The following is a 57,671-nucleotide window of genomic DNA, read 5'->3' as shown; positions in this document are numbered from 1 at the left end:
TCTTTCGGATGCCACGCAGGGTATTCATCTGCGCAACAACCTGCCCGACCGGACGATGGTCCGGCAGCTGGAGCGGTCGACGGCCTTTCCGTCGCCGATCATGCTGGCCTCGACGTTCGATCCCGAACTGGCCTACCGATATGCCGAGGCCGTGGGTGAGGAGTGCCGGGCCGGCGGCATCGAAGTGCTGCTGGGCCCCGGCGTGAACATCACGCGCAATGCCCAGTGCGGGCGCAACTTCGAGTACCTGGGCGAGGATCCCTGCCTGGCTTCGGCGCTGACGGCCGCCTACGTGCGGGGCATGCAGTCGACGGGAACGGCCGCTTGCCTGAAACACTTCATCGGCAACGAGACGGAGTTCTACCGCCGGCGCTCCAATTCGCTGATCGACGAGCGGGCGCTGCACGAGATCTACATGCCCGCCTTCCGGGCCGGTATCGAGGCGGGAGCCGCCTACGTGATGACCTCCTACAACCGGCTCAACGGCGAGTGGACGGGGCAGGATGGGCGCGTCATCGAGGGCCTTCTGCGCCGCGAACTGGGCTTCCGGGGATGTGTGATGAGTGACTGGCGTTCGGTCTACGACACGGAGAAGATTGTCCGGAGCGGACAGAACGTCGAGATGCCGGGCCGCGACGAGTTCTTCGACGAGGTGCGCAAGCTGTTGGACGAGGGCCGGATTACGGAACGCGACATCGAGCGGATGATCCGCCCCAACCTGGCTACGGCCCTGGCATTCGGCCTCTATGGGCAGGAGAAGTATGCCCCCGAGCTGCTCGACCGTTTCCCGGCTCATGCCCGGCTGGCCTGCGACGTGGCGGCCCGCGGCGCCGTGCTGCTGAAGAACGACGGCATTCTGCCGCTGGCTCCCGGGCGGAAGATCCTGTTGACGGGACGCTTCGTCGATCAGATCCCGCGTACGGGCGGCAGCTCGTCGGCGTCGGCCGAGGTGATCGGCTATGACAACGTCTCGCTTCGCGAGGCGCTTGGCGCAGAGTTCGGCGACCGCGTGCAGGTGGTCGAGCATCCGACCCGCGAGGAGCTGGCCGCAGCCGACGTGGTGGTCGTTTCGGCCGGCACGATCGACGTCGAATCCTTCGAGCGGCCCTTTGCCCTTCCTTCGGCCGAGGAGCGTTTCATCCGCATGGCCGTTGAGGCGAATCCGCGTACGGTGGTTCTGGTCAACACGGGTTCGGGCATCCGCATGAGCGGCTGGAACGACCGCGCCGCCGCCATTCTCTATGGCTGGTATCCCGGCCAGAACGGCATGACGGCTCTGGCCGGTATCCTCTCCGGAAGGATCAACCCCTCGGGCAAACTACCGTTGACGATCGAGCGTGAGTTCAGCGATTCGCCCGCCGCGGGGACCATGCCCGCCGGTGCGGAGTTCTACAACAAGGCTCCCCGGGCCTACAACGAGCAGATGATCCGCCTCTACGACGTCGACTACGCCGAGTCGGTGCTGGTCGGTTACCGCTGGTATGAGACCCGGGGGATTCGTCCGTTGTACCCCTTCGGATTCGGACTCTCCTACACGACCTTCTCGCTCTCGAAGCCGCGTGCCGCCCGGATCTTCCCCGAAAAGGAGCCGCTCAAGGTCCGCGTCACGCTCTCCAATACGGGTGAACGGGACGGAGCCGAGGTGGTTCAGCTCTACGTTTCGCAGCGGAATCCCTCGGTGCTGCGGCCGGTGAAGGAGCTGAAGGCCTTCCGCCGCGTGGAGCTGGCTTCGGGCGAGAGCCGCGAGATCACGTTCGATCTCGGTCGCGAGTGCCTGGCCTATTGGGACGACAAGGCGCATGACTGGCGGGTCGATCCGGGCGAATATGTGCTTTCGCTGGGAACGTCGTCGGCTGACGTGGCCTTCGAACTGCCCGTTGAGGTGAAAAGGTAGCAGGCCGCTTTGCAGAGGCGGCTGGATATCTCCTTCTGGCAATATCAACCATCGGACCCGGGGATGAGCCCCGGGTCCGTTTTTTTTGGACCGGGTGCGGAAGATAATGGAGAGATCGTGATTCGCCGATCCGAAATTTTTCGTACTTTTGGCCGCAGATAAGTGGATTAAATGTTGGTGAATATGTCGAGTGAAGCGGAAATCCGTAAACGGAAAATCTATCGCGTGACCTTCGTCGGGTTCGTGGTCAATCTGGTCCTGTCGATCGTCAAACTGATTGCCGGTCTGGTCGGCCGAAGCGGCGCCATGGTCGCCGATGCCGTCCATTCGTTCTCCGATCTGGCCACCGACGTGGTGGTGATCGCCTTTGCCCGGATCTCGGCCAAACCTCGCGACCCCGGCCACGACTATGGTCACGGCAAGTATGAAACCCTCGCGACGATCATCATCAGTCTCGCGCTGGCGGTGGTCGGTGCCGGAATCCTGGTCGACAGCATCGAACGGATCCGGATCGTCCTCGACGGAGGACTCCTCCCGCGTCCGGGCGTCATTGCCCTCGTGGCAGCCCTCGTCTCGATCATCGTCAAGGAGATCCTCTATCGCTATACGGTGCGGGTAGGGCGTCAGATTCAGAGCCCGAGCGTCATCGCCAACGCCTGGCATCACCGCAGCGACGCCCTTTCGTCGCTCGGTACGCTGGTCGGTATCGGCTGCGCCTATTTCCTCGGCTCCAAGTGGCGGATTGCCGATCCGGTGGCCGCACTGCTTGTGGCGGTCTTCATCTTCAAGATCGCTTTCGACCTGATCCGGAACGGCCTGGGCGAACTGCTCGAACAGTCGCTGCCCGAGGATGTCGAGGAGGAGATCCTGCACATCGTCACGGCCAATCCCGAGGTGCGCGAACCCCACAATCTGCGCACGCGCCGCATCGGTGCCTCGATTGCCATCGAGGTGCATGTCCGCATGGACGGGCGGATGACCGTCGAGCACTCGCACGATCTGACCGTGGAGATCGAACGCCGCCTGCGCGAGCGTTTCGGCGAGGAAACGATGATCGCCATTCACGTCGAGCCGATCAACAAGTAGAGGCGCCTCTCCCGGTACGATTTTTGCAGGACACTTCCCCGGAGAACGAATTCTCGAAAGAGTAGAAAAATTTGTTTTTTCCGGGAAAAATGTGTACCTTGCCAGCGTCGGGCTTCTGCAGCGGGGACGTTGTCAGGGGCCGATCATGAAGACTATTTATACATAACGCTTTAAACTGGATTGCCTATCGGAAAAGACTCTACTCTTTGTAACTAATTGGGAGACAAGAGTATGAACGTGCAAGTATTAAGTGACCGGGTATTGCTTAATCACTACCTTTCCGGGGATCGGAGCGCTATGTCCCAGCTCATCGAACGTCACAGCCGCCGCGTACGCGACTACATCAACATGATGGTCAAGGATCGTGACGTGGCCGATGATATTTTCCAGGAGACCTTCATCAAAGCCGTCCGCGTCATCGACGAGGGCCGTTATACGGATAACGGCAAGTTCCTGTCGTGGATCCTGCGCATCGCCCACAACCAGGTGATCGACCACTTCCGCGCCCAGCGTCAGGACAAGGCCGTCACGGAGTCGGAGGCGGGATACGACATGCTCGGTACGCTGAAATTCGCCGAACGCACGGTCGAGGATGCCATGGTCAGCCAGCAGATCGAACGCGACGTGCGTTCGCTGGTCGAACTGCTGCCCTCCGAACAGCGCGAGGTGGTGATGATGCGCTACTTCTCGGGGCTGAGCTTCAAGGAGATCGCCGAGCAGACCAACGTGAGCATCAATACCGCGCTGGGACGCATGCGCTATGCGCTGATCAACCTGCGGCGCATGATCAAGGAAAAAAATCTGGTTCTCTGCTGAGAAACGTACAATATTCCCCCGTCGGATGCGTTATATAGTTGAAAGCAATCTAAGACAACGCCTATGGAGAATATTGACAAAAATGAAGTCTTTGACAACGGCATCTCTGAAGACGAGGATCTGTTGATGCGGGAGGTGATACAGGGGGATGCTGATCTCTACTATCTACACCATTACCTCTCGGAGATTTTCCGAAGCGGGGATAATTTTTAAGGGTTAATTTTTGATGGGGAAGGGCGCCGGGAGGCGCCCTTCATTTTTGGCGGTGAACTCTTTGAACGGGCGACGGTTTCTGTTTTTGCCACGGAAATGACTTTTTGATTTGTTGTATCGCCAATGATACGCCGTTATTTTGGGTTTATCCTCATTTTTGTGCGATTTTTCGGCTGACAAGGAGGACGAGTGCTGTTCCCGCCCGGGTGGGTCGAGAAACGGAAACTAATCTCAATGATCATGAACAAGAAGATCCTTCTGTCGCTTCTGTTGGTCGCCGGCTGCTGGCTCGGAGCCTCGGCACAGCAGGTCGCTGTGAAGACCAACGTGCTCTATTGGGCGACAACGACTCCGAATGTCGGAGTGGAGTTCGCCCTGAGCAAACATTCGACCCTCTCCATGACGGCCAACTACAATCCCTGGACCCTCGGTTCGGACAACCGGATTCAGCACTGGTTCCTGCGCCCGGAGTATCGCTACTGGGTCACGGAGAAGTATACGCGTCTCTATTTCGGTGTCCATGCCATTGGCGGCAAGTGTGAGGTGGGCGGTTTCCGGCTGCCTTTTATCGGCGACCGCATCATGCGGGGACTGGCCACGAACTACTACAAGGGTTCGTTCGTGGGGGGCGGTCTGAGCATCGGCTATCAGTTCTATGTCAGTCCGCACTGGAATCTGGAACTCTCGGCCGGCGCCGGTCTGGTGCGTCTGAACTACCATACGGAGCCCATCGACGGTTCGCAAGCCTCTGCTTCGGCCCGTCGGACCAAGGTGCTGCCCATTCCTACGGAACTCGGTGTTTCGTTCGTCTATCTGTTCAATTCGCGCAAATAATCGAATCGTCCCATGAAAAAATATCTGCTGCTTGTTCTGTTTCTGATGGCGGGGCTTTCGCTCCGGGCTCAGATTCTCGGTGATGTGGCCGTGACGCGCAAGGTGCTGGCCGAGCGTGACGGCGAACTGCATCTGGTTCTGGAGATCTCGGTGGCCCGCAAGGCCGTGACGCGGTCGCAAAGCTGGGCGATTCTTCCCGAACTGAGCACGGCCGACCGGCGGTCGGTCAAACTCTTCCCGCACGTGCTGATCAACGGCCGCTACCAGCAGCACATGATGGAGCGCCGCCGCCGGCTCTCGGGTGCCTACTGGGCCGAACGCCAGCCCTATCTGACGATCAACGTCGACGGCCGCAGCGACCAGACCTTCCTCTACGAGATGAAGGTTCCCTACGAAAGCTGGATGGACGACGCTACGCTCGTGCTGCGGCAGGTGCAGACCTCGCCCGGCGGCAAACGGCGCGTTTTTACGGTGGATGTCAACGGCGCGGTCGACCGGCAAGAGTAATCAACAATTCATTCCTGTGAGATGAGCATGTGTGAATGGAGAGGGTATGCCGTCGGCGCGCTCATAGTCGGGGCGCTGCTGACCGGATGCGGAAGTTTGCGCAAACTCGCCAAGAGTGATCCCAAGGTCGGGGCCTATCTCCCGGCCCGGAGCAAACGGGAGCTGGCGGCCCGGGCGGCGGATACCGTCCCGGCGCAGAAGATCATCACCTTCCGCCGGCAGGACGGGACGGAGCTCTATCTGGCTCCGGCAACCGTCGACTCCGTTTCGGGTGAGACGCTGATGTCGGTGGCCATCGACGAAGTGGTCATTTCGGCCGCTGGCCGCCGCAACATCGTCGAGCGCAACGGCAAGATCAATGTCGATTTCATCGTCTCGGTTCCCGATACGCTGCAGCACCTCGACTGGAGGCTGGTGGTCGGACCGCGGCTGCTCAAGGGCGAGGATACGCTGGCCTTCGATCCGCTGGTCTACAGCGGCGAGCGCTTCCGGCGGATGCAGCAGCACGAATACGACCGTTACGACGCCTATCTGGGGCGCATTGTCGACAGTGCCGACTATTTCGACCGTTTTGGCCGTCAGGGCCTCTATCGCCGCCGGTTGGACGGCGTGCTCGATCAGCGGGCGCTGTATGCCGGGGCGATGGAGCGGCTGGAGCGGATGACCCCCGGGGAGGCCATGTACGACCGGGTGGTCGGATGGAGCACCCCGCAGGAGCGGCGGCGGCAGGAGGAGATCCTGCGCCGTTACGTGCGTTCGACCGACCGCAAGGTTCGTGCCCGCATGACCTATGTGCCCGATGCCGGCAATCGGCTCGACCATCTGAACGACTATTTTACGCCGCGTTACCGTTATCCGGGGGTGGAGGTGCTGCCCGGCGGAGCGGTCTATACGCGGGTGGCGGGTGACTATCCCGCCGAGGGGGGCCGCGACCGCGAGGCCTACATCCGTTCGCTCGGCGAACGCCCGGAGGCGCTCCGCAACGAGCTCCGCACGGCCGACCGCGAGACACTGCGCCGACTGGCCGGCGAGCGGCTGGCCTATACGGGGCTTCGGCGCAAGGCGATCGGGGGGCTGCTCCGCGAGACGGGCGACAGCGCCCTGATGGAGAACTACCGCATCCGCAGCGGTTATGTGGCCGACCGGCTGGCCTCGCTCTACGAGGTCGACACGATGGCGCTGCGCAACAGCGTGCTGCGGCAGGGACAGCTGGCCCGCAACGAGCGGCGGCGGCTCGGGGCACCGGATGCCTATCGGCGGCTGGTACGCCATCCCTATCCGGATCCCGTGCGGTTGGATACGGTGATCTACCGTCCCGACGGCCGGATCGACTACTACTATACGCAGCAGGTGCAGGCCGACGAGAATACCTCGAAGCTGCGGCTCTACCTCACCGGCGAGGTGGAGGTCCGCAACGGCCGCAGCTATCGGCTGCGACGTTCCGACACGCTGTACTACAACGTGGCCTCGATGACGACGTTCCTCGACGAGCGGACGCGCTACATGCAGCGCATCGTGCTGCGTGATGCTGAGGCCAATGCGCGCTTCTTCTTCACGTTCCCCGTCGGGAAGAGTTCGCTGGTCGACACGCTCCCGGAGAATCGTCGGCAGATTGCCGCCGTGAAGTCGCTCACGCGCAGTCTGATGACCGATCCGGTCTACCTGATCGACAGCATCACGCTCCGCGCCACGGCTTCGCCCGAGGGGCGCTGGGAGCTCAACGAACGGCTGGCTCGCGATCGGGCCGAAGCGCTGCGGCGGGTGCTGGTCGGGGAGTTCCGCGTGCTGTACGACTCGCTCAACGTCGCCGGCAGTTATACGCTCGACGAGCAGGGGCGGCAGGTGATGGTCGAAGAGGAGGATCGGCTGCCCGACCTTCCGAATCTGCTGCGCACGACCTCGCTGGCCGAGGATTGGGACGAACTGTACCGGCTGGTGGCCGCCGATACGCTGCTGACACACAAGGCGGAGATTCTGGAGATGATCCGCTGGGAGGGGAATCCCGATACGCGCGAGTGGCGCATCCGCCTGAAGTATCCGCGTGAGTATGCGCGGATGCGGAGTGTGATCTATCCGCTGATGCGGGCCGTGGATTTCCGCTTCAACCTCCACCGGAGGGGCATGAAGCAGGATACGGTCTATACAACGGAGGTCGATTCGAACTACATGCATGCCGTGGATCTGCTCCGCAAGCGCCGCTACGAGGAGGCGCTGACGATCCTGCGCCCCTACGAGGACCGCAATACGGCACTGGCCTACATGTCGCTCGGGTACGATGCGGCGGCCTATCGGATTCTCCGCGGACTGCCCGAGGCCTCCTCGACGGCCGACATCCAGTACATGCTGGCCATTCTGGCGGCCCGTCTGGGCGAGGAGGAGCATGCCGTGCAGTATTTCCTGCGGGCGGTCGAGCTGCGTGAGAACCTGAAGTTCCGCGGAAACCTCGATCCCGAAATTTCGCGGCTGATCCGCCGTTACGGCCTCTTCCGCGAGGATTTTGAATGAGCCGGCCGCCGACCCGTTATCGGTCCGTTATCGGTCCGACGGTCCGGGCGGGGAGGAGCCTTCCGGAGCGGATTCCAAAAAAGAGACCCCTGTTGCACGATGGTGCGGCAGGGGTCTCTTTATGTGCGGCAGGGGGCTTGGGGTGTCGGCGGCGTTCAGCAATCGCCTTCGAGGCGGTGGTGGGCCCGGCGGAGCTGCATGGCGAGCGTGCAGGCTGCCGCTCCGGCGAAGAGCATCGTGATGCCGACCCAGACGATGACGGCCGAGGTGCCGACTCCGACGGGCTGGAAGAGGATCCACAGCGAGCAGATCAGCAGCAGAATGCCCGTCAGAATAGTCCATCCGGCGCCGGAGATCTCCAGCGTGCGCATGTCGCTGCCCAATCCGATGGTGGAGAAGGCACGCATCAGCAGCCAGAAACCCAGCAGCAGCGGCAGCATCGTGGCCGCCAGAGCGACGTTGAAGATCAGCACCAGACCGAGGATCATCTCGATGATGCCGCCGGCGAGCATCCAGCCGCGGCCTGTGATGAAGTGGCGGTTGGCGGCCGAGAGCACCACCTCCAGGATGCCGGCCAGCAGGATCACCCATCCCAGCAGCATCGAGAGCTCCAGATAGCTCCGCGCCGGGAAGAGGAAGATCAGTATCCCGACCGCCAGCAGAAGGAGGCCGACCGCGAGCAGCAGCCACCAGTAGCGGATAGCCTGTTTCGAACTTTCGAGCAAAGCGTGCAGTTTTTTCATCGTAAGCGGAATTTGTTCTTCGGTGCAGGGTGCAATTCGCGTGCCGGAGCGTGCGGCCGAGGGTGGGGGAGCGGCCGCCGCCGTGGATTTTTTCCACACCGCATGGGGTGTCATTCCACACCCGGGGAGCGGAGGCCGTCTGTTTAATGGGTTGACTGATAGTGTGGTGTGAAATTTGTTGCGGCATGGCACTCCGATTGGCCGGGAAGAGATCAAACCCGAATTCTTGGATATGGAAAGATTTGACCTCTTCAGGTTGAACAGGCGAGTGCTGCTCGTGTTGTCCCTGTTGTGCTGTACGTGGGGCGCGGCGTGGGCCGGCGAAACCCCCGATGATCCCGCTTCGGCGGCCGATCGCGAACTCCCCGACCGGGTGGTCTCCGGACTGGTCTCCGACGTGCAGGGGAATCCCCTGGTCGGTGCCACGATCGTCGTCAAGGATGCCCCGACGATGCAGGGAACCATCACCGGCCCGGACGGCCGCTTTTCGCTGAAGGTCCCGGCCCGTTCGACCCTTGTGATCACCTATGTCGGCTTCAAGAGCCTGCGCTTCCCGGTGCTGAACCGCACGGAACTCGACATCGTCCTCGAGGAGGAGACCGAACGGCTGGACAACGTCGTGGTGGTCGGCTACGGTACGCAGGAGAAGTCCGACCTGACGGGCTCCATCGCCTCGATCAAGGCCTCGGACATCAAGAATACGCCGGCGCGTTCGGTGGCCGAGGCGCTGCAGGGCAAGGTGGCCGGCGTGATGGTCACCAAGACCAGCGGCAAACCCGGTGCGAGCTCCGATATCGTGATCCGCGGCGTGGGGTCGATCAACGGCCTGAACCCGCTGTTCGTCATCGACGGCGTGGCCTGCGAGAACAGCACCGACTACAACCTCAATGACATCGAGTCGATCGAGGTGATCAAGGATGCCAGCGCCGCAGCCATCTACGGTTCGCGGGCCGCCGGCGGCGTGGTGCTCATCACCACGAAGAAGGGCACCTATAACTCGAAGGCCAAACTCGCATTCACGAGCCACGTCGGCGTGCGCCAGTATACGGACATGTACCGCATGCTCGGCACCGAAGACTACATCCGCGTCATGCAGGAGATGGGCTTCAACTATCCGATCTGGAGCGACCCCTCGTCGCTGCCCGACACCGATTGGGTGAGCGAGATCTACCAGCCCGGCATCGAGCAGAGCTACAACCTCTCGCTCACGGGCGGCAGCGAGCGCTTCCGCTACTACCTCTCGGGCGCGTACGAGCGTGAGAACGGCATCCAGATGAACAACTACTGGGAGCGTATCTCCTCGCGGCTGAACGTCGACTACCGGGTGGCGCCGTCGCTGACCGTCGGGACGCGGATCTATCTGGCGCGCCTGCGCGGCAACCCCTACACGGAGTCCTTCCCGTGGGTCTCGATCCCCTACATGAGCATCTACGACGAGTCGGGCGACTTCGCGGCCATCCCGTCGGGAATCGACTTCTCGGGGGCCAATCCCGTGGCCGACATCGCCTACCATCACCGGAAACAGTCGGATCTGGTGGCCAACGGCGACCTCTACATCGACTGGGAGATCGTCAAGGGGCTGAAGCTCAATCTGACGGGCTCGGCCCAGCTGGGCGGCGGCTACGACGACAATTTCTCGGAGGCCAACACGCTGGGGCGCTCTCCCTCGAAGGACAGCTACACCAAGGCGTTGGACTACGCCGAGCAGTACACCTTCACGGCGACACTCTCCTACGAGCGCCTCTTCGCCGGGAAGCACGACCTGCGCGTGATGGTCGGCTACGAGGCCAAGCGGTCGCAGCTGGCCGACCTCTCGTCGACGGCCTCCGACTTCCCGATCAACAACCCCGAGTCGTTCGCCCTGTCGACCAACCCCACCAAGAGCGCTTCGGGCGCCCTGTCGGAGGATCGCTTCCTGTCGCAGTTCGCCCGTCTGAACTACACCTACGACAACCGTTATCTGCTGACGATGAACGTCCGTCGCGACGGTTCGCCCAAGTTCGGCCCCAAGCACCGCTGGGGAGTCTTCCCTTCGGTCTCCGTCGGGTGGAAGATCTCCGAAGAGCCCTTTTTCCGGGCGTGGAATCCGTCGTGGGTCTCGATGATCAAGCCGCGCTTCAGCTGGGGCATCCTCGGCAATGATCAGGCTCTGAACAGCTTTGCCTACATGGCGGCCTTCCAGAACGTCACGAGCCACTCGTTCGACGGCACGTCGGCCGTCGGCGGCTACAACAACATCAAGGTCATCAACGAGGATATCCGCTGGGAGTCGATCTACACGACCGACGTGGGTCTGGATGTGGATCTCTTCCGCAACCGCCTCTCGATCTCGTTCGACTGGTATCGGCGCATCACCCGCGACATGATCTATGCCCTTTCGGTGCCCAACTCGTCGGGAATCACCTCGCCCTCGTCGCTGACGACGATGAGTACGATGCCGGTCAACCTGGGACGCATCGACAACCACGGCTGGGAGCTGCTGGTCAACTACCGCAACAACATCGGCTACTTCAACTACGCCATCGGGGCCAACGTCTCGCAGAACCGCAACCGGGTCGTCGACCTGGGTCTGACCAATGCGGCCATCTACGGCGGCGGAGGCCATCCGAACGAGGGCCCGAGCCCCTGCAAGACGGTCAACGGACAGCCCATCAGCCAGTTCTGGGGGCTGAAGACCGACGGGATGATCACCTCGCAGGAGGAGAGCGACGCCCTGAACGCCCGGGCGCAGGCCAACGGCTACGACTACTACCACCAGCGGCTGACCGGTGTGGGCGACCTGCGCTACGTCGACGTGAACGGCGACGGTACGATCAACGACGACGACTGTACGTTCATCGGCAATCCGTGGCCCACGGTACAGTACGGCTTCAACCTCTCGCTCGAGTGGCGCGGCATCGACTTCCGGGCCGACTTTACGGGCGTGGCGGGCAACGACGTGCTGAATCTGGCCAAATCCTATACGCAGAGCGTGCAGGAGAGTTCGAACACCACGTCGGAGATCTTCGGCGCCTCGTTCTTCATGGGCAACGGACTGACCGACCGTCCGCGTGTCATGGCCCTCGATGCGTCGAACGGCAACGTCCCGGTCAAGGACCCCAACTACAACTACCAGAAATATTCGGACTACTTCATCGAGGACGGCTCCTACCTGCGGCTGCGGACCGTGACGCTGGGCTACACCTTCCCGCGACGGTGGACGCGCCGGGCGAAGATCGACCGGCTGCGGATCTATGTCTCGGCCACGAACCTCTGGACCCTGACGGGCTTTACGGGTCTCGATCCCGAATTTTCGAATACCACGAAGACTGCCTACGGTGTCTACTACGGCAGCACCTATCCCCAAACCCGGATGTTCTCGTTCGGTCTGGATCTGAACTTTTAAATCCCTGTTGAATCATGAAACGCATTCTGCGAAAAATAGCTCTTTCCGCCACGGTGCTGGGTGCCGCGGCGATGATGAATGCCTGCGGCAGCGACTGGCTGGAGCTGAGCGATCCCAACTCGCTCTCGCCGACCAATTTTCCCAAGAAGATCGAACACGTCGATCTGTTGGTCAATTCGGTCTACGGCGCCCAGCACCACTGGTGCTTCCTGGGCAACTACTGGGCCGGGTACGTGATGTACTGCCTCGACCATACGATCGACATGCTCTGGCACGAGGATCCGGCCTGGATCGACATCTGCGCCGGGGAGGTCAAGGCCGGCAACAACAAGGTCACCGATCCGTGGACGGCCCTGAGTCTGGGCGTCTACTACGCCAACACGGCCCTGGAGGAGATCGCCTCCTACCGCACCACGGCTCCCGAGACCGAAACCGAGGCGCTGAACAACTACGAGGGGGAGTGCCTCTTCTTCCGCGCCTATTACTGGTGGCACATGTTGTCGCTCTACGGCGAACCCGATGCCGAAGGGGTCGGGATCCCCATCGTGCGGACGGTCCCCAGGACGCTGGAGGAGATGTACATCGGCCGGGAGAAGACCGGCGCATGTTATCAGGCGATCATCGAGGATCTGGACCGGGCCGTGGATCTGCTGACGCAGACCGATCCCCATCGGGTGACGGTGTGGGCCGCCAAGGCCTTCCGGGCCAAGGCCTGCTTCTTCGCCGGGCAGCGGGATCTGGCCCGCACCTACCTGGAGGATTGCATCGCCAACAGCGGCAAGACGCTCGAGACGTTCGACCGTTACCGCATGATGTTCAACGGGTACGATGCGTATGAATACAACAGCGAATCGTTCTACGAGATGGGCAACCGGGCCGATCCGACCAGCGGCTCGGCCTACGGAAGCCCCAATACGGGTTCGACCCTTTCGCTCTACTATCCGCCCTTCTGCATCGCGCCGGACGGCACGCGCACGGCCATGTCCTACGGCAACCAGTACATGCACGACCGCAATCTGGGGCGCTTCGGCTATACGGATCCGGCTCCGCAGTCCGCGGCGGTGATGAAGACGCGCCAGGGGGCCGACGGACAGACGGAGTACTACCTCGACGAGGCCTATCTGGCCCTGCAGCAGAAGCACCGTGACGAACTGGGCCGCGAGGCGGACGGTCCCGATCCGCGGCTGTACGTCTGCGCGCTGCAGCCCTTCGTCGACGAGGTGCAGATGACCATCGACGGCGTGAATGCCACGCGCAAGGTGGCGCAGGTCGACTTCGGCAAGTGGTGGGAGGATACCTCCGCCTCGACGGGCAACGACCCCGAGACCTTCTACGGATGGCCCGTGCGCAAGTACAATTTCCTCGAGGGGCATCTGCTCGACGCCACGCGCAACGTCGCCGGTTACAACATCTACTTCCTGCGTCTGCCGGAGATCTACCTGATGTACGCCCTGCTGCTCCGCGACGAGGATTCCTCCACGGCGCTCGAATATGTGAACAAGGTGCACCGCCGGGCCTACAACTATCCGGTGGATGCCCCCTCGGAGGTGGACTACCGGTCGCTCTCGGACCGCACCCGCACGGTCGATGCCACGGACCATCTGGCCAACGATCCGCTGCTCTACGAGTTGTGGGCCGAGGTTTTCGGCGAGATGCGCTGGTGGGAGTACGTGCGGCTGCTGGATCTGGGCGAGAAGGAGAAGGACTACTACAAGACGATCTCGGGCCCGGGCTCCTCGAAGACCAACATCGTCTGGAAGGAGACCAACTACGCCATGCCGATTCCGACGTCGGAGTTCGAGAACAACCCCAATCCGGCCATGGTCCAGACCCCCGGCTATTGATCGCGGAGCTGTTCCGCTGCCCGTCTGATGAAACACCCCGATGTCGGAATGACATCGGGGTGTTCCGCCGTGTGAATGAGGTGCTGCGCCCGGCCTTTATTGTACGGCGCCGAATCTCCGGTAACGTTGGTAGAGCTTCTCATAGATCGCCTGTCGCTGCGGATCGGGGAGATATTCGTCGGAGATGCCCGGTTTCATGGCCTGCTGTGCGGCGGCAATGTCGGGGTAGATCCCGGCGGCGACGGCGGCAAACATCGCTGCGCCCAGGGCGCATGCCTGGTCGCTGTCCAGCACGCGGATCTTCATGCCCGCAATGTCGGCCATGGTCTGCATGACGAAGGGCGATTTGCGGGTGATTCCTCCGATGGCGACGATTTCGTCGATCGAAACCCCCTCCTCCCGGAATCGCTCATTGATGGCCCGCGATCCGAAGGCCGTGGCCTCGACCAGCGCCTTGAAGATTGCCGGGGCCGAGGTCGCCAGCGTAAGCCCTTCGATTGCTCCCCGCAGTCGGGGGTTGAGATCCGGTGTCCGGCGTCCGTTGTGCCAGTCGAGAGCTACGGGGTCCTCTTCGGTGAGCGGCAGTTGCTGCGCCTCTTCGGTCAGCCGGTCGAGGATCTTCGCCTCGAGCCGGGCTCCCTCCGGTCCCAGAAACTTCAGCGGCCAGGCCATCACCTTGCGGAACCAGGCGTAGATGTCGCCGAAGGCTGCTTGACCGGCTTCGAGCCCGATCAGTCCGGGCAGAACCGAACCGTCGACCTGTCCGCAGATGCCGTGTACGGCCTTGTCGCCGATTTCGTCATACGTGGCCACGGCGATGTCGCACGTCGAGGTTCCCATCACCTTGACCAGCGTTCCGGGGCGGATGCCGGCTCCGACGGCCCCGAAGTGGCAGTCGATGGCCCCCGTGCCGATCGCAATCCCGGGGCGGAGCCCCAACCGTTGGGCCCATGCCTCGCTCAGTTGCCCGGCCGGTTTGTCGGATGTCGAGGTCTTCGTGTAGAGATGGCCCCGGAACAGGTTGTAGAGCGGATCAATGGCCTCGAAAAAGTCGGCTGACGGCAACCCGCCCCAGGATTCGTGCCACATGGCCTTGTGCCCCGCTACGCAACGGCTGCGAACGAGTGTCTCGGGACGGGTGTTGCCGGCAAGCAGTCCGGCCAGCCAATCGCAGTGCTCGACCCAGGAGCAGGCCTTTGTCCGCAGTTCGGGCGTGTGGCGCAGGGCGTGCAGCATCTTGGCCCAGACCCATTCGCAGGAGTAACTGCCTCCGCTGTAGCGCGTGTAGTCGATCTTCCAGTGCTTGGCCAGCGCGTTGATCTCGTCCGCTTCGGCAAGCGCCGTGTGGTCCTTCCAGAGGATGAACATGGCATCGGGTTGTTCGGCGAACTCCGGCAGAAGGGCAAGCGGTGTTCCCGTATGGTCGGTCAGTACGGGGGTGGAGGCGGTTGTATCGAAACTCAAACCGCGGATGCGGTCGATCACCTGCCTGTCGCATTGGCTCAGAAGCTCATGGATGCAGCGCTCGAAGGATTCGATATAATCGAGCGGGTGTTGGCGGTATCGGTTCTCTTTGGGGGTGCAGTAGAACCCCTGTTTCCAGCGGGGATAGTCGACGACGGCCGAGGCCAGGGTGGCTCCGTTGCCGGTGTCGACGACAAGACCCCGTACGGAATCGCTTCCGAAGTCGATGCCGATGACATAATTGGTTTGCGGTTGCATGGCGTATGTGGTTTTAGGATTTGAAGGCATTCTTTACGGCGGCGGAGCCTCCCGGAAGCAATGCGTCCAGTACGGCACACAGCCGGTCGTCGTCGCCCTGCAGGTGGCAGACCTCCTGGATGTGGGATTTGGAGGCTCCGGGTTGGAGGAAGGCGGCCGCTGAAGAGGTCTCGAGTTCGTAGAACGGCCCCATGACCGTGCCGGTCTCCGTGGGACCGTCGTTGTAGGCGTTGACAACGTCTCCCGCAAAGGGTGCCTGCAGTTCGCCCCAGCGGCTGTCGACATATTGCTCTCCGGGTTTGGAGCGGCTGTAGCGGATGAGCGTGATGCTTCCGGCCTGCGGATCGTAGCTGCCGCAGCAGCCCGTATCGCGTCCTGCCGGAAGGCCGATTTTCGACCGAAAGGCGCCGTCGATACGCATGCAGACCAGCCCCGGGCTTATCCGGAGCCGGCCGGCCGGCATTTCGCCGAAATAGTCGCTGTGGACGATCGGTCCGGTGCCCGCGTTGGAGTAGGGGATAAATACGGTGGTCGACGGGGTGGGCGGAAACATGCCGAGCATCCAGATCGACGGAGCTCCGCTGTCGGGGGTCCAGGCCTTCTCTCCGAGGTTGGTAATGCGGTTGAGGCTGCGGTAGACGACCGCGTCGAGCTCCTGTACGGCCGGTATGCTGCCGAGAAAGTCGGACTCCTCGACGCGCAGCAGCTCCACCGTGCGGTCGATCCCGATACGGAAACGATTCCCGGAAGCGTTTTTCAACTCCACCTCCTGCCTCAGCCGGACTTTGCGATTTGACACTTCGGCAACCTCGAACGGCAGGGTGTCGAGAGCCGCAGGAACGTGCCAGTTTTCATAGGTCTGCGCCGCTCCGGGTGCGAAATAAAGGGAGTAGGGTCCTCCCTCCGGACCGAGCCAGAAGCGCTCCTCTCCGCCATAGGGATTGAAGTGTGCCAGAGTGGCTTTTGAGGCGATCAGTCTGCGGTTGATCCATCCGAAACTCGGACCGCGCTCGTTGCGGAACGTCGACGTCATTACGCGGCCCTGCCATTGGGGAACGATGCAGAGTCTCGATCCGGTCGTGTGATCGGAGAGTTCGGCGGTCTCTATGCGGCAGGATTTCAGGAACTCCACATCTTCGTTGTAGCGGCTCATGGCTGAAGAAATAAAAAAAGTCCGGAAAAAATTTGTTTGTTAAAACGTTTTAATTACCTTTGCAAAGGTAACGAATTTTTTCATCCTTCCAAATTATCCGCCTGTTAAAATGGGAGAACGCAATCGAAAAATAACAATCCGGGATATTGCCGCGGAGGCCGGAGTTTCCATCGCGCTGGTCTCGTTCGTTATGAGTGGCAAAACGGACGGAAAGGGCGGTTACCGGGTCAACAAGGAGACGGCCGAGCGGATTCGCTCCGTGGCTGAACGACTTAATTATCAGCCCAATGATGCGGCCCGTATGTTGCGCAGCGGCAAGACCAACACGGTCGGTGTCATTGTTTCGGATATTTCGAACAAGTTCTTCGCCGACATCGCCCGCTGCATCGAGGACCGGGCCTATAAGCATAAGTATACGGTGTTGTTCGGCAGTACGGACGAGAACCCGCGCAAACTTGAGAATCTGATCGAGGTCTTTCGCAACAAGGGGGTTGACGGCCTGATTGTCGTCCCCTGCGAAGGGGCCGAACAGGTTCTCTGCAGCCTGGCCAACGAGAATTTTCCGCTTGTCCTGCTTGATCGCGAGGTCCCCGGGGCCGATCTGAGCAGTGTGGTGCTCAATAATCGCCGGGCATGCGGGCAGGTTACGGAGGTGCTTGTCCGTCAGGGATTTCAGCGGATTGAAATGATCTCCTATTCGATGAATCTGTCGAATATCCGGGAGCGCGAGGAGGGGTATCGCTCTTGTATGGCGGAGCACGGACTTGGCGAGTATGTCCGCATTCACCACCTGCGTCATGACCGGTTCGACCGCATGACGGATATTCTTTGCGATGCCTATCAGAGGCGGGTGGAGGCTTTTGTCTTCGCTACCAATACGTTGGCCATTCAAGGCGTGACGGTCGCCTTTCGGCAGGGTTGGCAGATTCCGCGTGATTTCTCGATGGTATGTTTCGATACGAACGAGGCTTTTGACCTCTACCATACGGCTGCGGCCTGTGTGAGCCAGCCGATTGAACGCTTCGGGGCCGAGGCGCTTGATCTGCTGCTGAAGGGAATTGAGCATCGGGACCAGCCGATGGCCTGCACACGTGTGGTGTTGACTCCTGAAATTCTGGAGTATACGAACGGGAAACGGGTTCTGGAGGCGCTGTCTGCGGAGGGTTGAGTTGCGTGATTTTTATGAGACGGGGCGGTTTCCGGATGATGTGCCGAGAGCCCCGTTTCTGGAGAGAGGCCGGTATCGGCCTATTTTGAAAGAGAATAGCTAAAACGTTTTATAAAATAAACAGTCACCTTCGATTATGGAAAATAATGGTTCAACAGCTCGGGTGCTTTGCGGTCGGAAACTGCTCTTCTCGATCGCCTTGGCGGCAGGATGCCTGCTGGGAAGTCCGTTTGTGCGGGCATCGGTTCCCGCGCCGGAAGCTGCGCAGCTCCCCGAGGCCGTTGTATTGCCGTACAACCATCCGGATCTGACGGTCGATCTGGGCGTCGGACTGTGGGGGATTCCCATTCCGGTGGATTACGACGGCGACGGTCGCAAGGATCTGCTGGTCTCATGCCCTGACCGTCCGTATCGCGGACTTTACTATTTCCGCAATATCGGTACTGCCGAAAAACCGCTTTTTGCGAAGGCCGAGCGCATCAGCGAAAAGGGAATGAACAATATCCGCCTGTCGGAGGTTGATGGTGAGGCTTTCGTGCTGTCGAAGAATACCGAGCACCTCGATTTCTTCAAGGCGCCCTATGCCCGCAAGCGCAAACTGAAGTACAAGGGCGAGGTGTTGGGGGCGACCTACGCCAAATCGCGCAGCAACATGTGGAACTATGTCGACTGGGACAAGGACAGTGATAAGGACATCATTGTCGGAATCGACACGTGGGACGATTATGGCTGGGACAAGGCCTTCGACTCGTTGGGACGCTGGACCCGCGGTCCGCTGCACGGTTATGTCTATTGGCTGGAGAATACCGGAAAGGGGTATGTCAACCGGGGTAAGGTCGAGGCCGGAGGGGCGGAGATCGACACCTACGGAGCTCCGAATCCCTGTGTGGCCGATTTTGACGGTGACGGTGATCTGGACCTGATCTGCGGTGAGTTTGTCGATGGTCTGACGTGGTTCGAGAATGTCGGTACGCGCGAAGAGCCGCGCTTTGCCGCCGGGCGGCAGTTGTCCAACCGCAAGGGGGAGATTCGGCTGCATCTGCAGATGATCGTTCCGGTGGTGTCGGATTTCGATGGCGACGGACACCCCGATCTCGTTGTCGGAGACGAGGACGGCCGGGTCGCCTGGGTGCGTCACACGGGAAAGGTCCGCCGGGGGATGCCGCAGTTCGAGGCGCCGGTCTATTTCCGGCAGCAGGCCGATTTGGTAAAGTTCGGGGCCCTCTCCACGCCGTGTGCCTTCGACTGGGACGGAGATGGAAAAACCGACATCATCGCCGGCAATTCGGCCGGAGAGATCGCCTGGATCCGCAACCTTTCGGGAGGAGAGAAGCCCGTGTGGGATGCTCCGCGTCTGTTCGAGGTGAAGGGTGTGCCGATCCGCATCCAGGCCGGGGAGAACGGTTCGATTCAGGGCCCGGCCGAGCGCAAATGGGGTTATACGGTCCTTTCGGTAGCCGACTGGGACGGCGACGGGCGGCCCGATCTGATCGTCAACTCGATCTGGGGCAAGATCGAATGGTATCGCAACCTCGGATGCAAGGACGGGCTTTCGTTTGCTCCGGCGCAACCCGTGCGGGTGGCCTGGGAGGGCGAAGCGCCCAAACCGGCCTGGAACTGGTGGACGCCGGCGCCGGGAACGCTCGCTACGCAGTGGCGCACGACTCCCGTGGCGATGGATTGGAACCACGACGGGCTGATGGACCTCATCGTCCTCGACCACGAGGGCTACCTGGCTTACTTCGAACGTTTCCGCACGCCGGAGGGCGAGTTGATGCTGCGTCCCGGGCGCCGGATCTTCTACGGCACGAACTGTTCGCTCTACAACTCCAGGAAGGGGGTGCTCGAGGCAACGGGCGGTCCCTTGCGGCTGAACGACGGCGTCGGCGGACAGTCCGGGCGCCGGAAGATCTGCTTCACGGACTGGGACAGTGACGGACACCTCGACCTGATCGTCGACAGCAAGAATGCCTGCTGGTTTCGCTTCGTCCGGGAGGAGAAAGGCAAGGTCTGGTACGAATACATGGGTGATTTGAGTCGGACGGTGCTGGCCGGACATACGACCTGTCCGACGCCGGTCGATTGGAACGGCGACGGTGTGGAGGAGCTGCTTCTCGGAGCCGAGGACGGCCATTTCTATGTGATTCCCAATCCCCGTTCACGGCGATGAAACGCTCTCTGTTGCTTCTTGCGGTCCTGTTGGCGGCCGGTGTGGCGGCGGCTCGTGAGCCGTTGCGGGTCCCGCTCTTTCCCGACGGCGCCCCCTCGCGGAACGGACTGGAGGGGACGCCCGAGTCGATCAACGACAAGGGCTATTACGTGGGCGTGAGCGAACCCGAGTTGGAGGTTTTTCTTCCCGACTCGGTCCGGGCGACGGGACAGATCGTGCTGGTGGTTCCCGGGGGCAGTTACGAGAAGGTTTGCGTCACCTATGAGGGTTACCGCACGGCCGAGTGGCTCAATGGGCAGGGAATTGCCGCCGCCGTGTTGAAATACCGGATGCCCAACGGCCATCCCGACATTCCCCTCGAGGACGGCGTGCAGGCGATGCGTGTGATCCGTCGCGACGCCCGCGCCTGGGGTGTCGACCCGCAGAACGTGGGGATCATGGGATTCTCGGCCGGAGGCCATTTCGTTTCGAGACTCATTACGGAGTATCCCGATGCGGAGTCGCGGCCCGACTATGCCGTGCTGGTCTATCCCGTGATCACGATGCGCTACTCCTCGGTGCGGACCCGCGAAAATCTGCTCGGCGCACGCAGCGGGGATGAGTCCCTCCGCAAGCGCTATTCGACCTGCGAACAGGTGCATGAGGGGATGCCCGAGGTGCTGCTGGTGCTGTGTGACGACGACCGGGCGGTGGTTCCCGAGAATGCGATCCGCTTCTACCGGGCGCTCAAGCGACAGGGCGTGAGGACCGAGATGCACATCTTCCCGCAGGGCGGTCACGGCTTTTGGATGCGCGAGCGCTACCGCTACGGCGCGGAGACCTATCCGCTCATCCTGCGCTGGATCCGTGAACACGACAAAACGAATCAAACCAAATAGAACGAACAACCATGAATTGCATCAAAGGAATCATTCCACCGATGATCACCCCGCTGAAAGGAGACGACGAACTGGATCTGGAAGGTACCTCGCGACTGGTCGAGCACATGCTTGCCGGCGGGGTTCATGCCCTCTTTCTGCTCGGCACGACGGGCGAGGCGCAGAGCCTGACCTATCGGCTGCGTTATGAATTTGTCGAACGGGTCTGCCGTCAGGTGGCCGGGCGTGTTCCCGTGCTGGTGGGTATTACGGATACGGCACTCGACGAGAGCGTCCGTCTGGCCGAGCACGCTGCCAAATGCGGTGCCGTCGGTGTTGTGGCTGCCGCGCCTTACTACTTTGCCCCTTCGCAGCAGGAGCTCATCGAGTATTACACGGCCCTGGCCGACCGTCTGCCGCTGCCGCTCTACCTCTACAACATGCCTTCGCTCGTCAAGGTCTTCCTCGAGCCCGCGACCGTCAAGACGCTCGCCGACCACCCGAATATTGTCGGGCTGAAGGACAGCTCCGCCAACATGACCTATTTCGAGACGCTGATCTATCACCTCGGCGACCGGGACGATTTTGCGCTCTACGTCGGCCCGGAGGAGCTGACCGGTGAATGCGTGCTGATGGGTGCCGACGGCGGGGTGAACGGCGGTGCGAACCTCTTCCCGGAACTCTACGTGGCGATGTACGACGCCGCCTGCAAACACGATATTGTCCGTGTCCGTGAGCTGCAGCACCGGATCATGCAGATCAGTACGACGATCTACACCGTCGGCAAGTACGGTTCGAGCTACCTGAAAGGGGTGAAGTGCGCCCTCTCGCTGCTGGGTATCTGCGACGACTACCTCTCGTATCCCTACCGGAAGTTCCGTGCCGAGGAGCGCAGCCGCATCCGCCAGGCGCTCGAAGCGCTGGGCGTCAAGTGTGTCGGCTGATCCTCCGATACCGAACCGGGAGGACCGCTCTGCGGAGCTGCCCTCCCGGATTTGAAACCGAATCGAAACTCTAACCTGAACACCTTATGGATATAACCATCCTCGATTACATCGTATTTTTCCTTTTTGTGGGAGGCGTTGCGCTGTTCGGCTGCTCGTTCTATTACCGCAGCCGCAAGGGGGCTGCAGCCTTCACGGCAGCCGAGGGATCGTTGCCCACGTGGGTCGTGGGAATGTCGATCTTCGCCACGTTCGTCAGCAGCATCAGTTTCCTCGGATTGCCCGGCGATGCTTACAAAGGCAACTGGAATCCCTTTGTCTTCAGCCTCTCGATCCCCATCGCCACGTGGCTGGCGGCCAAGGTCTTTATCCCGCTCTACCGCAACGTCAACAGCGTTTCGGCCTACCACTATCTGGAGCTCCGCTTCGGCTATTGGGCGCGGTGCTATGCGGCGATCTGCTACCTGCTGACGCAGCTGGCCCGCGTCGGGTCGATCCTGTTGCTGCTGGCCCTGCCGCTGCACACGATGTTCGGCTGGGACGTGGCGACGATCATCATCTGTACGGGCATTGCCACGCTGGCCTACACGCTGCTGGGCGGAATCGCCGCCGTGGTTTGGACCGATGCCATTCAGGGCATCATTCTCATCGTCGGGGCCGTGGTCTGCGCCCTGCTTCTGACCTTCACGATGCCCGAAGGTCCGGGCCAGCTCTTCGAGATCGCCTCGGCACACGGCAAGTTCAGCCTCGGAAGCTTCGGGGCAAGCCTTACGGAGCCGACCTTCTGGGTGGTGTTCATCTACGGTCTCTTCGTCAACATGCAGAACTATGGCATCGATCAGAACTACGTGCAGCGTTACATGACGACCCGCTCGACGGCCGAAGCCGTGAAGTCGACCCTCTTCGGCGGTCTGCTCTACATCCCCGTGTCACTCGTTTTCGTCTATATCGGCACGGCGCTCTTCTCCTACTATACGGCGCAGCCCGACCTGCTGCCCGCCGGAACGCCGGCCGATCAGGTCTTCCCGTGGTTCATCGTTCACGGACTGCCGACCGGTCTGACGGGCCTGGTCATCGCCTCGCTCTTCTCGGCCGGCATGTCCACCGTGGCGACGAGCATCAACTCCTCGGCCACGATCGTGCTGACGGATTTCGCCAAGCGACTCTCGAAGCGCGACCTCTCCGAAAAGGGCAGCATGCGGGTGCTCTATGCCACGTCGTTCGTGGTCGGAGCGCTGGGTATCGTCATGGGCTTGATGATGATGAGCATCGACGGCGTGCTGGATGCCTGGTGGAAACTCTCGTCGATCTTCAGCGGCGGCATGCTGGGCCTCTTCCTGCTGGGTGTCGTCTGCCGCAACGTCCGTCGGGCACATGCCGTCGTGGCGGTGATTCTCGGATTGCTGACCATTGCCTGGATGAGTCTCTCGCCGCTGATCAACGAGGGTTCGCCCTTCTACCGGTTCCACAGTCCGCTGCACACCTATCTGACGATCGTCTTCGGGACGACGGTCATCTTCCTGGTCGGCTTCCTGCTGACGGCACTGACCCGCAAAAAAGCCAACTCGTAACGTAATTTCAAAAAATACAGCCATGAACAACTATCGACCTAAAATTGGAATCCGTCCGATCATCGACGGCCGCCGCGGCGGAATCCGTGAATCGCTGGAAGCTATGACCATGGGCATGGCCCGTCGTGTGGCCCGCCTGTATGCCGAGGAGTTGCGCTATTCGGACGGTACGCCCGTCGAGTGCGTAATTGCCGACACGACGATCGGCGGCGTGGCCGAGGCGGCCGCCTGCGCCGAGAAGTTCCGTCGCGAAAATGTCGGGGCCGTCTTGTCGGTGACCCCCTGCTGGTGCTACGGCGCCGAGACGATCGACATGGATCCGCTGACGCCGAAGGCCATCTGGGGCTTCAACGGTACGGAGCGTCCCGGAGCCGTCTACTTGGCCTCGGCGCTGGCCGGACACAATCAGAAGGGGCTGCCGGCCTTCGGTATCTACGGCCGCGACGTGCAGGACGTGACCGACGAGACGATCCCGGCCGATGTGCGCGAGAAACTGCTGCGTTTCGGGCGTGCCGCGGTGGCCGTGATGCAGATGCGCGGCAAATCCTATCTTTCGATTGGTTCGGTGTCGATGGGTATTGCCGGTTCGATGCCCAATCCGGACTTCTTCCAGGAGTATCTCGGCATGCGCAACGAGGCGGTCGACTGCTCGGAGATCGAGCGACGGATCGAACTGGGTATCTACGACCGCGGGGAGTTTGAGCGGGCCATGGCCTGGGTGACGAAATACTGCAAGGTGAACGAAGGCCGGGACTGCAACCCCGAGCATCTGATTTATCCGCGCGAAAAGAAGGAGCAGATCTGGGAGTATGTGGTGAAGATGACGATGATCATCCGTGACCTGATGCACGGCAATCCGGTTCTGGCATCCATGGGCTTCGAGGAGGAGGCCATGGGCCACAACGCCATCGTGGGCGGGTTCCAGGGACAGCGCCAGTGGACCGATTTCCGGCCCGACGGCGACTTCTCGGAGGCGATACTCAACTCGTCGTTCGACTGGAACGGCATTCGGGAGGCGGTCACCTTCGCCACGGAGAACGATACGCTGAACGGCGTCTCGATGCTGCTCATACACCTGCTGACCAACCGTGCGCAGATCTTTGCCGACGTACGCACCTACTGGTCTCCAGAGGCCGTGGAGCGCGTGACGGGGTTGCAACTCGAAGGCAAGGCTGCGGGCGGCATCATCCACCTGATCAACTCGGGCTCGTGCACGCTCGACGCGACGGGCCGGCAGACCAATGCGGCCGGAGAACCGGTGATGAAGCCCTTCTGGGAGATTACGCAGGACGATGTCGAGGCCAGCCTGGCCGCCACGACGTGGTATCCGGCCGGTCGCGAATACATGCGAGGCGGCGGTTTCTCGTCGCATTTCCTCACGCGCGGCGAGATGCCGATGACGATGTGCCGTCTGAATCTGGTCAAGGGGCTCGGTCCCGTGCTGCAGATCGCCGAGGGATGGGCCGTCAATGTGGCTCCGAAGATCTTCGAGGTGATCAACAAGCGCACCGACCAGACGTGGCCGACGACCTGGTTTGCCCCGCGTCTGACGGGCCACGGCTTCTTCCGCGACGTCTATTCGGTGATGAATGCCTGGGGTGCGAACCACGGGGCAATCAGCTACGGACATGTCGGAGCGGATCTGGTGACGCTGGCCTCGATGCTACGCATTCCGGTAGCGATGCACAACCTGTCGGAGGAGTCGTTGTTCCGTCCGTCGGCCTGGGGTGCTTTCGGCTCCGAACCCGAGGGCAGCGACTTCCGCGCCTGCGCCAACTACGGGCCGCTCTATCGCTAATCAAGAATCGAACTAACCTAAACCTGTCCAATGAAACGAAACGTACGAATTTGGGTGCGGAGCGTCGTGCTTGCCGTCCTGCTTCTGGCAGGCGGCGGCCTGACGCCCTTGTGGGCACAGTCCGCATCGACGAAGGGCCGCGTGGTCGGGAAGATCACGGACCCGGACAAGCAGCCGCTTGCCGGCGCCGTCGTATTGGTGAAGGGAACGAGTCGGGGAACTACGACGCTGGCGGACGGTACCTATTCCATTCAGGCCAAATCGGGCGATGTTTTGGTCTTTTCGCTGTTGGGATATGGTGAGAAGGAGGTCCCCGTGCACAGGCATACACGCATCGACGTGACCCTCGAGGAGGAGGCCAATGCCATTGACGATGTCGTGATCGAGGTCGGATACGGCTCGATGGCCCGCAAGGATATCACCGGAACCCTGAGCAATGTCAAGGTGCAGGATCTGATGAAGGCTCCGGTGGTCAATTTCGACCAGGCGCTTCAGGGGCGTATTGCCGGCGTTTCGGTCTCCTCGGCCGACGGTCAGCCGGGTGCCGATATGGATATCGTGATCCGTGGCGCCAACTCGCTGACGCAGAGTAATTCGCCGTTGTATGTCGTCGACGGATTCCCGATGGAGGATTTCTCCTCGGCGGCGATCAACATGTCGGATATCGCTTCGCTGACCGTGCTGAAGGATGCCTCCGCCACGGCCATCTACGGTGCCCGCGGCGCCAACGGTGTCATCATCATCGAGACCAACCGCGGCTTCGAGGGCAAACCTACCATCACCTACACGGGTACGTACGGCTTCCAGAACGTGACCAAGAAGATGGAGATGATGAATGCCTACGATTTTGTCAGCTATCAGATCGAACGGCAGCCCTCGAGCGTGGATACCTATCTGAACAATCTGGACCGCACGCTCGAAGATTACAAAAACATGGGGCAGGGGATCGACTGGCAGGACAAACTCTTCCAGAATGCTCCGCTCCACATGCACAACCTCTCGATGTCCGGCGGTACGAAACAGACGAAATACTCCGTGTCGTTTTCGATGTCCGATCAGGAGGGTGTCATCATCTGTTCGGGCTATGAGAAATATCAGGGGCGTATTTCGCTCACTCAGCAGCTCAATCGCCGGGCCAAACTCCTGGTCAATGCCAGCTACACGAGCGACAAGACCTATGGACAGACCTCGTCGGCGGCTCTTTCATCGAGCAATGCCTATGCGTCGTATCTGATGTACCGTACGTGGGCCTTCCGGCCGGTCATCACCACCACTTCGTCGCTCGACGAGGAGTTGTTCGACGACGAATTCGACGGAAACAACTCCGCGGTGATGAACCCGATCATCTCGAGTCAGAACGAAGACAAGGTGACGCGCAAGCAGACCTTCCTCTCCAATGCGAAGCTGGACTACAATCTGCACAAGAATCTGCGGTTGAGCATCAGCGGCGGATATACGCGTTATACCTATCTCTCGACCGAGTTCAACAACTCGTATACCTACAAGGGCTATCCGACGCTGACCAATACGAAGGGCGTCAACGGTTCGGTGACCAACCGCGAACGGTCGAACTGGATGAACGAAAATACGCTGACCTATACGAAAAACTGGAAAAACGGACGTCACAAACTCAATGCCGTGGCCGGTTTTATGCTCGAGGGCGAACGGGACAAGCGATTCGGCTTTTCGGCCATGAACATACCTAACGAGTCGCTGGGAATCAGTGGAATCGACGACGGCCTGCCCGATACGACGACGGCTCAGATCTCCGAAAACTACCTCATGTCGTATCTGGCGAGAGTCAACTACAGCTACCGTTCGCGTTACATGTTCACCGTGTCGTTCCGCGCCGACGGTTCGTCGAAGTTCTCTCCGGAGAACCGTTGGGGATTCTTCCCTTCGGGGGCCTTTGCCTGGCGAATCGGTGAGGAGAAGTTCATGCGCCGGCTGCGCTTCATCGACGATGCCAAACTGAGAGTGAGTTACGGTGTGACGGGAAACAACCGCGTGGGTGATTTCTCGATCTATCCGTCGCTGTCGCTGTCCGACTACTATTCGTTCAACAACGGGCAGCCCTCCGAGGCGATCGTGACCAAAAGTCTCGGAAACAACGATCTGACCTGGGAGAGTACCGATCAGGTCGACGTGGGTCTCGACCTGCGGCTGTTCAAGAACCGATTTAGCCTGACGGTCGACTGGTATCAGAAGATCACCCGCGATCTGCTGTTGAATGCCAATCTTCCCTACAGCTCGGGTTATACGACCGTCTATAAGAACATCGGCAAGATCCGTAACCGGGGCCTTGAGATTACGCTCAGCACGGTGAATGTCAAGACGCGGAATTTCGAATGGACCTCCGACTTCAACATCAGTTTCAACCGCAGCCGGGTGCTGGCCCTGGCCGAGGGTGAGGAGAATTACCTCTCGAAGATCAGCTTCACGGGCGATTTCAATGCCACGTATCTCTACCTGGCGAAGGTCGGACAGCCGATCGCCCAGTTCTACGGCATTCAGTGGGACGGTGTCTACGGGTATGAGGATTTCGACCGCGACAGCGCCGGCAACTACGTCCTCAAGAAGAATGTGCCGACCAACGGCAATGCCCGCGAGACGATCCAGCCCGGTGATATCAAGTATGTGGACCAGAACGGCGACGGCGTGGTCAACGATCAGGACAACGTGGTCATTGGACGCTGCGAACCGATCCACATCGGCGGATTCAACAACAATTTCACCTACAAGAATCTGAGCCTGAACGTCTTCTTCCAGTGGCGCTACGGCAGCGACGTGATGAATGCCAACCGCATCATCTTCGAGGGCAACTACGCCAACAAGTCGATCAACCAGTACAAGAGCTACGTCGACCACTGGACCCCGGAGAACACCGACAGCCGGAATTTCCGGGTTGGAGGCCGCGGCCCCTCGGGCGTCTACAGTTCGCGGACCATCGAGGACGGTTCGTTCCTGCGCCTGAAGACGCTGCAGTTGAGCTACACGCTTCCCGAAAAGTTCACGCGCAAGATCCGGCTCAAGACCGTGCAGGTCTTCCTCGCCGGGCAGAACCTGTGGACCTGGACCAACTATTCGGGCCTGGATCCCGAGGTTTCGACCCGTAATTCGGCGCTGACTCCCGGATTTGACTATTCGGCCTATGCCCGCAACCGCATCTATACGGCTGGCGTCAAGATCGTATTCTAACCCGAATGACACAACTTACGACGATGAAAAAGATTATCAGACTATTTTTGGGTGCATCCCTGCTGTCGGCCACATCGTGCAGTCTGCTCGATACCGAACCGCAGGACTTCGTAACCCCGTCGCTCTACTATACGAACGAGACCGAAATGAATACGGCCCTGAACGGCGTTTATGCCACACTGGCCAGTACGACACTCTATGCCAACAACATGCTGGGGCGGATGGGCCTTTCGGCGGATATCGGTTACGAAAGCTATTCGTCGGATTACGGAACGGTGGGCGATTATGACGTTTCGCCTTCGGATTCGAAGATTCTGACCTACTGGCGCGACCTCTACAACGGAATCGGGCGGGCCAACATGCTGATCAAGTATATCGACAAACCCGAACTGGACAAGGCGACCCGGGACAACATCTACGGACAGGCGCTCTTCCTGCGGGCCTACTACTACTTCATGCTGGTTGTCCGCTTCCACAACATTCCGCTGATTCTGACCGTCCCCGAGGATGGAAACCGCGAATCGGTGCAGATCCCCCAGAGCGATATCCGGGATGTCTATCTGCAGATCATCAAGGACATGGAGGAGGCGGCGCCGCTGGTTCGCACGGCGGCGGAGCTCAATTCGCCCGGACGGGTCAGCCAGTCGACCGTCTATGGCATGCTGGCACGAGTAGCGCTGAACATGGCCGGATATCCCGTCAATGAGCCCGGCATGTATGCCAAGGCTAAGGAGTATGCCCAGAAGGTGATCGACACGGGAACCCATGCCCTGAATCCCTCCTACGAGAACCTTTTCCTGACCTACATCCAGGACAAGTACGATGTGGCGGAGAGTCTTTTCGAGGTGGAGTTCTGGGGCAACAACGAGGGGACCTATACGACGGTGGCCGGCATGGTCGGCCGCAACAACGGCATCTACTGTACCGGGCGTACCGAACTGCCCGACGGTCAGACGCTGATCGAAAAGTACGGTTATTCGATCGCCACGACCCGGGCCACGCCCTACTTCTACAATCTGTTTGAGTCGGGGGATTTGCGCCGCGACTGGACCATTGCACCGTTCAACTACAACTCGACCACCGGAGAGAAGGTAGATGTCGGATCGAACTACTGGATCCGTTCGTGCGGCAAGTTCCGGCGCGAGATGGATCTGAGTACGGACCGTACGGGCAACTATACGTCGATCAACTTCCCGCTGCTGCGTTATGCCGACGTGCTGCTGATGTGGGCCGAAGGGGTGGCGGCCGATCCGGCCAACAACGACGAGGCGGAGCTGGCCCAGGCTTACGAATATGTCAATCAGGTGCGCCGCCGCGGTTACGGGCTTGATATCCATACGCCGAGTGACGTGGCCGATCTGGAGCCCTCGGGCAAGAGCATCCTGCTGGACGACATCAAGGAGGAGCGGGCCCGCGAACTGGGCTTCGAACTGCTGCGCAAGGACGATCTGGTCCGCTGGGGCGATTTCGGCAAGCAGATGCGCTATCTGAAGCAGCTGGCCAATGCCATTCCGAGCAGCTATACGTCGTCCTATTACGCCAATGCCAAACGCTACTACAACAGCGCTACCGATCGGGACGAGATCTGGCCCATTCCCACCTACGAACTGGGCATCAACCGTCGACTGGTCCAGAATAACGGATGGTAGAATCCAAATATGCCATGAAGATGAAAAGAACGAACAAAATACTCTTTCCGGTATTGGCTCTGATGCTGCTTGCGGGAGGCTGCCGCAAGCAGTTCGAGACGGTCGATGCCGTGGATTTCGAGGTGAGCACGGCCACGCAGACCTTCAAGGTGGGTGAATCCGTCCGCTTCCATTTCGAGGGGAATCCCGATTTCATCATTTTCTACTCGGGCGAGGCGGGCAGCGAGTACGCCTTCAAGGACAAGGACCGTATCACCGAGACCGAAATGACCTTCACCTTCACCACGACCACTTCGTCGGGAACTCCCGGATACCCCAACCCCGCGCGGGTGCCGATTTGTTATTCGACCGACTTTTCGGGCGAATATACCGAAGAGGCCGTACGCGCCGCCACGTGGATCGACATCACCGATCAGTTCAACCAGCCGACGGATACCGGTGTAAACGACCTGCTCTCGGGTGATGTGAACATCTCGCGCTATTATCCCGATGAGGAGACGCCTCTCTACTTCAGTTTCCACTACGTGGTCGATCCCTATGATGCTTCGGCGGCCGGCGGCAAGGGCAACGGCCGGACCCAATGGAACTACAAGTCGCCGCAGTTCAACGGTGTGGTCGGCGAGACCTCCGAGGTGCTCTACGACATGGCCTCTTCGAACTGGCAGATCGTGCTGGCCACCTCGTTTGAGGGAGCTTCGTCGCTGCCCGACATCAACACCTATCGGGTTCTTCTGCGCAGTGAGTTCACCCCGGCCGTGTCGCGGGAGTGCTGGGCTATCTGCGGGCCGATCTACAAGATGGATCAGATCAACGAGGGCCCCGACCACGGGGTCGGAATCAAGGCGATGGCCGATGCCTCGCTGGCCAGCTATGACTACATCTATGAATCCCCCGGTGAATATACCGTGACGTTCGTCGGAGCCAATGCCAACGTCTACGACCGCAAGGAGGTTGTGCGCACGCTCAAGATCCAGATCGTGGAGGACGAGGGCGGCATTACGCCTCCCGAACCCGGAGAGTGGAACCAATAAAACGACAAGACCATGACAAAACGAATCACATACATGCTTTTGGCCGCGGCTTTTGCCTGGAGCGGCTGCAGTCGGGAGGCCGTGTCGTGGAGTGACTCCGCGGACGGAGAGCCGATCCTTTTTGCCGCGTCGGGATCCCGATCCTCCCGAACGGAAGTGGAGGCCGGCAGTGACGGCCGGCTGGCCATCGTCTGGTCCTCGGGCGATGCGGTGGGTATCTACGGCATGAACGACGGCCGCTCGATCGGCAACAACTACACCTATGTGGCGACGCCTTTCAAGGAGGATCCGTCGCGATGCTCCTTCTCGGCGGAGGATCCGACCCGGATCTTTGCCTGGAAACACGGGGCCTCGCAGGGGTATTATGCCTATTATCCCTACGTGTCGGTCGAGGGACGGGAACTTTCGCCGACGTCGCATCCCTTCTCGCTTCCGGCCGTGCAGACCCAGGTCGGAGCCGATTCGCCGGCACATCTCGCTCAGTACGGCCTGCTGACCGCTCAACCGGTCGAGATTGCCGCAACGGACGAGAGTCACGGCGGGATTCTCTTCACGTTTGCCAACCTCTTCTCGATTGTGGAGGTGCGCCTGCGCATGAATGCCGACTGTCCGATCGACCGGGTGCCGCTGAAACAGATCCGGCTGGTGGCCGAGTCGGGAAATCTGGCCATTCCGGCCGGAACGATCGACCTGACCCAACCGGTTGATGCGGCCGCCGACCTGCCGGTTACGGTGGAGACGGGTAGTGCGGAGGTTGCGCTGGGCTTCAGCGATACGTTCGAGGTGGACAAGGAGGGCTATGTGAGCGCCTATCTGGTTGTGGCGCCGGGCCACCATGCCGCCGGCAGTGTCCGGATGGAGATCACGGCCATCGACAATTCGATTCGCAGCGAGATTTTCCCCGAGGCCATTGTGCTGGAACCCAACCGCCACTATACGAAGAGCTACGAACTCTCGCTCGACGATTTCGAACCGGTGGACGAGTTCGAGGCCGAGCTCCCGGCGCTGACCTGCAAGGTGGGCGAGCCGCTGACCGTGACCATGACGGGTGTAGCCGACCGGATCGACTTCTGGTCGGGCGAAGAGGGGCACGATTTCGCCTATGCGGAGAAGGATCGGATGCAGGAGGCCACCATGAGCATGAACTTCTACATGCTGCTCAACAGTGGAACCCAGCGGACGCCGCTCAAGGTCAAGTACTCCACCGATTTTGACGGGACGATGACCGAAGAGGCCATTCTGGCGGCCTCGTGGACGGATGTCAGCTCGCTGTTCGACCTGACGACCTATATCTACGGAACGGATACCTCGACGACGGTTGGCGCCTCGACGCAACCCTACAACGTCGGTACGGCGGATTGCAGCGACTGGTTCACCGGCGCGGGGAACAGCTGCTACATCGCTTTCTTCTATCACGTGGATGCCTACGATGCGAGCTATGTGGATCCGGCCACGCAGGTGGCGGGGAACGGACGAACCTATGTCTATCTGCACGACACGTGGGTAAGAGCGCAGTACAAGTCGGAGGATACCTTTACGGAGATCTACCGTCAGAAATACGTTGACGGAGAGAGTGATCCCTCCTATCCGATCGTGGTCTTCGGACCGACGTTCGACGACTCCGACGGAACCAACCCGTTGCGTATCTTCTCCTATGGTTCCTATCCCTATGTGCTGCGTCTGGGGGCGGCGTTCCGGCCTACGGAGGAACGGAATTCGTATCTTGTTCTGCCGCGCCTGGAGCGCCCCGCAGCAAAGAACGTCGGCAAGGACCAGCCTTTCGTGGTCAAGGGCGAGGAGGATCCGCAGCCGCAGAGCTACGAATATCTCTTTACGCAGCCCGGAGTCTATGAGGTGGCCGTGGTGGGTACCACGCAGACGCTCGCCGGCCCGAAGCAGATCATCAAACAGGCGACCGTTACCGTAACGGCGGAATAAAATCAGACTGACAGCCATGAAAAACACGATCAGATTCATTCTTTTGTTCTTTGCCGGCTGGGTGCTCTCCTCCTGTTCGAAGGACGACGGCGCGGGAGAGACCCCCGTTGCGGCCGGTGCGATCGAAGTCCGCGGTACGCTGGTCGACATCCGCAGTGCGACCGTCGGCGAAAAGGTTTTCCCGCAGAACGACGACTATCTTTTCCAGAGCGACGTCGAAGCCCTTTTCGAAACACCGCAATCCTATGCCGTCGGGCTGATGGAGTCCCGGGGTGCCGAGGCTTTCCGCTGCGGCAGCACCGGACCCGTCTATCTGGCTACGGATTGTGCCGACATGCGTGCCGAGGGTTGGACCTCCCGGAAGACCTCCTTCCGGATCGGGGAGATCGACTACTACCTCTATGCCTACAACTGTACGACCCCGAACCGGTGGATCGACATCCCGGATCCGGCCGGCCGGAAATATTCGACCCTGCTTTTTGCGCCGAAGCTCAGTGTTGCCGGGACCTCGATACCGGGAACGGTTATCGCTCAGGTTCCCGTCCTGCGGCAGTATGCGATCAACAACGTCTGCATGACGATTCTCCCCAACGGCGAGTATATTGCCGCCTGTACGGGCTCGACGGTCGAGAACCAGGGCGTTTCGCTCTTCGTTTCGTCCGACCGGGGGCGGAGCTGGAAGGTGCTCTCGCAGAACAACCTCACGACGAACGGCATTGCCAACTATTGCAACATCTTCGTTCATGACGGCGCCCTCTACATGATGGGCGTAGGCCAGAACCGCCAGAATGTGCTGATCACCCGTTCGGAGGACAACGGCCGTACGTGGACGCTTCCTCAGGACGAAGAGAACGGCATTCTGATGCGCGGGGCGTTCCATTCGTCGTCGGTGCCGATGGTGGTGAGCGGCGGACGGATCTGGCGGGGGATGGAGACCTACGACAACGACGTCAAGACGGCCTTCGTCCTGTCGGCTCCGGCAGATGCCGATCTGCTCAAGGCCTCGAGCTGGACGGCCACCAATACGATCCCCGGTACGACGCCCGTCAACGAGAGTTGGGAGTTCGACGGGAAACGGATCTCGGAGCTGATCGAGGGTAACGTCGTGGTCACCCCCGACGGAAAACTCTACAACATCCTGCGGGCAAGCAGCTCCTACACGAGCCTGGCGGCCGGAATGGCCACCATTGCCGATGAAAAGACCCTGGAGATTACGGCTCCCGACGATCTGATCCGTTTCCCGGGCGGCGGCAAGAAGTTCACGATCCGTTACGACGAACAGAGCCGCCGTTACTGGGCGTTGACCAATCCGGCATCGGACAACGTGGCCGGAATGTCACATAACGGGATCTATGCTTCGGGCATTACCGAGAATCTCGTACGGAACCGTCTGGTGCTCTGTTACTCGACGGATCTGACGACCTGGATCCAGTACAAGGAGATCGTTTCGGATCCCGATCCCTTCTTCCACGGCTTCCAGTATGTCGACTGGATGTTCGACGGTGAGGATATCGTGGCCGTCTGCCGGATGGCCTGTCCCGAGAGCCGGGGTCTTCCCGTCCGTCAGCACGATGCGAATTTCATGACCTTCTTCCGCATCGAGCATTTCCGAACCCTTTGATGGCGAGACGATGAACCGAATTCGAACATGGAAATACCTGCTGTGGGTGCTTGTGACGGTGTGGCCGCTCTTGTTGGCGGCAGCGCCGCGCACGCCCGTGGTGGAGGTCCGGGGGCGATTGATCGATATCCGCAAGGCCGACCGCTGGTCGGAGGCCTATCCGCAGTATCGGAAGCATCGGTTCGGAAACTCACTTCCCGAACGCCTCGTCGGCATGAACTATGCCGTGAGTCTCAAGGAGTTTGCGGGACCCTCGGCCGTTCGCTGCTCCCGCCCGTGCGATCTGCTGCTGGCTCTGAATGCCACAACGCCCGATACGATGCTGTGGCACCCGACGGGAGAGACCTTCTACATCAATCGCAACCTCTACCGGCTCTACGAAGGCCGTTATACGACTCCGGGCAAATGGATGGAACTCCCTGCGACACGCAACGGGAAGGCATCGTCGATGCTCTTTGCCCGGAATCTGCGAGTGGCCGGTACGGTACCGGTTCCCGGCACCGTCGTGGCGAGGGTCCCGGTGCTGCGCAAGACGCATATCACCAATCCGAACATCCTGATTCTGCCCGACGGAAGCTATCTTGCCGTCTGCAGCGGCGTCTATCCGCATCGGGTCGCAGCCATTTACCGCTCGACGGACCGCGGCGAGAGTTGGTCTGCCTGGGCGAAGGTCGACTATCCGATCAATTTCTATACGCTTTTTCTCCATCGGGGCGCCCTCTATCTGATGGGAACCCGTTCGCCGCAGGGAACGATCGTCATCTGTCGTTCGACGGACAACGGGCAGACCTGGGAACTCCCCGACGAAACCTCGGGACGGGGTGTGCTGCTTGAAGGACATTACCATTCGGCGCCGGTTCCGGTGGTCGAGCATCAGGGACGTCTCTGGCGGGCCATGGAGACCAATTTCCCGGACGAGCGTCGTCAGGCTTTCGTGCTGTCGGCGGCCGTCGGCGACGATCTGATGCGGGCGTCGAGCTGGAAGATCTCCCGTTTCCTGAAATCCTCGCCCGAGTGGATTGCGGAGAGTGATGAGGGGGGATTCCGGCAGTGGATCGAAGGCAACGTCGTCGTCGCTCCGGATGGACGGTTGGTCAACGTCCTGCGCGTCGACGAACAAAAATGGGGCCGTTCGGCAGCCGTGGTCCACATCGAAGGGTTGCGCAAACTGAGTTTCGATCCCGCGAAGGATATCATCGAGATGCCGGGCGGCGGCAAGAAATTCACCATTCGCTACGACTCCCTGTCGCGCCGCTACTGGTCGCTCACCTCGATCGTCCTCGACGAGTTCCGCGGCATGCGGCACGGCGGCATCTATGCGTCGGGAATCCATTGCGGGCTGATCCGCAATACGCTGGCCCTGATCAGCTCGGAGGATCTCTATCATTGGCGGGTGGAGCGGACCATTCTGGCGAGCGACAATCCCTTTTTCGACGGCTTTCAGTATGTCGACTGGCAGTTCGACGGCGAGGATCTGGTCTCGGTGATCCGTCTGGCCATGGAGGAGCCGCGGGGGCTTCCGAACCGGCAGCATGATGCCAATTTCCTGGTCTTCAAACGTATCGTAAAGTTCCGTGAGGCGGGGGAGCCCGACGTCATCCGGACCCTTCACAAATCCGGGGGGTGTGGCTGAAAATGAATCATAACCAATCTTGAAAACGATGAACCGAATTCTGAAAAACTTGCTGGCCATGGTCTCCGTACTGAGCCTGTCCGCGGGCACGGCCTGGGGACAGCCCTTCCTGCGGCTGCCGGCCATCATCGGCGACCATATGGTGCTTCAGGCCGATGCAACGGTGAAACTTTACGGCTGGGCCGATCCCAATGCCCGGGTTACGGTGACCCCTTCGTGGGGCGAACCGGTTACCGTGCGGGTCGGCTACGATACGAAGTGGGAGGTGGAGCTGAAGACCCCCGTGGCTTCGGCCCAGGCTCAGACCATCGCCTTTCAGAGCAATCGCAAGGTCTCCCGTACGGTCCGGGATGTGTTGATCGGACAGGTCTGGCTGTGCAGCGGTCAGTCGAACATGAACTGGAGCGCGGCCAACGGGATCGTGGACATGAAGCAGGAGCTCGAGACGAAGATGAACCCGCAGATTCGGCTTTTCACCGTCACGAAGAACAGTTCGCCCTATTCGGCGGAGGACTGCGTGGGGCACTGGGCCGTCTGTGATGCCTCGAGTGCGCGCTATTTCAGCGCCGTGGGCTATTTCTTCGGCAAGCGGCTGGCCGAAGAGCTCGGGCAACCCGTCGGGTTGGTCAATTCGTCGTGGGGCGGCACTCCGATCGAGGTGTGGACCCCGGCTGCCGACATGAAGCGGGATGCCCGGATGGTTGCCTCCTGGAAGAGCCACTCCAAACAGGGTCGCGGATGGGATATCGGCTCGGTCTACAATGCGATGATTGTGCCGCTGCTGCGTACGGCCTTTGCCGGGGCGATCTGGTATCAGGGGGAGTCGAACAAGGAGAATGCCGCACTCTACGGCGATGAATTCCGCCTGATGATCGAGAGCTGGCGCCGGGCCTTTGGGCGCGAACTGCCCTTCTATTTCGTGCAGATTGCACCCTGTGCTCGCGCCGAAGGCGGCATCACGGGCGCTCTGGTCCGCGAACAGCAGGCCCGGGTGGCCGCAACGGTCCCGGCAACGGGTATGGTGGCCATTCCGGATCTGGTCAACGATGTCACGAACATCCATCCGGCCTACAAGAAGGGTGTCGGTGACCGGCTTGCCGGTTGGGCCCTCGGCGAGGTTTACGGCAAGAAGGGTCATAAATACCGTCAGGTGACCTTCCGCTCGGCCGAGTTCAAGCGCAATCAGGTGATCGTGTCGTTCGATCATGCCGAAGGCGGCCTGCGGTGTCCCGATCCCTCGATCCGGGGACTGGAGTTGTGCGATGCTTCGATGCAGTTTGTTCCGGCCCAGGGGATGATCGACGAGCGCAACAATACGCTGGTGGTATGGAGCAAGCAGGTCACTCGTCCCGTGGCGGTCCGCTACTGCTTCAGCGACGGGGCCATCGGGAATCTGTTCGATGCGGCGGGGCTTCCCGTCGTGCCGTTCCGCAGTGACTCCGACGACAGGGCGGTTCCGGCCCGTGAGCCCGACGATGCCGTTTCGCGTATGAAGGTGACGGCCCGGGGCGGCGGATTCGAAGTGCGGAATTTTGCCGTCGGGACGAAGTTCTTCCTGAATCGGGTCTATCCGCTCACGACGGTTCCCGAACGCTTTTCCGGATTCCGGATGCTGGCCCACGATGCGGGGCAGAATCTTGGTCTGCGCTGCCGGGTGACGGCTTCGTCGTCGGGACGTGTCTACCTGATGGCCCGGCGCAACAAGTACACGGTTGCGGAGTTGAAGGGGTGGATCCGGGAGGCCGATTCCGAGATCCGCTATACGACCCATGACAAGAGCAAACCCGGAATTCTGAATGTCTATTACAAGGAGGTGAAGGCCGGTGAGAAGGTTGACCTCCCCGTGTCGCGGGATTTTGCGGGAATGACTCTGTTGGCGGCTGAAATCGAATATGAGAAATAAGAGCATGAAACGGATTGTTTTTGTACTGATCGGGGCTCTGTTCTCCGTCGGACTGGCCGGAGCCGCGGAACCTCTGCGTCATGCCCATCCGGTGATGGCCGGAGGCGAGGAGGGGCTTTCGCCCATGTCGTTTGGATTGACCTACAGCAACCTGCCCCGAGGCGCTGCCTATATTTCGTCGGATCGCTATCCGGATCTCTTTGTGCTGGTAACCCGCGGAGCCCGTGATGCCTGGGGTTTCTGGCGCTGTGCCTACGATGCGACGGCCTCGGACGGTTCGCTGATCTATCGTGCTCCCGAGCGGGTGACCACACCGTGGGACCAGAAGAACGGATTGCCGCCCTCGCAGATCCGGATCTTCCAGGACGGGGATCGGGTCTATCTGCTGCGATTGACCCGGACCCGGCTCTATGTGGCGTTGTGGAACGGGGCAGCTGCTTTCGAAGCGGTCGCCACGACCGAACTGGAGGGGGTCGACTATCCGGTGGCATCGTTCGACTGCATCCGCCGCAACAAGCGGGATTTCGAACTGGCCATCTTCTGCCACGACGGGCAGTCGTATCGCCCCGAGACGTTCAAGGGAGACCGGCAGTCGTACTATGACGGAGCCGGAATCTATCGGGGAGCTCTCCCCGGTTCGGGCCTTTTCCGGGTGACGCTCGATGCCGGAACGTGGTGTCAGGTCAGTGACGTGGAGCAGGTGGGCCGGGATATGAATCTGGTGATCGGAGCCAGCGAGGTGGCCTGTGTGCATTCGGACGACGGGGCGTATGACGGTTATCTGTTCACCAACCGGCTGGGAAGCATGAAGTTCATTCCCTATCGGAAAGGCGCAGCAGGGAAGGGGTTGGCCCCGACCCATGTGATGCGCGATGAGCAACGGGTACGGGTCCATACGGCTTACAGCTCGCGCGTCATTTCGTTCTCGAAGGATCGTGCGGGGTGCTGCGACCTGATGATCGGCGGGGAATCAGCCATGTATCACTACCGTTATCTGGGGCAGACTGCTTCCGGGGCTCCGATCTATTCCGATCCGCAGCCGGTGCTGCAGCGCAAAGCTCCGCTTTACGGCGGTTCGCTGACCGTGCCGAACGTGGTGGACTGGGACGGTGACGGAGCTCTCGATATCGTAGCCGGCAATTCGGAGGGGCGCCTGCTCTTTTTCAAGAACCGGGGGACGAACCAAAATCCCGATTTTGCCCGTTCCGAGGAGTTGCAGGCCGGCGGCCAACCCATCGTTCTGCGACCCGGATACCATGTGGTGCAGGGACCGTTCGAGGCCTCGTGGGGTTACCTCTGCCCGACGGTCTGCGACTGGAACGGCGACGGACTGTTGGATGTGGTTGTTTCGGGCTCGCGGGCCAAATTCGAGGTGATGCTGAACCGCGGAACGCGGGAAAAACCGCGGCTGGATGCCCCCGTGGCACTGAGCGTGGACAATCTGGAGTTGTACGGCACGTGGCGTGTCCGTCCGGCCATCGCGAAAATCGGGGACCGCAACGTGATCGTGATCATGGACAGCGACAATGCCCTGCACATGTATCGTCAGGTCGATGATTTCCATGTCGAGGATGTCGGAAAACTGCGGCTGACGAACGGCTCCTCGATCACCGGACACAACGATGCCCGGGAGCCGTTGGGACAGATGGGGCGTGGCAAACTGCGTTTCGTGGACTGGAACGGCGACGGGAAACTCGATCTGCTGGTCGGGTCCATCAAACGCTCGTCCTATCCCTCCCCCGAACGGGGACTTCCCTATACGCGTTTCAAGAAGAAGGAGTATGGCCTTCAGGTGATGTTGTTCGTCAACGTCGGGACCAATGAGAAGATGGTTTTCGAGGAGCCAGTCCAGTTTCAGATCGACGGGAAGGATTTCCCGCTCGGGGCCCATTCCAACGCTCCGGAACCCTGCATGTTGGGCGATACGGCCAACGGGCCCAATCTGCTGGTGGGGTGTGAAAGCGGTAAATACTATTTCTTCGAGCACAATCGGATCACGACAGTCGGCATCGACGACTGAGTCCGGTCGGCGAGATCCGGACGATGTTGCCCGGTGCAGGGATCTGTTCGATCCCGCACCGGGCAACTCTTTTCGGGGGGGGGGCCGGGTGGCAGGCTCCGTTTTCTGTTCTTGGATTCTACCGGCGGCCGTTGAGGGTGATCATGTCGCAGAGCGTGGTGTTGAAATCCACGGCTGCAAGCAGCCGCTCGAGGCAGAGATGCATGCGGTAACGCCACTGATAGCGCGGGATGGCCGGGATGTTGATCCGCTCCCTGTGCGGGTCCGGAGCGCGCAGCGTCTCGTCCATCGCGAGCCAGTCCTGCAACGGCAGGATGGCGAACATCGACGGCGAAGCGAGGTGCATGGAGATGATTCGCTGGCAGATCCACGGCTCACAGCTCTGCGGTACGTCGCCGTCGGCATGCAGCACCTCGCGGAAGAAGCGCGTCGAGAGCTGCCGGTCCTCCTCCCACCAGGCCCGCAGCGGATTCATGTCGTGGGTCGAGGTGGTGCAGACGCTCAGATAGGGGTAGCGCGACGGATCGGCGAAGGTCTCGCCCATCGTCTTGGGCATGCGCTGCACCTCGAGCGAGAGGATCTGCAGCGTGCGCATCGTTTCGGGAACGCAGTCGGGAATCATCCCCAGATCCTCACCGCAGGCCAGCATGTCCGTAGCGGTCAGCAGAACGGGGAGCTTCCGCATGGCCGACTCCTTCCAGAAGAGGTTGTGACGGCGGTAGAAGAAGTCGTCGTGCAGCCGGTTGAACGACTCCTGCTGCCATTCGGGCAGCCGCTGCCACGAACGGGTCCTGCGTCCGTCAATCCGGGGGTGAAAGTACCCTTTGCGGCGTGGATCCTCGACGAAGAGCACGTCGTCGAGCAGCGTCATCAACCCCTCGCGCAGCCGTACGGTCTCGGGATCATCGCCCGGCAGCTGCTCGGCCGCCCGGCGCTGCGTGGCGAACTCTTCGCGCAGACGCCCCTGCTGCAGGCAGCGCCGGCGGAAGGTGTCAACCAGCGGACCGAAGATCTCCCCGAGGGTTGCGTCGTCGAGCGGTGGAGTGGTGTAGAGCCCTTTCGTCAGGTCGAATCCCATCCGTTGCAGCTCCTCGGCCGGATAGGGCAGCGCCGGGTTGAAGTGCCCCAGCAGTCCATGGATCGCCTCCGAGGGGATTTCCCAGATGCGGAAGAAACCGAGGATATGGTCGATACGGTAGGCGTCGAAGTATTCGGCCATCTTCCGGAGCCGGGCCTGCCACCAGGCGTAGTGGTCGCGGGCCATGCGCTCCCAGTCGTAGGTCGGGAAGCCCCAGTTCTGACCCTCGGTCGAGAAGGCGTCGGGCGGGGCGCCGGCCTGGGAATCGAGGTGGAAGAGGTGGGGTGACTGCCAGGCGTCGGCACTCGTGCGGCTGACGCCGATCGGCAGGTCGCCCTTCAGCACGACGCCCCGGCTGTGGGCGTAGCGGCGAACCTCGGAGAGCTGCAGGTGCAGGTAGAACTGCACGTAGCAGTGGTAGGCCACCTCGTCGCGTCGTTGCAGGCAGTAGGCCTCGACGCGTTTCTGGTTGTAGCGGGACAGGTCGCCCCATTGCGTGAAATCGGCCGTGTGGTGTTCGTCGCGCAGCGTGCAGTAGGCCGCATAGGGCAGCAGCCACGAGCGGTTCTCCGCCAGGAAGGCCTGATAGTCGGGGCGTGAGGCCGTATAGGCGGCATTGCAGGCAAAGGCTTCGCGCAGCAGCCGCTGCTTGGTGCGGTTGACGCGTTCGTAGTCGACCTCGGGCAGGGCGTTCAGCTCGTCGCGCAGGCGGCGGTAGGCGTCGTCCTCGACTACGCCCGCCTCGGTCAGACGCAGGAACTGCGGATGGAGCGCAAAGCTCGAATTGGCGTTGTAGGGGTAGGAGTCCTCCCACGTGCCGGTCATCGAGGTGTCGTTGACCGGCAGCACCTGGATGACGCGCTGATGCGTCGCCGCGGCCCAGTCGACGAGCAGTTTCAGATCGAGGAACTCCCCGACGCCGAAACTCTCTGCGGAGCGGAGCGAGAAGACCGGAATGGCCGTTCCGGCACTCCGCCAGCGGCGCTCCGGAAAGCGGGCCACCAGCGAGGCGTCGAGCCGGATCTCACCCTCGGCGACGGGCTCCTCCCAGCGGCGGTTGTCGCCCTCCTCCCACTGCAGGGGGCGCAGCGTCGCCCGGTCGGCGATCAGCAGTTTGTATTCGCATCCCGCGGGCAGCGAGCAGGCGCAGCCCCAGACGGGGAAGTCGATGTCGTCGAGCGGCACGATGCGCTGCCAGTTGTCCAGGGCCTGGGAGACCAGCGCCAGCGTCTCGTCGGAGTGGATGGCGGGTTCGACCACCCGCAGCCAGACCGAGGCCTGCGTGGGTCGGACGCCGATGCCGGCCGGAGCGGACGTTTCGTCGCGGGTATCCGTGCAGGCGGCGCGGCCGAAGATGCCGTGGGTGAAGGCCGTGGAGTAGAACGCCGCATCGGGGCGCAGCTCCTGCCAGCGGTCGCGGATGCGAAGCGCCGTGCGCGGCGGAAATTCGGGCGGCAGTCGGAGCGAATGGGCGTGCCATTCGGTGCGGATGATGCGGCCGTCGCGTTCGACGACATAGCGGTACGAGCGGAGCTGCTCGAGGTTGCGGATCTCGGCCGTCCCCTGCCAGAGATCGTTGCGGGTGTATTCGAGGGCGACTCGGCGCTGGCCGAGCACCACGGCGAGCTGCTCGCCCCAAAGGGTATGGTATTCGATTTCGAAGATGAGTCGCATGATGGGTCGGAGTTCTCGGTTCGGGTTTTGATTCGATCTCTACAAAGATAGAAATTTCGTTCGGATTTCGGAATCTCGGGCCGCTTTTTTTGGTGAGGAGTTCATCCCCGGGCCGCGACGGTCGGGGCCCTGCCCGATGGAGCGCCGGAACGGGCGGAGTCCTGCGCGGCGGCCGATGTCCCGAACCCCGTGGCCGACAAAAATCGGCCGAAGGGGGGCCGGGGTTGCGAAAAAATCCGTATCTTTCGTCTGACGACCAACCAAAACTGCTACACGCGTATGAAATTCTTTATCGACACGGCGAATCTCGACCAGATTCGCGAAGCCCACAAACTGGGTGTTCTTGACGGCGTCACGACCAACCCGTCGCTCATGGCCAAGGAGCACATTCGCGGCGAGGAGGCCTGCAACCGCCACTATGTGGAGATCTGCCGCATGGTCGGCGGCGATGTCAGCGCCGAGGTCATCGCCACGGATTTCGAGGGGATGATCCGTGAGGGCGAGGCGCTGGCGGCCCTCGATCCGCACATCGTCGTGAAACTCCCCTGCACGGCCGACGGCATCCGCGCCGTCCGATGGTTTGCCGACCGGGGCGTGCGGACGAACTGCACGCTGGTCTTCTCGGTGGGGCAGGCCCTGCTTGCGGCCAAGGCCGGGGCCACCTACGTCTCGCCCTTTGTCGGGCGGTTGGACGATATCTCGGAGGACGGCGTCGGGCTGGTGGCCCATATCGTGCGCGTCTACCGCACCTACGGATTCAAGACGCAGGTGCTGGCCGCCTCGATCCGCCATACGCACCACATCATCCAGTGTCTGGATGCCGGGGCCGACGTGGTGACCTGTCCGCTTCCGGCCATCCTCGGCCTGTTGAAGCACCCCTTGACCGAGAGCGGTCTGGCGCAGTTCCTGGCCGACCATGCCCGCGTCAATCAGGAGTGATTGCGGGGGCGAATCCAGGTCTGCAACCTGCCGGCGGAGTCTTTACGGGCTCTGCCGGCGTCGTTTCGGGCCGCCCTCCCGGCCGCTCAACCGATCAGTTTCGTCAGCCGGCTCTCCGGTGCATCGGGAAACAATTCGCGGAAGTGGTCGTGGATGCGTACATGGGATTCGTCGGGCGTACGGTCGATCGTGAGCGGGCCGTAGAGCGCCTCGGGCGTCATGTAACGCGCCACGCCCCAGCCGTAGGGGTTGCCGTGGCGGTCGGTGTTGTATTCGAAGTCGGCGATGACGAGCCGCCCCTCCATCTGCAGCCGCGTCAGAATCGGGTCGAGCGAGACCTTCTCATCCTCCGGGACCTCCGATTCGGGATCCGTCGGACGGCGGCGTCCGCGCCCCCGGGCAAAGCCGAGCATGCGGCGCAGCTCCTGAATGGTGGCCGAGCCCTCGACCTCGATCGTCTGCAGCACCACATCGTCCAGTGCCGCGGCATCCTCGTTGGGGGCCAGCAGCCGCGAGCGACGGTAGTTGACCCAGTCGGGCAGCCACTCCCGGCTGACGAATCCCGCCTTGCGGTTGAAGAACTTGCCGTAGGCGCAGTGTCCTTCGCGGATGACGGGGCCTTTCCACTCCCAGGCCCCCTCCTCGTCGGTGAACCAGTACTCCGGAGCGATCATCTCCTCGATCGAGAAGCCGGGGATGCCGCAGCGGAAAAAGGGGAGAAAGCCCGTCTGCAGACAGCGCTCCTCCACGTCGGTCGAACTTTTCAAGCAATCTTTCATCCTGATTCCGTATTTCGGTTCCGTTGCAGTCTTGGAGCAGCTTCGTTGCAGCCTTGGAGCAGCCTCTCCGGCCGGTGCGGTTGCGGGGGGCGGAGCGGGGGCTTCCTCTGCCGCAGCGGAACGTTGTCCGACAAATTTACCGTTTAATTTTCAAAAACGACGCGCTTTCCCGGACAAAGTTGACCGCGGAAGGCCCGGCTTGTCGCTTCGTCCCCTCCCGGCAAAGCTGCCGGTCGGAAGCCGGACAGCACCCCGGATACCGGCCGTTCAGCCCTTCCGGCGGGCCGTGACGTTTTGTGGTATGTGCGAAAAATCGTATCTTTAGTCCGTGATCCGCCGGATCAGAGGCGCGCATGCGTGATGTGAGATCGGTTTATCGGCTTATTGCCAGAAGGTTGGCCGGGCTGTTCGAAAAAGGAACCGAAAGACTCCTGCCGATCGTTGCAATCTTCCCGCTCCCGGCCTGTCGCACAGTCTGCGGCCCGGAACCCGGCGGATCATGTGAAAAGTTTTTTACATTTTTCAGGGATGCGTGGCTACGTAATCCCCCCCCCTTGTTCGGAGAGTTATCGGAACAGCGCCCTGGGTAATTTTCGATCGTCTGAATGAAAATGACGGACCTGGAAAAAGTGAAAGATAAAAACAAAGAGCTCGCAGACCTGCTTGTCTCCGTCAGCGAGAACAACGATTACGCCTTTCGGGTTTTCTACGATCTCTATTACCGGAACGTCTTCCGGTTTGCCTATTATTTTCTCAAAAACCGGGAGGCCTGTCGCGAGGTGGTGAGTAACGTCTTCGTTGCCGTCTGGAAATCACGCGTGTCGCTGCGGCAGATCGTCAATGTCGAGGCCTATCTCTATGTCGTGGTGCGCAACGAGGCCAACCGCTATCTGAAACGGAGTCAGTCTCGTCCCCGGAGTCTTTCGCTCGACGATGTCCCGGCCGTGGTGCTCGACCGCCGGGGCGATGTCTCCCTGCAGGACGGAGAGGCGTCGGACAGCCGTCTGATCGATTCTGAAGTCGAGGAGCTGCTCAACCGGCTGGTCGGCGATCTGCCGGAGCGCTGCCGCATGGTGTTTCTGCTCAGCCGTTCGGAGGGGCTCTCGGTGCGGGAGATCGCCTCGATGCTCTCGATCTCCGAGAGTACCGTGCGGGTGCAGATCAAGACCGCCGTGGACCGGATCCTGGAGGGCCTTCGCCGCTATTACCCCGATCTGAAACTGATCACGCTGTTGCTGCTGCTCTTCTCGGACAGGCTCTGATCATCGAAAAATGACAAAATCTGAAAAAAAAGCCGCGGTTCCCATAAACGGAATTGCGGCTTTGTTACTCTATACAGGTGTAACGGGATAAAATGCAACTGCAGATGCAAGACAAAAACCGCAAAACAACGACGAATCCGACGTCCGACAGTCGGAGCTGGACCGAACTGGTGGATGCCGTGCGGATCAATCCGGAGGTGGATGCCATGGCCGATGCCATGCGGGAAGAGGTGTGGAGGAGTGTGCACTCCAGAATCCGTCGGCAGGGACGCTGGATGCGGATCGGCCGCTGGGCTGCGGCGGCCGTGGTGATGGCGGGCGTTGTCTGCGGCAGCTGGATGCTGGGCGGCATGCGCACCGAACGCCGACTGGAGGCCTCGGCGTTGCCGGTAAGCGTCTCCGCGCCGCTGGGCGTGAAGTCCGCGGTGGTGCTGCCCGACGGTTCGTACGTGCAGCTCAACGGCGGAACGCGGATCGTCTATCCAGCCATCTTCGGCCGCGAGCGGCGGGTGACGGTCGAGGGCGAGGCCTATTTCGAGGTGGTGCACGACGAACGCAAACCGTTCGTCGTGACGACGGGGTCGATCGTCTCGACGGTCCTGGGCACCACCTTCAACGTGCATGCCTACCCCGAGGATGACGACTGCCGGATTACCCTGGCCTCGGGTGCCCTGAGGGTCGATGGCGGCCCCGGGTCGCGCAGCGTGGTGCTGATGCCTGGCGAACAGGGCTTCTTCAACCGCCGAAGCGGCCTGCTCACGCTGCGGACGGTCAATGTCGAACAGGAGCTGTCGTGGCGCGAGGACAAACTCTATTTCCGGGGCGAACCGCTCGAATCCATCGTCCGGACCCTCGAACGGCAGTTCAATGTCGATATCGTGATCTCCGATCAGGCGTTGTGCGGCGTGCGCTTCACGGGTGAGTTCGTCGACGGGGAGAATATCCACGAGATCATGCGGATCATTTCGAGCGACAGCCGCATCCTCTACCGCAACTACCGGAACCATTTCGAACTCTACAGGAACCGATAAACATCCATTTTTTCTACAACCTAAACTTCAAACCGTATGTGTAAAAATTCTACTCGCGGGGGAATCACTCCCCCCCCCCCTCCGAAAAATGCTCGGAACGGTGGCACGACGCTTGGGCAGCCTGCTGATTGTCAGCTGGTTCCTGCTGTCGTCGCAGATGCTTTATGCGCAGAATCCCGTTATCACGCTGTCGCTCAGGAACGTCACCGTGCGGGAGATGATCGATGCCGTCAAGGCGAAGAGCGGCTATTCGTTCTGGTATCGCGAAAGCGAAGTCGACCTGCAGAAACGGGTCTCGGTCGAGGCGCAGGAGCAGCCCGTGCTGAAGGTGCTCGACGGAGCCCTTGCGGATCAGGGCCTTCTGGCCAAAATCGAGGGCCGTCATATCGTCCTCTACAAGGCGGCTCCCGGAGCCGGCAAGGAGTATCTGCTCTCGGGCCGCGTGGAGTCGGAGTCGGGCGAACCGATCGTCGGAGCCACGGTGCTCGTCGAGGGGACGACCCGGGGCGTGGTGACCGACTCGAAGGGCGAATTCACGCTCGAAGTGGCGGAAGGCGCCCGGCTGAATGTCTCCTACATCGGCTATGATGCCGCTCAGGTCGAGGTGGGTAACCGCACCCGGGTGAGCGTCGTGCTCAAGGAGGATACCACGCGCATCGACGATGTGGTGGTGGTCGGTTACGGCGTGCAGAAGAAGGTCAACCTGACGGGTTCGGTCGCCGTGCGCAACATCAAGGAGGTCGAGAACCAGCCCATGACCCACGCTTCGCAGGCCCTCTACTCGATGCCCGGTGTCTACATCAACCAGGCCTCGTCGAAACCCGGCAGCGACGGTGCCACGATCCGCATCCGCGGCGTGGGGACCATGAGCAGTACGAGCCCGATGGTGCTGGTCGACGGTATGGAGTATTCGCTCGACGAGCTGAACCCCAGCGACATCGAGACGATCTCGGTGCTGAAGGACGCCTCGGCCTCGATCTACGGCTCGAAGGCTGCCAACGGCGTGATCCTGATCACGACCAAGCAGGCCCGCAAGGGGGCTCCGGTGGTGAAGCTGCGTGCCAACTTCGGCGTGCAGTCCGCCACCTACGTGCCCGACGTGGTGACCGACCCGATCCAGTACATGCGCATGCGCAACCAGGCCGAACTCAACGAGGGCAAACTGACGGTCACCTATGCCGAGGACGACATCCTCGAGTATCAGGAGGGCATGAAGCACGACCCCTATACCTATCCGGCTTCGGACTGGTATGACCTGTGCTATCAGAACGGCTTCCTGCAGCAGTACGACGCCAGCGTCACGGGCGGTACGGACAAGATCTCCTACACGCTCAACGGCGGTTACATGAACCAGCGCGGTATCATGGTGGCCAACGACGACGCCGAGCGCTTCTCGTGGAACATGAAGGTCAACGCCCAGGTGACCAAACGTCTCAAACTGGGCGTCAGCCTGCTGGGCAACCTGCGCTACAACACCGACCCGATCTACGGCATATCGACGACGGTCAACGTCATCAACCGTGCCCTCCCGATCTTCGGTACGCAGCTTCCCGACGGAAAGTGGCTCTCGACGTGGCTCTCGACGCCGGGCCGCAACAACCCCGAAAACCCCCTCATGGAGCTGCACGAGGGTAATACCCGCCGCCAGTACCATCGCATGCTGGGTCAGGTCAACATCAGTTACGACCTGCCGTGGGGCATCAAGTACAACGCCAACCTGGGATACGTCAAGATCGACCACTATTCGAAGGACTTCAAGCACGCGATGTACACCTACAACCCCAAGACCATGGAGCGCAAGGACTTCAGCGCCTACGTGTCGGCCAAGGACTGGGACAACAACTCGATCAACTACACCTTCTACAACACCCTTTCGTGGGGCAAGAGCTTCGGCGGCAAGCACAATTTCAACATCATGGCCGGTACGGAGTACAAGCGTTACGACAGCAAGAACTTCCAGGCCAAGAAACGCGACTATTTCAACAATCAGCTGACGGCCCTCTCGGTGGGCGCCACGATGGATGGGATCACCGGCGGTTCGTCGCTCGAACTGCTCTTCTCCTACTTCGGCCGCATCACCTACGACTACAAGGAGAAGTATCTGCTCGACGTGACGGCCCGTTACGACGGCTCGTCGAAATTCGCCAGGGGCAACCGCTGGGCCTTCTTCCCGGCCGTGTCGGTCGGCTGGCGCATCGACAAGGAGGGCTTCATGGAGAATGCCCGTGCGATCGACGTGCTGAAGCTCCGCGGATCGGTCGGCGAGATGGGTAACCAGGCCATCGGCAACTACGAGTATCTGATGGCCGTGGTGGCCAGCAGCGCCTACAACTACAGCTTCGGCGACGTGCTCTCGGGCGGTGCCGCGATCAAGGACTTCGTCGACGAGAACATCTCCTGGGAGACCACCCGCACCTACAACCTCGGTCTGGATTTCGAGGCCTTCGACCACCGGCTCCTCTTCAGCGTGGACCTCTACAAGAAGCGCACCGAGGGTATTCTGCGCGACGTGCAGATCCCGGCCCAGATCGGTAACCTCACCGGCCCGAAGCAGAACATCGGCGTGGTGGCCAACGACGGTTTCGAGCTGAACCTGCAGTGGAGAAGCTCGATCAAGGATTTCCACTACAGCATCGGCGGTAACTTCTGCTACAACAAGAACATCGTCGTCGACCTCGACGGTCAGGAGTACATCAAGACCTTCAACATCATCCGCGAGGGCGATCCCATCGACGCCTGGTATCTCTATCAGGCCGACGGATTCTACAACAGCTACGAGGAGATTGCCAATTCGGTGACCGTCGGCAGCGGCGTCAAGCCGGGCTACATCCGCTACAAGGATCTCAACAACAACGGCCAGATCGACGATGGCGACCGTGCCGTGAGCGGCAATCAGACCCCGAGCATCACCTACGCCTTCAACCTCGGACTGGGATGGAAGGGGCTCGAGTTCTCGGCCCGTTTCCAGGGCGTTGCCGATGTCAGCACCTATCTGTCGGGCAACCTGGCCGCCCCGTTCTGGAACGGCGCCGGCGTGCTCAAGGAGTGGGCCACGGATGCCTGGACCCCCGAGAACCCCAATTCGCGGCTGCCGATCCTCCACACGGCAACGGGTGCTCCCGAGATGCACGACTACAAGAACACGCAGTGGCTCTACGATGCCTCCTACCTGCGATGCAAGCAGCTGCAGCTCTCCTACAATCTGCCCAAGCGCTGGATCTCGAAACTCGGTATGAGTTCCTGCCAGATCTTTGTCAACGGCGAGAATCTCTTCACCTTCTCCCCGCTGAAGATGTTCGACCCCGAGATCGACCTCTCGTCGACCAATCTGATGCAATATCCTTCGCTGAAAACGATCAACTTCGGCTTCAACATTACATTCTAACCGTCCAAACTGCTGAAAAAAGATGAAAAAGATAGTGTTCGGACTGATGCTTTGCGGAACTGCGGTACTCGGTTCCTGCAATCTCGATACCGTCCCCACCGACAAATATACGGTCGAGACGTTCTGGCAAACCGAAGAGGGTACCGAGGCCGCCATGACCGGCTGTTACAACGTACTGGTCAGCGACGCGCTGTTCGGGGGTTCGACTCCGCTCATGGAGGATACCGCCACCCCGAATGCCTACAACTACAACAACTCGGGCGGTTACAACGTCATCGCCCTGGGTACGCATACGCCCAACAGCTCGGGCGTGATCCCCAACCGCTGGAAGAAGTGTTACGAGGGAATCGGCCGCTGCAACACCCATCTCAACCGGCTGCCCGGTGCGGTCATTGCCGATGATCGCCGCGTGCAGATGGAGGGTGAGGCCAAGTTCCTGCGGGCGCTCTACTACTACATGCTGGTGACCTACTACAACGGCGTTCCGCTGATTCTCGACGAACCGGTCTATTCGCACGGATCGCTGCCGCGGGCCTCGCGCGAGGAGGTGGTCAATGCGATTCTGAACGACCTGAACGACATCATCGACCGCGAGCTGCTCGACTGGAAATGGGCTGACAAGGAGGATCAGGGTCGTGCCACGCGCGGTGCGGCCATGGCGCTCAAGGCCCGGCTGCTGCTCTTCGAGGCCAGCCCGCTGCTCAATACGGCCAACGACGTGGAGAAGTGGCGCGTGGCGGCCCAGGCGGCTCAGGATCTGATCGACAAGGAGGCGCTGACCGGCTACGACCTCTACGACAACTACCGCAACCTCTTCCTGCCGGCCTACGAGCACAACTGCGAGTGTGTCTTCGACGTGGAGTTCTCGAAGACCAAGAACACGGCCGTCAATACGTTCAACGTCTTCTCGGTGCAGTATCGCAACAACGCGCCGCTGCTCGATCTGGTGCTCGACTACGAGACGACCTCGGGAGGTGCCGCCACCATGGGCAAGTACGACAATCTGGATCCGCGTTTCGCCGCCACGATCTTCTATCCCGGCTCCACGTTCCTGGGCAAGGCGCACTGCTCGGCCTCGGAGATCTGCCAGTTCACGGGTTTTGCCCACAAGAAGCTTACGATCTACGACGAGCAGGCACGGGATTCGGACGATGCGAACGGTGACGTGAACTACATGTTCATCCGCTATGCCGACGTGCTGCTGATGTTTGCCGAGGCGCAGAACGAGGTGGATGCAACGCCTTCGAATGCCGTGTACGACGCCCTGAACCGCGTCCGCGAGCGGGCCGGCATGCCGACCTTCCTCTACGGCTCGAAGACCAAGGACGAGATGCGCGAGATCATCCGTCACGAACGCCGCATCGAGTTCGCCGGCGAGGGTCTCTACTACAACGACATCCGCCGCTGGCGGACCGCCGAGCGGGTGATGAATGCCGTGATCCAGGATTACGCCGGGACCGACATCGCCGTGCGGGCCTTCGACCCCGATCGGGACTACTGGTGGCCGATTCCGGCGGATCAGCTGCTGTTGAACAAGAATCTGGTTCAGAATCCCAATTATTGATCTGTATAAACGGTTGAATAACGAACATGAAACGAATTCTGTGCTTCCTGCTGGGGCTGCTTTTCCTGCAGGGCTGTAACAAGGATGAGGACCCGGTGCCGTATGTGCCCTGGCGTCCCGGCGATCAGACGGAGGAAACCATCGATCTGGAGGATGCCACGCAGGTGATGATCCTTCCCGAACAGGCCAAAAACCGCATCGTGATGGTGGACCAGCCGACCGGCAAGGTGGCCTGGGAGTGGACGGCGGCCGACAGCGGCCTTTCGACCGCGGAACAGGGGTGGTTCGAACTCCCCGACGAGGCCAAACCGGTCTACAACCGCACGTGCCTGCTGGTTACGGCTTCGGGCGGAGGCGTTGCCCTGATCCGCATCGCCGACAAGAAGGTCCTCTTTTACGCCAAGCCGGGCGGCAATCCCCACTCGGCCGAGGTGCTGCCCGACAAGAACATCGTGGTGGCGTCGAGCACCGGCAACAAGCTGAGTGTCTATGTCTACGACGAGTCGAAGGCCTATGTGTCGAAAGCGGCCTTCACCACGACGGTCACGTCGGGTCACAACGCCGTCTGGGACCTCACCCGCAACTGCCTGTGGACGGCGGCGGGCACGCAGCTGCTGAAATTCGAGTACAACGGCAACCGCACCGCGCCGCAGCTCACGCAGATCCGATCCTACGACATGCCCTCGGGCAACAGCGAATCGCACGACCTCTCGCCGATCTACGGTGAGGATGCCCTCTACGTGACGACGAACGAGCATGTCTACCGGTTCGACTGTGCACAGGAGAAGTTCCTCGAGGCGGAGATCTTCCAGCAGAACTCGATCAAGAGCGTCTCGACCGGTCCGGAGGGTTATCCGACGCTGGTCATGCGTCCCACGTCGGGAAGCGGCAACTGGTGGTCGGCCGAGGTGACCGATCTTTCGGGCAACCGGTTGTTCAACCGCATGGGGTATCAGATCTACAAGGCTCGCTGGTATGTCGAGAATCCGTTCAGTTACCCCGCCGTACATACGTTGTAAAACCTGAAAAAACCTAAATGAGATGAAAAACTGGCGAAAATATGTGATGCTGGGGGCCTGCATGGCCTCCGCGACGATGCTGATCTCCTGTACGCAGGCGGTCAAGCGCGATACCGAGGAGCAGATCCAGGAGATGACCGTTCCCAAGAAACCCGGCCCGATCACCAAGGTGCCGGCCACGTTGACCTGCAACGGCGGCGAGGAGTTCACCTTCTCCGTCTCGCAGGTCCAGTGGGCCGAGAGCTACGAGTGGACCATTGCCGAGAAGCAGCAGTCGAAGATCCAGATCATCGAGGGCCAGGGGACCAATGTCATCAAGGTCCGGGTGGTCAACGACGACGTGGTGATCCCGGCCCAGACGGTCTCCGTGGTGGCCAGGAACGAACTGGGGACGAGCGGTGTGCGGGAGTACTTCGCCGCCATCACCGTGGAGGTGCCCATCGAGCTGCCGGGCTATACGGTCAAGAAGTACGGCAAGCGCTGGTGGATGACCGAAAACTGCCACGAGACGGGTGCCGACGGCAATCTGGGCGTGGCTCCCGACCTGACGGCCTACACGGTTGATGGTCTGGATGCTTCCGTTCTGGAGCGGCTCGATGCGGCCAAGGGACGTTTCTACACCTGGTATGAGGCGATGACCGGCATCTCGGGCTGTACGGCCGAGCAGTGCCCCTATGTGCCGAACTACGAAGGAACCGACGATGTGGGCAATCCCTTCCGTCTCGACGGTACGGAGGAGGGCGAATTCGGTGTTCAGCTGCGCGGCTGCTGCCCCGAGGGGTGGCACGTGGCCAACATCAACGACTGGTGGGACATGTTGATGGCCATCAAGAGCGAATACGCCATTCCGGACGATTTCACCCTGGGCGGATATACCTTCACGGGCGGCCATGACGGGAATCCGGCCAATGCCGCGACCAAGGCTTCGTTCAGCAAGTCGGGCTGTACGGTCAAGAACATGGGCAACGTCGGGGCCTGGCTGCGGGGCGGCAATGGCCGCGTTGTCGACGGCGGAGTCTGGCTGCAGTCGAGTCTGACGCTGACCGATGCCGGCGAACCGCTGCTGCAGTTCGTTGACGATGCCGAGCGGATCGGATTCAACTGGTATCCGGTCGGAGCCAAGAAAGCCAACGGTACGTTCAACTCCTCGGCAATGGGCAAGTGGGGCTATCTCTGGTTTATCGGTCAGAATAGTGCGACTACCAGTCGAATGCTGATTATCAGCGCCACGAGTATGAATCTGTCGACGCAGAGTCCGTCGAAGTCGGATGCCTACAACGTCCGCTGTGTGAAGAACTATATCGAATAAGAACAAGAAGATGAAAAAGATGTTGTGGACGGTGGCTCTGCTGCTGGGAACCACCACGCTGTGGGCACAATGCCTCGGCGTGGGCGGTTCGACCAGCAGCATGCGCCCCGAGGCGATGGCGCAGGCGGCCGCGGCCGGCGTCGGGTACGTGGAGATCGGGATCAGCGGCAAGGGTACGCCGGACGAGATCCGCGAAAAGGCGTTGCATGCCAAACAGATGGCCGATCGGGCCGGTTTGAAGGTGTGGTCGTGTCACCTGCCCTTCTCACGCCAGATCGACATTTCGGTGCTCGACGACAGCCTCCGTCGGGCCAACATCGAGTTCCTGACCCGGATGATTGCCATCTGTGGGGAACTCGGACCGCAGCGGCTGGTGCTGCATCCCAGTTCCGAGCCGATTGCCGATGCGGAGCGCGAACAGCGCATCCGCAACAGCATCGCTTCGATCGGGATCCTGCGCCGGGAGGCCCGCCGGATCGGCGCCGTGCTGTGTATCGAGGATCTGCCGCGGACGTGTCTGGGGCGGACCTCCGACGAGCTGCTGCGCATCATTGCGCCGTATCCCGACGTGATGATCTGCTTCGACACGAACCATCTGCTCAAGGAGGATCCGTTGCATTTCATCGAGGCGTGCGGCGACCGCATCGCCACGGTCCACATCTCCGACTACGACGGTGTGGACGAGCGGCACTGGTTCCCGGGCAAGGGCATCCTCGACTGGCCGGCACTGTACGGGGCGCTGATGAAGGTCGGATACAAGGGGGTCTTCATGTATGAACTCAAGAACGGCGAGGGAACGTTCGATGGAATGGTCTCGTTTTATGAGTCGTTGAACGACAGCTCCCGGGCAAAGGAGTGATTCCGTTGCCGATTGGAAAAGAGCGGGCTGCCTCCAAGAGGCTGCCCGCTCTTTTTTCGGGTCGTACAAGGGCGGTTCGCGAGCGAACATCACGGGTCGTTCGTCGGGTCGATTTTACGTGCTGATACCTCCCTGCGCCGGGCAGCGTGGTGAGTGCCGAACTGAAGAGCCAATAGCTGAGGAAATAGGTCGAGAGATTCATCAGAATGGTGGCATTGACGTTGTAAAACCGGATTTCGAAGAAGGAGTGAACCGTGTAATTGGCCACCAGGAGCAGCAGAGCCACGCCCATGATGCGCCGCGGGCGGAGGTAGTTCGCGAAGATGGCCTTGCCGGGAGTCGGGGCCAACAGGAAATAGATGCCGAAGAAGATCATCAACGGCCGGGCGATGCAGAGCGAATATTCGTAAAGCGGATAGTTCATGCGTGTTTGATGCTTGCTTGTGGTCTGCAGGTGATTCCGGCTTCTCCAGTTCTTTGTGGCTTCCCGGTCCCTTCTCTCACGCTCTGAGCCCTTCTGCCGCTCCGGTTCCTTCTCTCTCCGGTTCCTTCTCTCTCCGGTTCCTCTCTTTCTCCGGGCCCTTCGGTCTTTCCAAGCCCCTCTTGCTCTCCTGTTCCTCTTGCCTCTTTGCCTTTTTTCGAACGTCCACACCTTCGGGGCTCACGCTGCCTGCCAAGGCAAAATTACGCAATCATTCAATCGGATGTCTCCACCCCGTGCGAAAAACCTTCCGCACCCGGACAGCCACAAAAAAGGGAGTCTCGACAAAGACTCCCGGGGTGCAATTTGGTGAAAGACTATCGAACTTTTATTGAGGATTTTCAGAAAATTATAAAGTTTGTGCGGCAAATATCCTTATTTAGCTAATTTAATATTCAATGGCATTTTTTATTGCGTAATAATCCCAATAGTATTTACCATCTTGATAATACCACATCGGAATATGAGTACCAATACCTCTAACTGCTTGTGGACATTTGGTTTTATTGACAATTGCTGCGTTGTATAGGACAACTATCTTCAATCTATCATTGACAGCTTTTTCGCATTCATATTCAATATAACTGTGATAATCAATATTCATTCCACGTGCGCAGAATTCGCCCCAATGATTATAACTTCTACAATATTGGCAACTTCCACTTCTAACAGAGATTGTATTTTCTCCTACGATTAGTACAAATGTTTTGGATGCATTTAACCTTAATGATAAAGAACGTTTGATACTGCAATTTAAACTGTCATCACGGGCTTGGGTCATATCATGAGCATCGGGAAAGGATAAACTCCAACGATCACTTTCATTCCATTTTTGAAGTTGCTCAACTGCTTTTTTATCGCCATCCCAATCTGCAGCGATATAAACTTTTGTTCTGTTTGGCATAGTTAAAATATTTTTTTGATAGTATATAAATCAATATTATTCATGGACTTTTCTGTTAGATAAATTGTTATAGGTTGGTATATATGTGCATTAGATGTCTTTAATGTACATAATATGCATTTGAGCAATTGAGTATCTTCTTTTTCTATTGTGTTTTCAAAACGAGTAATTCCTCCTCCCAGTAGAGGAATTGCGACAGGTCGATTAGCGTAGGTCCTACTTATTTCATGCCACATTGTCCGTAGGCATTCTTCATATTCATTATGGGTAAGTTTTGCTTGATTATTTTCAAAACGAGCAAAAGCCAATAAAAGATAATCGTGGTATGGAATAATACTTCCTAGCAGATATGCTTCTCTTCCTCCTTTTTTTCGTTTTTTTAAGATGGCTCCTGTCTGATCTATATGTCGTTTTAAATCTTCTAAATTTGATATATGCTCAGTTATGAGAATACCATTTAATGAGTTGTATGCTATGACAATATCATCAACTTGAGTGTCAAAATATTCATTACAAGGAATGAGCTTCCATGTTTGAGCGCTAAATATATCTCCAACCTTAATATTTACATCTATATTACGAATCTTTAATGATATAGAAATATTTGCTCTCCAGGCTTTTACGATTACCGTAATAATCCACACTAAACCAAATACAACTCCAAGAAATATAGCCTTTTCTCACCAAACCATATTGGGATATAAATCATTTAGCCCTAAATTAGAGATAGCTAATATAGTTTCTATTGAAGCTATTATTCCGACAGAAATTGTAAAACCATCATTCCAGATTGCTTTACTTCTAATTTTAGAAAATTTTGGGAATCTCATATTACTAATAATAGGTAGTAATGTTTTCTATAAAAGTAGGTGTTTTTTGCCACCTTTGCAATAGAGGATAAATAAATTTATAGATTAAGTATATCCCTTACTTCAACTTGTATATCAATCTCTTTCTCTATAAGCGCCCTCTTATTAATAGCTGGCAGAGGTAGGTGTGTTAAGAGTGGAGCTGTTTGTTGAATATCGCAGCCTACGCTCTTTGAGAAAATATTTTTCTACTACTCTTGACTTTTCTACTTTTCCTGCTATTTATTTATAAAAGAGAAAATTATGGAAAACAAGAAAAGAATTTTCAGAGAACTGAGTGATGAAACTAAGGCTAAAATCAGCCAATCATCTAAA

The 57,671-nt window shown here is 60.0% G+C and carries 37 protein-coding genes and 1 pseudogene (1 of these 38 running past the window's edge); 30 read left to right on the top strand and 8 right to left on the bottom strand.

Going from position 1 to position 57,671, the window contains the following annotated elements; genetic code table 11:
• From B5G09_RS11685 to B5G09_RS11660, 6 genes are all read left to right on the top strand, one after another.
• Window positions 1-1,894, top strand: the 3' portion of a protein-coding gene (locus tag B5G09_RS11685; RefSeq protein WP_087405294.1) for a glycoside hydrolase family 3 C-terminal domain-containing protein. It extends 206 nt beyond the left edge of the window; 1,894 of the gene's 2,100 nt are visible here — the last part of the coding sequence; the start codon falls outside the window, past its left edge; the stop codon is at window positions 1,892-1,894.
• Between the two features lie 183 nt (window positions 1,895-2,077).
• Window positions 2,078-2,980 (top strand): cation diffusion facilitator family transporter, encoded by a 903-nt coding sequence (locus B5G09_RS11680; RefSeq protein WP_087311507.1) that lies wholly within the window; start codon window positions 2,078-2,080, stop codon window positions 2,978-2,980.
• Window positions 2,981-3,211: 231 nt separating this feature from the next.
• Window positions 3,212-3,796: a sigma-70 family RNA polymerase sigma factor gene (locus B5G09_RS11675; protein WP_087311485.1), complete on the top strand. Its 585-nt coding sequence runs from the start codon at window positions 3,212-3,214 to the stop codon at window positions 3,794-3,796.
• Between the two features lie 453 nt (window positions 3,797-4,249).
• A complete protein-coding gene (locus B5G09_RS11670) occupies window positions 4,250-4,843 on the top strand; it encodes a DUF3575 domain-containing protein (protein ID WP_162608271.1) in 594 nt (197 codons plus the stop codon).
• Window positions 4,844-4,855: 12 nt separating this feature from the next.
• A complete protein-coding gene (locus tag B5G09_RS11665; RefSeq protein ID WP_087311483.1) occupies window positions 4,856-5,350 on the top strand; it encodes a DUF3868 domain-containing protein in 495 nt (164 codons plus the stop codon).
• Between the two features lie 21 nt (window positions 5,351-5,371).
• Window positions 5,372-7,855, top strand: coding sequence for a hypothetical protein (locus tag B5G09_RS11660; protein ID WP_143256547.1), 2,484 nt, complete (start codon window positions 5,372-5,374; stop codon window positions 7,853-7,855).
• A gap of 155 nt (window positions 7,856-8,010) precedes the next feature.
• On the opposite strand, the gene B5G09_RS11655 is transcribed toward B5G09_RS11660, so the two are convergent.
• Window positions 8,011-8,598 carry a DUF308 domain-containing protein gene (locus tag B5G09_RS11655; RefSeq protein WP_087311481.1) on the bottom strand — a complete coding sequence of 196 codons (588 nt, stop codon included), beginning with the start codon at window positions 8,596-8,598 and terminating at the stop codon, window positions 8,011-8,013.
• Between the two features lie 232 nt (window positions 8,599-8,830).
• Here B5G09_RS11655 and B5G09_RS11650 point away from each other — a divergent pair, with 232 nt between their 5' ends.
• Together B5G09_RS11650 and B5G09_RS11645 are read left to right on the top strand one after the other, a co-directional pair.
• Complete coding sequence (locus B5G09_RS11650) at window positions 8,831-11,983, top strand: TonB-dependent receptor (protein ID WP_087405291.1); 3,153 nt, start codon at window positions 8,831-8,833, stop codon at window positions 11,981-11,983.
• A gap of 14 nt (window positions 11,984-11,997) precedes the next feature.
• Window positions 11,998-13,827 (top strand): RagB/SusD family nutrient uptake outer membrane protein, encoded by a 1,830-nt coding sequence (locus tag B5G09_RS11645; protein ID WP_087405290.1) that lies wholly within the window; start codon window positions 11,998-12,000, stop codon window positions 13,825-13,827.
• A gap of 96 nt (window positions 13,828-13,923) precedes the next feature.
• Here the strand turns inward: B5G09_RS11645 and B5G09_RS11640 are convergent, their stop codons facing one another.
• Window positions 13,924-15,549 (bottom strand): ribulokinase, encoded by a 1,626-nt coding sequence (locus tag B5G09_RS11640; RefSeq protein ID WP_087405289.1) that lies wholly within the window; start codon window positions 15,547-15,549, stop codon window positions 13,924-13,926.
• 13 nt (window positions 15,550-15,562) lie between these two features.
• On the bottom strand, window positions 15,563-16,702 hold the full coding sequence (locus tag B5G09_RS11635; RefSeq protein ID WP_087405288.1) for a DUF6786 family protein: 1,140 nt from the start codon (window positions 16,700-16,702) through the stop codon (window positions 15,563-15,565).
• A gap of 109 nt (window positions 16,703-16,811) precedes the next feature.
• Here B5G09_RS11635 and B5G09_RS11630 point away from each other — a divergent pair, with 109 nt between their 5' ends.
• From B5G09_RS11630 to B5G09_RS11565, 14 genes are all read left to right on the top strand, one after another.
• Complete coding sequence (locus B5G09_RS11630; protein WP_087405287.1) at window positions 16,812-17,870, top strand: LacI family DNA-binding transcriptional regulator; 1,059 nt, start codon at window positions 16,812-16,814, stop codon at window positions 17,868-17,870.
• A gap of 136 nt (window positions 17,871-18,006) precedes the next feature.
• Complete coding sequence (locus B5G09_RS11625; RefSeq protein ID WP_087405286.1) at window positions 18,007-20,040, top strand: VCBS repeat-containing protein; 2,034 nt, start codon at window positions 18,007-18,009, stop codon at window positions 20,038-20,040.
• Entirely contained in the window at window positions 20,037-20,918 is an 882-nt protein-coding gene (locus B5G09_RS11620; protein ID WP_087405285.1) for an alpha/beta hydrolase, read from the top strand. The genes B5G09_RS11625 and B5G09_RS11620 overlap by 4 nt, the downstream gene beginning before the upstream one ends.
• An 11-nt stretch (window positions 20,919-20,929) precedes the next feature.
• A complete protein-coding gene (locus B5G09_RS11615) occupies window positions 20,930-21,841 on the top strand; it encodes a dihydrodipicolinate synthase family protein (RefSeq protein WP_087405284.1) in 912 nt (303 codons plus the stop codon).
• Between the two features lie 86 nt (window positions 21,842-21,927).
• The gene (locus tag B5G09_RS11610; RefSeq protein ID WP_087405283.1) at window positions 21,928-23,412 is read left to right on the top strand and encodes a sodium:solute symporter; all 1,485 of its coding nucleotides are present in this window, start codon (window positions 21,928-21,930) and stop codon (window positions 23,410-23,412) included.
• A 22-nt stretch (window positions 23,413-23,434) separates the two neighbouring features.
• Window positions 23,435-25,210: an L-fucose isomerase gene (locus B5G09_RS11605; RefSeq protein ID WP_087405282.1), complete on the top strand. Its 1,776-nt coding sequence runs from the start codon at window positions 23,435-23,437 to the stop codon at window positions 25,208-25,210.
• A 30-nt stretch (window positions 25,211-25,240) separates the two neighbouring features.
• Window positions 25,241-28,408, top strand: a complete 3,168-nt coding sequence (locus B5G09_RS11600) for a TonB-dependent receptor (RefSeq protein WP_087405281.1) — start codon at window positions 25,241-25,243, stop codon at window positions 28,406-28,408.
• A 23-nt stretch (window positions 28,409-28,431) separates the two neighbouring features.
• On the top strand, window positions 28,432-30,057 hold the full coding sequence (locus B5G09_RS11595) for a RagB/SusD family nutrient uptake outer membrane protein (RefSeq protein WP_241147664.1): 1,626 nt from the start codon (window positions 28,432-28,434) through the stop codon (window positions 30,055-30,057).
• Window positions 30,058-30,077: 20 nt separating this feature from the next.
• Window positions 30,078-31,088, top strand: a complete 1,011-nt coding sequence (locus B5G09_RS11590; protein ID WP_087405304.1) for a DUF5017 domain-containing protein — start codon at window positions 30,078-30,080, stop codon at window positions 31,086-31,088.
• A 12-nt stretch (window positions 31,089-31,100) separates the two neighbouring features.
• The gene (locus tag B5G09_RS11585) at window positions 31,101-33,026 is read left to right on the top strand and encodes a DUF5017 domain-containing protein (protein WP_087405280.1); all 1,926 of its coding nucleotides are present in this window, start codon (window positions 31,101-31,103) and stop codon (window positions 33,024-33,026) included.
• Between the two features lie 16 nt (window positions 33,027-33,042).
• Window positions 33,043-34,647, top strand: a complete 1,605-nt coding sequence (locus tag B5G09_RS11580) for a sialidase family protein (RefSeq protein WP_087405279.1) — start codon at window positions 33,043-33,045, stop codon at window positions 34,645-34,647.
• Between the two features lie 10 nt (window positions 34,648-34,657).
• Entirely contained in the window at window positions 34,658-36,280 is a 1,623-nt protein-coding gene (locus B5G09_RS11575) for a sialidase family protein (protein ID WP_087405278.1), read from the top strand.
• Between the two features lie 28 nt (window positions 36,281-36,308).
• Window positions 36,309-38,183 carry a sialate O-acetylesterase gene (locus tag B5G09_RS11570; protein WP_087405277.1) on the top strand — a complete coding sequence of 625 codons (1,875 nt, stop codon included), beginning with the start codon at window positions 36,309-36,311 and terminating at the stop codon, window positions 38,181-38,183.
• Between the two features lie 4 nt (window positions 38,184-38,187).
• Window positions 38,188-40,203, top strand: a complete 2,016-nt coding sequence (locus B5G09_RS11565; RefSeq protein ID WP_241147663.1) for a VCBS repeat-containing protein — start codon at window positions 38,188-38,190, stop codon at window positions 40,201-40,203.
• Window positions 40,204-40,321: 118 nt separating this feature from the next.
• Here B5G09_RS11565 and B5G09_RS11560 read toward each other — a convergent pair whose 3' ends face one another.
• The gene (locus tag B5G09_RS11560; protein ID WP_087405276.1) at window positions 40,322-42,955 is read right to left on the bottom strand and encodes a 4-alpha-glucanotransferase; all 2,634 of its coding nucleotides are present in this window, start codon (window positions 42,953-42,955) and stop codon (window positions 40,322-40,324) included.
• Between the two features lie 279 nt (window positions 42,956-43,234).
• Here B5G09_RS11560 and fsa point away from each other — a divergent pair, with 279 nt between their 5' ends.
• Window positions 43,235-43,894 (top strand): fructose-6-phosphate aldolase, encoded by a 660-nt coding sequence (gene fsa / locus B5G09_RS11555; protein ID WP_087405302.1) that lies wholly within the window; start codon window positions 43,235-43,237, stop codon window positions 43,892-43,894.
• Window positions 43,895-43,980: 86 nt separating this feature from the next.
• On the opposite strand, the gene B5G09_RS11550 is transcribed toward fsa, so the two are convergent.
• Window positions 43,981-44,673, bottom strand: a complete 693-nt coding sequence (locus B5G09_RS11550) for a hypothetical protein (protein ID WP_143256546.1) — start codon at window positions 44,671-44,673, stop codon at window positions 43,981-43,983.
• 629 nt (window positions 44,674-45,302) lie between these two features.
• On the opposite strand from B5G09_RS11550, the gene B5G09_RS11545 reads away from it, so the two are divergent.
• The 7 genes from B5G09_RS11545 (at window position 45,303) to B5G09_RS11515 (ending at window position 55,102) form a co-directional block, all read left to right on the top strand.
• Entirely contained in the window at window positions 45,303-45,935 is a 633-nt protein-coding gene (locus B5G09_RS11545; protein ID WP_162608270.1) for an RNA polymerase sigma-70 factor, read from the top strand.
• 104 nt (window positions 45,936-46,039) lie between these two features.
• The gene (locus B5G09_RS11540) at window positions 46,040-46,966 is read left to right on the top strand and encodes a FecR domain-containing protein (protein WP_206384443.1); all 927 of its coding nucleotides are present in this window, start codon (window positions 46,040-46,042) and stop codon (window positions 46,964-46,966) included.
• A 100-nt stretch (window positions 46,967-47,066) separates the two neighbouring features.
• Window positions 47,067-50,351: a TonB-dependent receptor gene (locus B5G09_RS11535; protein ID WP_241147662.1), complete on the top strand. Its 3,285-nt coding sequence runs from the start codon at window positions 47,067-47,069 to the stop codon at window positions 50,349-50,351.
• Window positions 50,352-50,373: 22 nt separating this feature from the next.
• On the top strand, window positions 50,374-51,915 hold the full coding sequence (locus tag B5G09_RS11530) for a RagB/SusD family nutrient uptake outer membrane protein (RefSeq protein WP_087311474.1): 1,542 nt from the start codon (window positions 50,374-50,376) through the stop codon (window positions 51,913-51,915).
• A 26-nt stretch (window positions 51,916-51,941) separates the two neighbouring features.
• A complete protein-coding gene (locus B5G09_RS11525; RefSeq protein WP_087311473.1) occupies window positions 51,942-52,934 on the top strand; it encodes a DUF6528 family protein in 993 nt (330 codons plus the stop codon).
• Between the two features lie 22 nt (window positions 52,935-52,956).
• Window positions 52,957-54,243, top strand: a complete 1,287-nt coding sequence (locus B5G09_RS11520) for an FISUMP domain-containing protein (RefSeq protein WP_087405271.1) — start codon at window positions 52,957-52,959, stop codon at window positions 54,241-54,243.
• Window positions 54,244-54,253: 10 nt separating this feature from the next.
• Window positions 54,254-55,102 (top strand): sugar phosphate isomerase/epimerase family protein, encoded by an 849-nt coding sequence (locus B5G09_RS11515; RefSeq protein ID WP_087405270.1) that lies wholly within the window; start codon window positions 54,254-54,256, stop codon window positions 55,100-55,102.
• A gap of 142 nt (window positions 55,103-55,244) precedes the next feature.
• Here the strand turns inward: B5G09_RS11515 and B5G09_RS11510 are convergent.
• The 3 genes and pseudogenes from B5G09_RS11510 to B5G09_RS13965 all read right to left on the bottom strand — a co-directional run.
• Window positions 55,245-55,526, bottom strand: a pseudogene (locus tag B5G09_RS11510) (AraC family transcriptional regulator); the annotation flags it as partial.
• Window positions 55,527-55,971: 445 nt separating this feature from the next.
• Window positions 55,972-56,487 (bottom strand): TIR domain-containing protein, encoded by a 516-nt coding sequence (locus B5G09_RS11505; RefSeq protein ID WP_087405269.1) that lies wholly within the window; start codon window positions 56,485-56,487, stop codon window positions 55,972-55,974.
• A 2-nt stretch (window positions 56,488-56,489) separates the two neighbouring features.
• Window positions 56,490-57,131 (bottom strand): macro domain-containing protein, encoded by a 642-nt coding sequence (locus tag B5G09_RS13965; RefSeq protein WP_143256545.1) that lies wholly within the window; start codon window positions 57,129-57,131, stop codon window positions 56,490-56,492.
• Window positions 57,132-57,671 lie beyond the last annotated feature (540 nt).

The organism is Alistipes sp. An54, assembly GCF_002159375.1.
Taxonomy (GTDB): domain Bacteria; phylum Bacteroidota; class Bacteroidia; order Bacteroidales; family Rikenellaceae; genus Alistipes; species Alistipes megaguti.
This window is presented reverse-complemented; position numbering and strand designations above follow the sequence as displayed.

Bases quoted from the DNA above. Each gene is read 5' to 3' on its own strand.
- B5G09_RS11680 (WP_087311507.1), top strand. From the start codon at position 2,078: ATGTCGAGTGAAGCGGAAATCCGTAAACGGAAAATCTATCGCGTGACC.
- B5G09_RS11675 (WP_087311485.1), top strand. From the start codon at position 3,212: ATGAACGTGCAAGTATTAAGTGACCGGGTATTGCTTAATCACTACCTT.
- B5G09_RS11670 (WP_162608271.1), top strand. From the start codon at position 4,250: ATGAACAAGAAGATCCTTCTGTCGCTTCTGTTGGTCGCCGGCTGCTGG.
- B5G09_RS11665 (WP_087311483.1), top strand. From the start codon at position 4,856: ATGAAAAAATATCTGCTGCTTGTTCTGTTTCTGATGGCGGGGCTTTCG.
- B5G09_RS11660 (WP_143256547.1), top strand. From the start codon at position 5,372: ATGAGCATGTGTGAATGGAGAGGGTATGCCGTCGGCGCGCTCATAGTC.
- B5G09_RS11655 (WP_087311481.1), bottom strand. From the start codon at position 8,598: ATGAAAAAACTGCACGCTTTGCTCGAAAGTTCGAAACAGGCTATCCGC.
- B5G09_RS11650 (WP_087405291.1), top strand. From the start codon at position 8,831: ATGGAAAGATTTGACCTCTTCAGGTTGAACAGGCGAGTGCTGCTCGTG.
- B5G09_RS11645 (WP_087405290.1), top strand. From the start codon at position 11,998: ATGAAACGCATTCTGCGAAAAATAGCTCTTTCCGCCACGGTGCTGGGT.
- B5G09_RS11640 (WP_087405289.1), bottom strand. From the start codon at position 15,549: ATGCAACCGCAAACCAATTATGTCATCGGCATCGACTTCGGAAGCGAT.
- B5G09_RS11635 (WP_087405288.1), bottom strand. From the start codon at position 16,702: ATGAGCCGCTACAACGAAGATGTGGAGTTCCTGAAATCCTGCCGCATA.
- B5G09_RS11630 (WP_087405287.1), top strand. From the start codon at position 16,812: ATGGGAGAACGCAATCGAAAAATAACAATCCGGGATATTGCCGCGGAG.
- B5G09_RS11625 (WP_087405286.1), top strand. From the start codon at position 18,007: ATGGAAAATAATGGTTCAACAGCTCGGGTGCTTTGCGGTCGGAAACTG.
- B5G09_RS11620 (WP_087405285.1), top strand. From the start codon at position 20,037: ATGAAACGCTCTCTGTTGCTTCTTGCGGTCCTGTTGGCGGCCGGTGTG.
- B5G09_RS11615 (WP_087405284.1), top strand. From the start codon at position 20,930: ATGAATTGCATCAAAGGAATCATTCCACCGATGATCACCCCGCTGAAA.
- B5G09_RS11610 (WP_087405283.1), top strand. From the start codon at position 21,928: ATGGATATAACCATCCTCGATTACATCGTATTTTTCCTTTTTGTGGGA.
- B5G09_RS11605 (WP_087405282.1), top strand. From the start codon at position 23,435: ATGAACAACTATCGACCTAAAATTGGAATCCGTCCGATCATCGACGGC.
- B5G09_RS11600 (WP_087405281.1), top strand. From the start codon at position 25,241: ATGAAACGAAACGTACGAATTTGGGTGCGGAGCGTCGTGCTTGCCGTC.
- B5G09_RS11595 (WP_241147664.1), top strand. From the start codon at position 28,432: ATGAAAAAGATTATCAGACTATTTTTGGGTGCATCCCTGCTGTCGGCC.
- B5G09_RS11590 (WP_087405304.1), top strand. From the start codon at position 30,078: ATGAAAAGAACGAACAAAATACTCTTTCCGGTATTGGCTCTGATGCTG.
- B5G09_RS11585 (WP_087405280.1), top strand. From the start codon at position 31,101: ATGACAAAACGAATCACATACATGCTTTTGGCCGCGGCTTTTGCCTGG.
- B5G09_RS11580 (WP_087405279.1), top strand. From the start codon at position 33,043: ATGAAAAACACGATCAGATTCATTCTTTTGTTCTTTGCCGGCTGGGTG.
- B5G09_RS11575 (WP_087405278.1), top strand. From the start codon at position 34,658: ATGAACCGAATTCGAACATGGAAATACCTGCTGTGGGTGCTTGTGACG.
- B5G09_RS11570 (WP_087405277.1), top strand. From the start codon at position 36,309: ATGAACCGAATTCTGAAAAACTTGCTGGCCATGGTCTCCGTACTGAGC.
- B5G09_RS11565 (WP_241147663.1), top strand. From the start codon at position 38,188: ATGAAACGGATTGTTTTTGTACTGATCGGGGCTCTGTTCTCCGTCGGA.
- B5G09_RS11560 (WP_087405276.1), bottom strand. From the start codon at position 42,955: ATGCGACTCATCTTCGAAATCGAATACCATACCCTTTGGGGCGAGCAG.
- fsa (WP_087405302.1), top strand. From the start codon at position 43,235: ATGAAATTCTTTATCGACACGGCGAATCTCGACCAGATTCGCGAAGCC.
- B5G09_RS11550 (WP_143256546.1), bottom strand. From the start codon at position 44,673: ATGAAAGATTGCTTGAAAAGTTCGACCGACGTGGAGGAGCGCTGTCTG.
- B5G09_RS11540 (WP_206384443.1), top strand. From the start codon at position 46,040: ATGCAAGACAAAAACCGCAAAACAACGACGAATCCGACGTCCGACAGT.
- B5G09_RS11530 (WP_087311474.1), top strand. From the start codon at position 50,374: ATGAAAAAGATAGTGTTCGGACTGATGCTTTGCGGAACTGCGGTACTC.
- B5G09_RS11525 (WP_087311473.1), top strand. From the start codon at position 51,942: ATGAAACGAATTCTGTGCTTCCTGCTGGGGCTGCTTTTCCTGCAGGGC.
- B5G09_RS11520 (WP_087405271.1), top strand. From the start codon at position 52,957: ATGAAAAACTGGCGAAAATATGTGATGCTGGGGGCCTGCATGGCCTCC.
- B5G09_RS11515 (WP_087405270.1), top strand. From the start codon at position 54,254: ATGAAAAAGATGTTGTGGACGGTGGCTCTGCTGCTGGGAACCACCACG.
- B5G09_RS11505 (WP_087405269.1), bottom strand. From the start codon at position 56,487: ATGCCAAACAGAACAAAAGTTTATATCGCTGCAGATTGGGATGGCGAT.